The following is a 56,218-nucleotide window of genomic DNA, read 5'->3' as shown; positions in this document are numbered from 1 at the left end:
CAGCGGATCGTCGTAGCCGGACGCACGACGCTCTCACCGACCCGGCCACCCTCCCCAGCCGACCGCGCCGAGCCGGGCAGGGACCGGCTCGGAATTCAATACAGACAGTTCGGCCCCAGCAGGCTCTTCAGCTCGCCGAAGAGGTCCGGGGTGATGCGCACGGGGAACGGCACCTCGAACACGCGGGCCGTGTCGCCCTTGATGAGCTTCAGCCGCACCTCGGTCTGGCCGGAGTGGCGGATGAGCACGTCGCTGAGCTGCGAGACCGTGTCGGTGGTCGCGCGCGACTCGGGCATCGAGACGGTGAGCGGTCCCGAGTCGCCGTCCTGGCTCATCTCGGGGGCGAACAGGCTGAACGCGTGCAGGTTCATCCCGTCGTCGCGCATGCTGACGCGGCCTCTGACGACGACGATGGAGTCGTTCGTGAGCGCCGGGGCGAACTCCTGGTACGCCTTCCCCATGAACATGCAGGTGATCTCGCCGCCGAAGTCCTCGACCTGGATCATCCCGTACTGGTTGCCGGAGGCCTTGGCCATGCGGTGCTGGACGCTCGTGACGAGGCCCGCGACGACCACTGTCTCGCCGTCGGCGATCGTCTCCGAGATCAGCAGGTCGGCGATCGTGGTGCTGTAGTGCTTGGCGAGCTCGGTCTCGAGTCCGGCGAGCGGATGGTCGGACACGTAGAGCCCGAGCATGTCGCGCTCGAAGGCGAGCTTGTCGCGCTTGGCCCATTCGGGCCGCTCGGGCACCTGGATCGCGGCCTGCGGCTCGTCCCAGAGGCTGTCGAAGTCGAAGCCGACCTGGCCGTTCGCCTCGTTGCGCTTCTCCCCCACCGCCGCCTCGACGGCGTCCTCGTGCACCTCGACCAGGGCGCGGCGGGTCGAGCCGAGCGAGTCGAAGGCGCCGGCCTTGATGAGCGACTCGATGGTGCGCTTGTTGGTCACCTGCAGCGGCACCTTGCGGAGGAAGTCGTGGAACGTCTCGAAGCGCCCCTTCTCCTCGCGGACGGCCCGGATGCCCTCGACGACGTTCATGCCGACGTTGCGGACGGCGCCGAGGCCGAAGCGGATGTCGGTGCCGACGGCGGTGAAGAAGCCGATCGACTCGTTGACGTCCGGCGGGAGCACCTTGATCCCCATCCGCCGGCACTCGTTGAGGTAGGCGGCCATCTTGTCCTTGGAGTCGCCGACGCTGGTGAGCAGCGCGGCCATGTACTCCGCGGGGTAGTGCGCCTTCAGGTACGCCGTCCAGTAGGAGACGACGCCGTACGCCGCCGAGTGCGCCTTGTTGAAGGCGTAGTCGGAGAAGGGCAGCAGGATGTCCCAGAGGGTCTTGACGGCCTCCATCGAGTAGCCGTTGGCGATCATGCCGCCCGAGAAGCCCTCGAACTGCTTGTCCAGCTCGGACTTCTTCTTCTTGCCCATCGCGCGCCGCAGCAGGTCGGCCTGCGCGAGCGTGAAGCCCGCGAGCTTCTGCGCGATCGACATGACCTGCTCCTGGTACACGATCAGGCCGTAGGTCCCTCCGAGCACCTCCGAGAGCGGCTCCTCGAGCTCCGGATGGATCGGGGTGATCTCCTGCACGCCGTTCTTCCGCAGCGCGTAGTTGGTGTGGGAGTCGGCGCCCATCGGGCCCGGCCGGTAGAGCGCGAGGACTGCGGAGATGTCCTCGAAGTTGTCGGGCTTCATCAGTCGGAGAAGGCCGCGCATCGGGCCGCCGTCGAGCTGGAACACGCCGAGCGTGTCGCCTCGGGCGAGGAGGTCGTAGGCGGCCTGGTCGTCGAGCTCGAGGTCCTCGAGCACGAGGTCCTGTCCGCGGTTGGCGCGGATGTTGTCGAGGGCGTCGTCGATGATCGTGAGGTTTCGCAGCCCCAGGAAGTCCATCTTGATCAGCCCGAGCGACTCGCACGCGGGGTAGTCGAACTGCGTGACGATCTGGCCGTCCTGCTCCCGCTTCATGATCGGGATGATGTCCAGCAGCGGATCGCTGGACATGATGACGCCGGCCGCGTGCACGCCCCACTGGCGCTTGAGGTTCTCGAGTCCGAGCGCGGTGTCGAAGACCAGCTTGGCCTGCGGGTCCTCGGCGATGACGTTGCGCACGTCGAGCGCTTCCTTGTAGCGCGCGTGGGCGGGGTCGTTGATGCCGCTGAGCGGGATGTCCTTGCCCATGATCGCGGGCGGCATGGCCTTCGTCAGCTTCTCGCCCATCCCGAACGGGAAGCCGAGGACGCGCGAGGCGTCCTTGAGAGCCTGCTTCGCCTTGATGGTGCCGTAGGTGACGATCTGCGCGACGCGCTCGTCGCCGTACTTCTCGGTGACGTAGCGGATGACCTCGCCGCGGCGACGGTCGTCGAAGTCGACGTCGAAGTCGGGCATGGAGACGCGGTCGGGGTTGAGGAAGCGCTCGAAGATCAGGCCGTGGCGCAGCGGATCGAGGTCGGTGATCTTCATCGCGTAGGCCGCCATCGAGCCGGCACCGGAGCCGCGGCCGGGACCGACGCGGATCCCGTTGCGCTTGGACCAGTTGATGAAGTCGGCGACGACGAGGAAGTAGCCGGGGAAGCCCATCTGCAGGATGACGCGGGTCTCGTAGTCCGCCCGGTCGCGCACCTCCTGGGAGATGCCGTCCGGGTAGCGCTCGCGCAGTCCGGCCTCGACCTCCTTCACGAACCAGGTGTCCTCCGTCTCGCCCTCCGGCACCGGGAAGCGGGGCATGTAGTTCGCCGAGGTGTCGAACTGGACGTCGCAGCGCTCCGCGATGAGGAGCGTGTTGTCGCAGGCCTCGGGGTGGTCGCGGAAGACCTGGCGCATCTCGCGCGGCGACTTGAGGTAGAACTCGTCCGCGTCGAACTTGAAGCGCTTGGGGTCGTCGAGGGTGGTTCCGGACTGCACGCAGAGCAGCGCCGCGTGCGAGGTCGCGTCGTGCGCGTGCGTGTAGTGCAGGTCGTTGGTGGCGACCAACGGGAGGTCGAGGTCCTTCGCGAGCCGGATGACGTCGCCGATCACCCGCCGCTCGATGTCGAGGCCGTGATCCATGATCTCGGCGAAGAAGTTCTCCTTGCCGAAGATGTCGCGGTAGTCGGCGGCCGCCTGGCGGGCCTCCTTGTACTGGCCGAGGCGCAGGCGCGTCTGGACCTCGCCGCTCGGGCAGCCCGTGGTGCCGATCAGGCCCTCGGAGTACTGCGAGAGGATCTCGCGGTCCATGCGCGGCTTGAAGTAGTAGCCCTCGATCGACGCGCGCGAGGAGAGGCGGAAGAGGTTGTGCATGCCCGTCGTGGTCGAGCTGAGCAGCGTCATGTGGGTGTAAGCGCCGGAGCCGGACACGTCGTCCCCTCCGCCGTCGCCCCAGCGGATGCGGGTCTTGTCGGAGCGGTGCGTCCCCGGGGTGAGGTAGGCCTCGGTGCCGATGATCGGCTTGATCCCCGCCGCCGTCGCGGTGCGCCAGAAGTCGAAGGCGCCGAACACGTTCCCGTGGTCGGTCACGGCGATGGCCGGCATGCCCTCCTCGACCGCCGCGTCGATCAGCGGCTTCACCCGCGCTGCACCGTCGAGCATCGAGTACTCGCTGTGCACGTGGAGGTGGACGAAGGAATCGTTACTCGGCAAGGATGCGCCTCCGGCGGACTGCGGGCAGGGGAGGGATGGCCGGCGACCCGGGAGGGCCCGTGGACACGGCGGGAAGAAGTCTAACCGCGCCGGACGCGGGTCCGGCCGGGAGAGCGCGGATCACTCCCCGCGCAGCACCTCGAGGGCGTGCACCAGGTCGTCGGGGTAGCACGCCTCGAACTGCACCCACTCCCCCGAGCCCGGGTGGGTGAAGCCGAGCCGGACCGCGTCGAGCCACTGGCGGGTGAGGCCGAGCCGCTTCGAGAGGGTCGGATCGGCGCCGTACATCGCGTCGCCGACGCACGGGTGGCGCTGGGCGGCCATGTGCACGCGGATCTGGTGGGTGCGGCCGGTCTCGAGGTGGATCTCGAGGAGGGAGGCGAACGGGAAGGCCTCGATCGTCTCGTAGTGGGTCACCGAGGGCTTGCCGTCGGCGCGGACCGCGAACTTCCAGTCCGAGGACGGGTGGCGGCCGAGCGGGGCGTCGATCGTCCCGGCGAGCGGGTCGGGGTGGCCCTGCACGACCGCGTGGTAGACCTTCTCGACCGTGCGGTCGTGGAACGCGCGCTTGAGGTGCGTGTAGGCGCGCTCGGACTTCGCGACGACCATGAGGCCGCTCGTGCCGGCGTCGAGCCGGTGCACGATGCCCGCGCGCTCGGCCGCACCGGAGGTCGACACGGTGAAGCCCGCGGCGGCGAGGGCGCCGAGCACCGTCGGTCCCTCCCAGCCCACGGCGGGGTGCGCGGCCACTCCGACGGGCTTGTCGATCACCACGATGTCGTCGTCGTCGTGCACGATGCCGAGGCCGGGGACCGCCATCGGCACGATCCGCGGCTCCTCGCGCGGGCTCCACTCGACGCTCAGCCAGGTGCCGGCGTGCACGCGGTCGCTCTTGTCGAGGACCCGTCCGTCGGCGCTCACTCCGCCCGCCTCGGCGACCTCGGCCGCGAAGGTGCGCGAGAAGCCGAGCAGCTTCGCGACGGCCGCGTCCACGCGGAGGCCGTCGAGCCCGTCCGGGACCGGCAGCTCTCGGGACTGCGCCATCAGCGTCCGCCGGGGCGGTCGGCGTCGCGGGCCGCCTCCTCGACGGAGGAGGCCGCTGCGGGGGCGCCCGCTCCGGGGGTGGCGGGAGCGCCGTCCTCGGACGCGACCGGCTCCTGCTCGTCGCGGCCCGCGCGCTCGCGGGTGCCGTCGAGGCCGACGCCCCGCACGCTCAGGAGGACGAACAGCGCCATCGCCGTGCAGATCGAGATGTCGGCGACGTTGTAGATCGCCGGGAGCAGCCACGGCGTGAAGAGGAAGTCGACGACGTGTCCGAGCCCGAAGGAGGGCTCTCGGAACAGCCGGTCGAAGAGGTTGCCGAGGGTGCCGCCGAGCAGCAGGCCGAAGAAGACGCCCCACGCGGTGGAGCGGATCCGGCGCGAGAACCAGATCACGGCGACGACGACGCACGCCGCGATGATCGAGAAGATCCAGGTCGACCCGCTCGCGAGGGAGAAGGCGGCACCCGGGTTCTTCACGTAGTGCAGGATCAGGACGTCGCCGAGGACATGGACGTCCTCGCCCAGGGGCAGGTTCGCCGTGACCAGGAACTTCGCGGTCTGATCGATCGCGAAGACCGCCAGCGCGACGAGGCCGAGGGTGACGAGCACCCTCGGCCTGACGTCCGCTGCGGCGGGACTACGCCCCAAAGCCCGACAGCGAGGACTCCGTCGACGCCGGCTGGGTGTCGAGGTCGCGGAGCTGGCCCTCGATGTAGCTCTTCAGCTTCTGGCGGTACTCGCGCTCGAAGGTGCGGAGCTCGTCGATGCGGTGCTCGACCGTCGCGCGCTCCTCCTCGAGCTTCGCGACCTGCTGGCGCTGCTTGGCCTCGGCCTCGGCGACGATGCGGGCGGCCGTGGCACGGCCCTCGGCGACGAGAGCGTCGCGCTTCTCGGCACCCTCGCGCACGTGCTCCTCGTGGAGGCGGCGGGCGAGCTGCAGGAGTCCGCTGGAGCTCTCGGCCTCGTCGACCGGAGCCGACTGCGAGGAGCTGACGGGAGCGACGACCGGTGCGGGAGCCGGGGTGGGCTCGGGCTCGGGCTGCGGCTCCGGCTCGGGTGCCTCGTCGACCACCGGGGCGGGAGCAGGAGTGCTCTCGCGCGGGGCGTCGGAGACTCGGGCGTCCGAGGGGCGGCTGTCGCCGGAGGAGAGGCGCTGACGAAGCTCCTCGTTCTCCTGGTTCAGGCGGCGGAGCTCCACGACGACCTCGTCGAGGAAGTCGTCGACCTCGTCCTGGTCGTATCCCTCACGGAACTTGGTCGGCTGGAACCGCTTGTTGACAACGTCTTCGGGAGTGAGCGCCATGGCTTTCCACCTTCGATTTCAAGTAGGTACACGTTTAACAACGCGCGACTAAAGCTAGCAACTTCAGGCGCACGGCGCAGTGCTGACACCGCGGGGAACGTCCGGACGTGCCAACGATACAGGGACGGTCAGGCGCGCTGGAGCCACGTGGCGATGTACATGCCCACGATGACGCAGAGCATGGTGAGGCTCCAGCCGAAATCGAGCGCGATCGGACCGATCGAGACCGGCTTGATCAGGCGTCGGAAGAAGCCGATCGGCGGGTCCGTGACGGTGTAGACGCCCTCCGCGGCGACGAGGCCGGCACCGCGGGGGCGCCAGTCGCGTCGGATCACGCGGACGAGGTCGAGCACGAACCGCGCCCACATCGCGAAGAAGTAGAGCAGCAGCACGAAGTACAGGACGCTCCCGAGGAGCGAGACGACGGAGGTCACCGGGGGCCAGGGCTCCCCGGGATCAGGACTTCGCGAAGAACGACGCGTCGGCGTCGCTCTCGGCGGAGGCGGAGTCGCCGGCGACGGTGATGTGCGACGGCGAGAGCAGGAAGACCTTGCTCGTCACGCGCTCGATGCGGCCGTAGAGGCCCTGCGAGAGTCCGCTCGCGAAGTCGATGAGGCGGCGGGCGTCCGCATCGCTCATCTGCGAGAGGTTGATGATCACGGGGATGCCGTCGCGGAAGTTCTCCGCGATGACCTGCGCGTCGCGGTACTGCTTCGGGTGGACGGTGAGGATCTCGTTCATCTCGGCGGGTGCCGTCGCCTTCGGGGTCTGGGGGGTGGGCTTGCGGAGCGGGGTGACCGTCGCGCGGGGCTGCTGCACCGGCTCGACGGGAGGGACGGGCTGCACCGGGGAGACCGGTGCGCGGTGGGCCGTCGCCGGGGCCGCCTCGACGGGCTCTGCGCGCTCGTACTCGACCTCTTCGTCGGCGAGTCCGAGGTAGACCATCGTCTTCTTCAGCGGGTTGGCCATGGGGTGTCCTCCGTGTCGTGTGTGCTCCCACAGGTGGGTCACCACGAGGTTAGGTGCGGGCGGGGCGTTCTCCGGTGATTGCCGATCCGATTCGCAGGTGTGTCGCACCCTCCGCGATCGCCTCGGCGAAGTCGTTCGACATGCCCGCCGAGATCGCCGTGGCGGAGGGCTCGACGGCGCGCACGCGGTCGGAGATCGACCGGAGCCGGGCGAAAGCCGGACGGGGCTCCTCGTCCAGCGGAGCGACCGCCATCACGCCGCGCAGCGTGAGGCCGGGCGCCCCGGCGAGAGCCTCGGCGAGGGGCTCGACGTCGGCGGGCGACGCTCCCCCGCGGTCAGGATCCTCGGTGAGGTTGACCTGCAGGAACACGTCGAGCGGCTCCTCCCCCGCCTCCAGCAGCGGGACGAGCGCGAGCCGGTCGACGGAGTGGACCGCGTCGGCGTAGCGGCGCACCTGGCGCGCCTTCTTGCTCTGGAGCTGCCCGATGAAGTGCCAGCGCGCAGCAGTCCCCGCCAGCTCGGCCGACTTCTCCTGCGCCTCCTGGTGCCGGTTCTCGCCGAAGTCGACGACGCCCAGCTCGAGGAGGTCGCGGAGCAGCGACACGGGGTGGAACTTGGTCACCACGATGGTCGTGACCGAGGACGCCTCGCGACCGGCCGAGCGGGTCGCGTCGGCGACCCGCTCGGAGACCTCGGCCCAGCGCGCGGCCAGCTCCGGATCCGGCACGACTACTTGAGGAAGTCGGGGATGTCCAGGTCGCTGTCGTCGTCGTCGAAGGACGGGTCGGCGACAGGGGCCGGGGCGGCGACGGGGGTGCTCGACCAGATCGAGCCGGCCGCAGGGGCGGCGGCGGGAGCCGGGACGGGCTCGGCGGCCGACTCGCTCGCCGAGCTCTGCTGCTGGCGCGGCTGGGCGATCGCGGCCTGAGCGGTCCCGCCCGGCTCTCCGCCGTCGAAGCCCGCGGCGATGACGGTGACGCGCACCTCGTCGCCGAGCGTGTCGTCGATCACGGCACCGAAGATGATGTTCGCCTCGGCGTGCACCGCCTCCTGGACGAGGCGCGCCGCGTCGTTGATCTCGAAGATGCCGAGGTTCGAGCCGCCCTGGATCGAGAGGAGCACGCCGTGCGCGCCGTCGATGCTGGCCTCGAGCAGCGGTGAGGCGACGGCCAGCTCGGCCGCCTTGATCGCGCGATCGGCGCCGCGCGACGAGCCGATGCCCATCAGCGCCGAGCCCGCGCCCTGCATGACCGACTTCACGTCGGCGAAGTCGAGGTTGATCAGGCCGGGCGTGGTGATCAGGTCGGTGATGCCCTGGACGCCGGCGAGGAGCACCTGGTCGGCGGTCGCGAAGGCCTCGAGCATCGAGATGCCGCGGTCGCTGATCTCGAGCAGGCGGTCGTTCGGGACGACGATGAGCGTGTCGACCTCGTTCTTCAGCGTCGCGACGCCGGCCTCGGCCTGCGTCTGCCGACGGCGTCCCTCGAACCCGAAGGGCTTGGTCACGACGCCGATGGTGAGGGCGCCGATCGACTTGGCGATCCGCGCGACGACGGGCGCGCCGCCTGTGCCGGTGCCGCCGCCCTCGCCCGCGGTGACGAAGACCATGTCGGCCCCCGCTAGGACCTCCTCGATCTCCTCGGCGTGGTCCTCGGCGGCGCGGCGGCCGACCTCGGGGTCGGCGCCGGCGCCGAGTCCGCGGGTCAGCTCGCGGCCCACGTCGAGCTTGACGTCGGCGTCGCTGAGCAGGAGCGCCTGGGCGTCCGTGTTGATCGCGATGAATTCGACACCGCGCAGGCCGAGCTCGATCATGCGGTTGACGGCGTTGACGCCGCCACCGCCGATGCCGACGACCTTGATCACGGCGAGGTAGTTCTGGTTTGAAGTCACGTCTCCGGCCTCCGGGCTGAACCTTAAACCTGTAGTTGAGGCTTAAAGTTATGCTGAGTATGCATTTGGGGTTCGGCTCCGACGGTAGGCGGAGTCCGGTCGCGCTCCCAGCAGACACGCCCGCAACGCTCGAAAGAACACGCGGATCCGCCGCCGGTCAGGGCCGGGGCGCCACGACGGCGGCCTGGGGCGAGGACACGTCGTAGGTGCCGACGACGGCGGGGTCGGTCGCGGCCATCAGCTTCTCGAGCACGACGGCTTTGAGCGCCGACTCGTCCGACCCGCCCCAGACGACTTCCGTGCCGTTCTGCAGGGTGAGCGAGACGTCGTCGCCGGTCGTGGCCGTGGCGGCCGTCACCTGCGGAGCGAGCGACGCGGGCAGGGAGCGCAGCACCCGTGCGGTCGCGCGGAAGCCGGCTCCCGAGGCGTCGCCGGACGCGGTGGTGAGGACCGGGTAGCCGGGCTGCGCCGAGTCCGCCGTCTCGATGACGACTCCGGCCGCGTCCACGAGCTCGAAGCGGCCCCCCGCCGCGATCACGCCGAGGGGCTTGCGCTCGACGATCGACACCACGAGGGTGCTCGGCGGCCGGGTCTGCACCGAGTAGCTCTGGATGAGCGGGGACGCGCCCAGCACGCGGCCGACCTCGTCCCGGTCCACCAGGGTGAGCGGGACGCCGAGCTGGTCGTCGAGCTCGCTCTGCAGGGCGGCGGCGTCGACGCGCTGGGTGCCCGAGATCTCGATCGTGCGCACGGCCATGAGCGGCGAGAAGGCCGCGACCCCGACGATCAGGGCGAGGGCGACGAGCGACCCGGCCACGACCAGGGCGATCAGGCGGCGCCGACGCGCGCGCTTCGTGAAGCGGCGGACCTCCCCCCGCTCGTAGCGCCTCCGCTCGCGAGCGGCCCGGGAGACGGCCCGGTTCTCGGCTCCGGGCAGGCGCAGGCCCGAGAGGGTGCGGCGGACCGCGCCCGCGCGCCACGGAGTGCGCTCGGCCGACTCCGGGTCCACGCGGATCGCGGTGACGATCCGGATCGGCTCGGTGTCCGGCTCCGGCTCGCCGCCGCGCGCGGTGACGCTCCGACCGGGCGCCGGAGGGCGTCCGCCGTCGGGCCGCTTCACGGCCGCTCCCCCGCTTCGGGCGCGAGGACCGCGGTCATCGTGCGACCGGCGCGGCCTCGCTCGCGCCGAGCGACTCGAGCACCTGCGGGATGATCCGGTAGACGTCGCCGCAGCCGAGGGTGATGACGAAGTCGCCCTCGCGCGCGATGCCGGCCGTGAGGCGGGCCGCCTCCGCCCAGTCCGGGACGAACGAGACGTGCGACGGGTCGGCGAACTTCTCGCTGACCAGCGCTCCGGTCACTCCGGGCTCCGGATCCTCGCGCGCCCCGTAGACGTCGAGGACGATCGTCTCGTCGGCGTAGCGCTCGAGCGTCTCGGCGAACTCGCGGGCGAAGAGGCGGGTGCGGCTGTAGAGGTGCGGCTGGTGCACGGCGATGATGCGGCCCTCGCCGACCACGGTGCGCGCGGCGGAGAGGGCGGCGGCCACCTCGGTGGGGTGGTGGGCGTAGTCGTCGTAGACGCTGACTCCGCGGACCGCTCCGTGCAGCTCGAAGCGGCGCTCCGTGCCTCCGAACGCCGACACGGCCTCGAGCGAGACGGCCGGATCGAAGCCCAGGCCCACCAGCACTGCGAACGCGCCGGCCGCGTTGATCGCGTTGTGCCGGCCGGGGATGCGGAGGCGGGCCGAGTAGCGCCTGCCCTCGTACTCGACCGAGAAGCCGACGGGGCCGACGAGGTCGAGGTCGACGACGCGGACGTCCGCCCCCTCGGCCTCGCCGAAGGTCAGCACCCGTCCGCCGTCCAGCCGCTCGGCGACGCGGACGGCGCCGGGGTCGTCGGAGGAGATGACGACGAGCTCGCTCGCGGACGAGGCGAAGGTGACGAAGGCCTCCTCGAACGCCTCCAGCGATCCGTAGTGGTCGAGGTGGTCCGGGTCGACGTTCGTGATGAGGGCGACCGCGGTGTCGTAGAGGAGGAAGCTGCCGTCCGACTCGTCGGCCTCGACGACGAAGACCTCGCCGGAGCCGGCGGCGGAGGAGGTGCCGAGGCTGTCGATGATGCCGCCGTTGACGAAGCTGGGGTCGGCGTCGACGCCGAGGAGGCCGGTGACGATCATGCCGGTCGACGTGGTCTTGCCGTGCGCTCCGGCGACCGCGACCAGGCGCTTGCCGCGCACCAGCCAGGCGAGGGCCTGCGAGCGGTGCAGCACGGGCAGGCCGCGCTCCTTCGCGAGCAGGTACTCCGGATTGTCGGGCCACAGGGCGGAGGTGACGACGACCGCCTCGGCGTCCCCGAGGTTCGCCGCGTCGTGGCCGATGGCGACCGGGACGCCGAGCTCCCGCAGCTGCTCGATGGGGTGGGACTCGCGGACGTCGGACCCGGTGACCCGGTGCCCGGCGTGGTGGAACAGCCGGGCGATCCCGCTCATCCCGGAGCCGCCGATGCCGATGAAGTGGACCGAGCCGAGCTCGTCGGGGACGGTGATGCCGAGGTCGGGCTTGATCACGGGGCTCTCGCTTTCGGGTGGGTCGCGGCGGGCGGGAGGGGTCTCCCGCGGTGCGCCGGATCAGTGTAGACGGTGGGCGGGAGTGCTCTCCCGAGCCGCGCGGAGCGGGCTCAGCGCGGCTCGGAGAGGGTCGACTCGATCAGGTCGACGAGCCGCCCGGAGCCGTCGCGGACTCCCACGCGGGCGGCCCGGCGCGCCATCTCGTCGCGACGGGCGGTGTCGCCCAGGAGCGGTACGAGCTCCCGCTGGACCCAGCCGGGGAGGAAGGCGGCGTCCTCGACGAGGACCGCTCCCCCGGCGTCGACGACGCCGCGCGCGTTGTAGCGCTGCTCGCCGTTGCCGACCGGGTACGGGACGTAGACCGCGGGCAGGCCGAGGGCTGTCAGCTCGCTGACCGTCGCTGCCCCCGCGCGGGAGACGGCCACGTCCGCGGCGGACAGCGCGAGGTCCATCCGGTCGCAGTAGGCGAGGAGGTGGTAGCCGGCCACCCCCGGGTCCGTGATCTCGGCGCGGTCGCCCGTGATGTGGAGGACCTGGAAGCCGGTGGCGACGAGATCCCGGGCGGCGGCGTGCACCGTCGCGTTGATCCGTCGAGCGCCGAGGGAGCCGCCGGTCACCAGGAGTGTCTGCCGGGACGGGTCGAGGCCCAGCGCCGCCATCGCCTCGTCGCGGCGCGCGGCCCGGTCGAGCTCGGCGATCTCGCGGCGCAGCGGCATGCCGACGACCCGCGCGTGCGGCAGGGGCGTGCCCTCGAAGGCCACGCCGACCGAGCGGGTCGCGCGCGCGCCGAGACGGTTGGCGAGCCCGGGGCGCGCGTTGGCCTCGTGGACGGTGAAGGGGACGCCGGCGCGGCGCGCCGCCAGGTAGGCGGGTGCTGCCGCGTACCCGCCGAAGCCGACCACCGCGTCGATCCGCCGGTCGCGGATCGTCCGGACGATGCCGGCGATGGTCGCACGGAAGGCTCCGGGGAACCGCAGCGCCGCCGCGTTCGGACGGCGCGGGAACGGCAGCCGCGGGATCACCGAGAGCTCGTAGCCGCGGAGGGGGACGAGGCGGGCCTCGAGCCCCTCGGCGGTGCCGAGCACGAGCACCTCGTCGTCCGGGTTCCGCCTGCGGATCTCATCGGCCGTCGCGAGCAGCGGATTGACGTGGCCGGCGGTGCCGCCGCCGGCGAGGAGGTAGCGGGTCACTCCGCCGCCGCCTTCCTGCGGCGCAGCACGCCCGCGCCGGGCAGGGGCGCGGTCTGGGTGCGGGCGAAGGAGAGGACGACGCCGATGGCGAGGAGCGAGCTGAGCAGGGCGGTGCCTCCGGAGGAGATCAGCGGCAGCGGGACTCCCAGCACCGGGAGCACCCCCAGGACCACGCCGATGTTGACGAACGCCTGGCCGATCAGCCAGACCATGATCGCGCCGGTGCTGATCCGCACGAACGGATCGGAGGACGCGTGGATGACGCGGAAGAAGGCGACCGCGAGGACCACGAACAGCGCCAGGACGACGATCGCTCCGATCAGCCCGAGCTCCTCGCCGATGATGGCGAAGATGTAGTCGTTGTCCGCGGCGGGCAGCCAGGACCACTTGGCCTTGGAGTTGCCGAGGCCCACGCCGAAGATCCCGCCGGAGGCCATCGCCCAGGTGCCGTGCACCGGCTGCCAGCACGAGTTCTGGTACTCCTCGACGTTGGAGCAGTCGCCGAGGAAGGACATGATCCGGGTGAGGCGGTTGTCGCTGGAGACGGCGAACAGCACCGCTCCGATCGCACCGACCACCACGATCGGCACGAGGACCTTCATCTGGACGTTCGCGTAGAAGAGCGCGGCGAGGACGATGCCCGCCATGATCACGACCGTGCCCAGGTCGCCTCCGATGAGGACCAGTCCGATCGCCGCGCCGCCGACGATCAGGACGGGGATGAGCGCGTCCTTCCAGTCCTTCGGCGACCGGTAGCGGCGGGCGAGCAGGAGCCCCAGCCAGAGGGCGAGCGCGAGCTTGATGATCTCGGAGGGCTGCATGCTGAAGGCGCCGAGGCGGATCCAGTTGCGGTTCCCGCCGACGGAGTCGCCGAGCGGTGTGAAGAGCACGAGGCACTGGAGGACGCAGCCGGCGATGAGCAGGATCGGCGTCACGCGCTTCCACACGCCGAGGGGCAGCCGCGAGACCACCAGCATCATCGGGATCCCGAGGAGGGCGAACCCGCCCTGGCGCAGGAAGCCCCCGAAGGAGTCGTCGCTCGACACGTAGGAGGTGACCGACGAGGAGGAGAGCACCATCGTCAGTCCGAACAGCACCAGGAAGAGCGTGGTTCCGAAGAGGAGGTAGAAGTTCGGCGAGTGGGAGGCGAAGACCTTCGAGAGGACGATCCGCGCGGAGCGCGCCCCGCTCCGGTCCTTCCCGCGCGGCTCAGTGCGCGAGCGGCCCGCGGGGCGGCTCGTCGTCGGAGCGGTCATCGGCTCCCCCTCCCAGGTGTGTCGCCACGGCGGCCGCGAAGGAGCGGCCCCGAGCCGCGTAGTCGAGGAACTGGTCCATCGAGGCCGCGGCGGGTGCGAGCAGGACGACGTCCCCCGAGCGGGCGAGCGTCGCGGCCGCCTCGACGGCCGCCTGCATCACCGCACCAGTGTCGTCCGGCACCGCCTCGCTCACGGGGAGGGCGGGCGCGTGTCGTCGGAATGCCGCGAGCAGCGCCGAGCGGTCGGCGCCGATCACCACGGCGCCCCGCAGGCGGCCGACGTGCGCGGCCACGAGGGCGTCCACGTCGACGCCCTTGAGCAGGCCGCCGACGACCCAGACGACCGACGGGTACGCGCGCAGCGAGGCGTCGGCGGCGTGCGGGTTCGTGGCCTTGGAGTCGTTCACCCAGGTCACCCCGTCGTGCTCGGCGACGACCTGGATGCGGTGGGCGTCGAGCTCGAAGGACGCCAGCGCGGTGCGGACGGCCGTGACCTCGATCCCGCACGCTCGGGAGAGCGCTGCCGCGGCGAGCACGTTCTGGACGATGTGCGGAGCGGCGAGGTTCCGTGCGGCGAGCTCGTCCACGGTGGTGATCTCGAGGGCACTGGTGCGGCGGTCCTCGAGGAAGGCGCGGTCGCAGAGGATGCCGTCGACGATCCCGAAGTCGCTCGGGCCGGGCACGCCGAGGCCGAACCCGATCGCCCGGGCGCCCTCCACCACCTCGGCGTCGAGCACCATCTGCTCGGTCGCCGCGTCGGCGCGGTTGTACACGCAGGCGACGCGGGTGCCGGCGTAGACCTTGCCCTTGGCCGCGCGGTAGGCGTCGAACGAACCGTGCCAGTCGAGGTGGTCGTCGGCGATGTTGAGGCACGCGCTCGCGATCGGCTCGATCGCGCCCAGGTAGTGCAGCTGGTAGCTCGAGAGCTCCACGACGAGGACGTCGAAGCCCTGCGGGTCGCGGACCGCGTCGAGCACGGGCACGCCGATGTTGCCGCAGGGGGCGGCGCGGAGGCCGCCGGCCACGAGCATCGTCGCCGTGAGCTGGACGGTCGTGGTCTTCCCGTTGGTGCCGGTGACGGCCACCCATTCCGCCGGAGTGCCGTCGGCGCGCACGACCTTGTCGCGGACGCGCCAGGCGAGCTCGACGTCGCCCCACACGGGGATCCCGGACTCCGCCGCCCACACGAGGATCGGGTGCGTCGGCCGGAAGCCGGGCGACACCACGACCAGCTCCGGTGCGAACGCGTGCAGCTCCTCCGGAGCGGAGTCGAGGCGGTCGGCCCGGTGCAGGCGGGCGCCGATCACCTCGAGCAGGCGCTCGCGCTCCTCGTCGGCGCGGTCGGCGAGGACCAGCACCTCGGAGCCGAGCTCGGTCAGGGTGTCGGCCACCGAGAACCCGGTGACGCCCAGGCCCAGCACGGCGACGCGCAGGCCGCGCCAGTCCGAGTGCCAGCTGCGGAGGGAGTCGGGACGGGCGGGATCGGTCATGCCAGCGACAGCCATTCCAGGTAGAAGAGCCCGACTCCGGCGGCGACGAAGATGCCGGCGATGATCCAGAACCGGACCACGACGGTGATCTCGGCCCAGCCCTTGAGCTCGAAGTGGTGGTGGAGCGGGCTCATCAGGAAGATGCGCTTGCCCCGGGTCAGCTTGAAGTAGATCCGCTGAAGGATGACCGAGCCGGTCACGATGACGAACAGGCCGCCGATGAGGATGACCAGCAGCTCGGTGCGGGTGAGGATCGCCAGGGCCGCGAGCGCGCCGCCGAGGCCGAGCGAGCCGGTGTCGCCCATGAAGATCTGCGCCGGCGAGGTGTTCCACCAGAGGAAGCCCACCAGGGCACCGGAGACGGCCGCCGCGATGATGGCCAGGTCGAACGGGTCGCTCACCTGGTAGCACTTGTCGACGACCTCGGGGTTGAGGTGCTGGTCGAAGCACCACTGGTTCGACTGCCAGAACCCGATGATGACGTAGGAGCCGATCGCGAGGATCGAGGACCCGGTGGCGAGTCCGTCGAGCCCGTCGGCGACGTTCACGCCGTTCGACGTGCTGGTGACGATTATGCAGATCCACAGCACGAACAGGCCGATGCCGATCCAGCCGAGGGAGGCGAAGTCGAACGGCAGGTCGCGGATGAACGAGATCGAGGTGGACGCGGGGGTGAGCCCGTTGGAGTCGCGGACCATGATCGCGATCACCGCGAAGGCCGCGGCGACGATGACCTGGCCGGCGATCTTCGCCCAGCCGCCGAGGCCGAGGCTGCGCTGGTTGCGGGTCTTCAGGAAGTCGTCGACGAAGCCGACGAGTCCGAGCCCGACCATCATGAAGAGCACCAGCAGGGCCGACGGCGCGATCGCCCGGTTGCCGAACAGCATCCCGAGGAAGTAGCCGACCACGGTGCCGATGATGATGACGATGCCGCCCATCGTCGCCGTGCCGTGCTTGACGTGGTGCGACTTCGGTCCGTCCTCGCGGATGAACTGGCCCCACTGCAGGCGGTGGAAGAGGCGGATGAACAGGGGCGTCATCAGGAGCGTGAAGGCTCCCGAGAACGCGCCGGACAGGAGGAGTGCCCTCATCGGTGACGCTCCCCGAGACGGTCGGCGAGGAAGCGCAGCCCCGCGGAGTTGGACGACTTGACCAGCACGGTGTCGCCGGGTCGCAGGTAGTCCTCGAGGAGGTCGAACGCCTCGTCGGAGGTCTCCGCGAAGACGGACTCGCCGCTCCACGATCCCTCGCGCTCGGCCGCGACGTGGATCCGGCGGGCGCCTCGGCCCACCACCACGATCTGGGAGATGTTGAGGCGGACGGCCAGCAGGCCCACGCGCTCGTGCTCCTCGTCGGCCCACTCGCCGAGCTCGCTCATCTCTCCCAGGACGGCGACTGTGCGCCCCCCGGGCTTCGCGATCTGGGCGAGGGTGCGCAGGGCGGCCGCGGTGGAGTCGGGACTCGCGTTGTACGCGTCGTTGATGACGCGGACGTCCTCGCCGCCCAGGACCTCCATGCGGCCGCGCTCGGCGAGGGTGACGGTCGCGAGAGCCTCGACGATCGCGGGCAGCGCCACTCCGACAGAGAGCGCGGCGGCGGTCGCCGCGAGGGCGTTCATCACGTGGTGCTCGCCGAGGACGCGCAGCAGGAGCTCGGCGCGAGCGGCCTCGCGGCCCTCCCCCGCCGAGACCTCGATGGCGAAGCGGGTGCCGTCGGCGGTCGCGTCGATGTCGACGGCGCGGACGTCCGCGCTCTCGCCGCGGCCGAACCAGAGGACCCGGGCGGCGGTGCGGCCCGCCATCGAGGCGACCCGGCCGTCGTCGGCGTTCAGCACGGCGACGTCGTCGGCGGTGAGGTCGGCGACCATCTCTGTCTTGGCCTCGAGCGTGCGCTCGATCCCGCCGAACTCGCCGGCGTGCGCGAGGCCCACGGCGAGGACGACGCCGACGTCGGGCCTGGCCATCCGGACGAGGCGGCGGATCTCGCCGACCGCGCTCGCGCCCATCTCGGCGACGAGGAAGCGCGTCGACTCGGACACCTGGAGCATCGTGATCGGCGCGCCGACCTCGTTGTTGAAGGATCCGCGCGGAGCGACCGTCTCTCCGACCCGCTCGAGGACGGTGCGGAGGAGGTTCTTGGTCGTCGTCTTGCCGTTCGAGCCGGTGACGCCGATGACGGTGAGCCCGCCCTTCGCGCGGACGCGCCGGACGACCTCGGTCGCCAGCGCTCCGAGCGCCTCGACGGAGTCGTCGACGAGGACCTGCGGCACGTCGAGGTCGAGCGGGCGCTCCACGATGAGGAGCGCGGCACCGCGCTCGAGAGCGGCGGGAGCGAAGAGGTGGCCGTCGGTGTGCTCGCCGCGCTTGGCGACGAAGATCCCGCCGGGCGCGATCTCGCGGGAGTCGGTCTCGGTCGCTCCGTCGATCACGGTGGCGGCCGTGGCGGACGAGCCGGCCAGGTGGAGGCGTCCGGAGACGGCCTCGGCGATCTCGGTGAGGGTGAGGGCGATCATCTACAGCCAGCCCGCCTCGCGCAGCGCGTGACGGACGTCGTCTCTGGCCGAATACGGCATGTGCACTCCTGCGATCTCCTGGTGGTCCTCGTGGCCGGGCCCGGCGTAGAGGATCGAGTCCCCTTCGCGCGCGAGGGCGACGGCGGCGCGCACGGCGGCGCGCGGGTCGGCGATCTCGTGGATCTCCCGGTCGGGCACGGCGGCCCGGGCGCCCTGGAGGAGCGCGGCGCGGATGGCGGCCGGATCCTCCCAGCGCGGGTGGAAGTCGGTGACGACCACGACGTCGGCGAGGCGGGCGGCGATGGCGCCCATGTCGCTCCGCTTGGTCGTGTCGCGGTCCCCGTCCGCCCCGAACACCATGAACAGGCGGCCGGGCGTGATGGACCGCAGCGCCTCGAGCGCGTTCTGGAACGCGTCGGGGGTGTGGCCGTAGTCGACGTAGACGCGCGGTCCGCGCTCCCCCGAGACGAGCTCTGCGCGGCCCGGGATGTAGACGTCGAGACGGCTGTCCTCGAGCGCGTGCGCGACGGCGTCCAGGTCGAAGCCCGACTCCACCAGCATCACGATCGCCAGCGCGGCGTTGGACGCCATGTACCAGCCGATCAGCGAGACGGTGACGACGACGGAGCGGTTCTCGGGCCCCTCCAGGCGGAAGGTGGTGCTGTCGGGCGTCGCGTCCAGCACCGTCATCGACCAGTCGGCGGGCGTCGTCGGGGCGACTCCGACGACCGGCGAGCCGGCGAGCGTCGCGACGGGGATGCGGCTGCGCTCGGCGAGCTCGCGCCCCCAGGCGCTGTCGACCGTGACGACGCCGCGGCGTGCGCGCTCCGGCTCGAAGAGGTCGGCCTTGGCCTCGAAGTACTCGCGCAGATCGGAGTAGTCGTCGAGGTGGTCGTGGCTGAGGTTCGTGAAGCCGACGACGTCGAAGACGAGGCCGTCGATCCGGTGCCGCGTGAGCGCCTGCGCCGAGACCTCGATCGAGACCGCGCGGACGGCGGACTCGCGCATCCGCGCGAGCAGGCCGTGCAGCTCGCTCGCCTCGGGAGTGGTCAGCGAGCTGACCACGGCGACGTCGCCGATCCGGCGCTCGGCGGTGGAGCTGAGGCCGGAGACGACTCCGAGCCGGCGCAGCAGCGCGTCGAGGATGTAGACGACGCTCGTCTTGCCGTTGGTCCCCGTCACGCCGAAGAGCGTCGGGACGTCCTCGCGGGTGCGGTGGATCCACGCGGCGACGTCGCCGAGTGCGGCCCGCGGGTCGGGGGTCACCAGCACGGGCAGGCCGCTGTCGGCGGCGAGCTCCGCTCCGGCCGGGTCGGTCAGCACGGCGACGGCTCCGGACGCCGCGGCGGCCGACGCGAAGGCCGCGCCATGGGCACGGCGTCCTGCGACACCGACGTAGAGGTCCCCGGACTCGACCTGGTTCGAGTCCAGCGTGACTCCGCTCACCTCGACGCCCTCGAGGCCGCGGACCGGGCCGAGGGAGAACTCGGCCACGAGCTGCGAGAGGCTCCGCGGCACGGGGTGCTCGGGGCGGAGGGAGGACTGCGGGCGAGGGTCGTGCACTGCCCGCTCTTTCTCTCGTTCTGGTGCGTGGATCGTGGTCCCGGCGGGGCTCACCACGTCGTCGGGTACTCGACGGGCGGCACCGTGGACGGCTCCACCCGGTTGGTCTTGAGCACCTGGGTCATGACCTGCTGGAAGACGGGAGCCGTCGCCTGGGACGTGTTCATCTTAACCGGATCGGCGATGGTGACCGTCACGACGTACTCCGGGTCCTCCGCCGGCGCGAGCCCGGCGAGCGAGACGGTGTAGCTCTTCGAGTAGCCGCCCTTCCCGTCGGGCTGCTGCGCGGTACCGGTCTTGGTGGCGATGTTGTAGCCGTCGACGTGGATGTCGCTCGCCAGCCAGCCCTCGTTGTAATGGGTCTGCAGCATGTCGACGACCTGCTTCGCGGCCGAGCTCGACACCACCTGGGTGCCCGTCGCATCGGGGACGTCCACGACGGAGCCGTCGGCCGTGGTGCAGCCGTCGATCAGCTGCGACGGGAGCCGCACTCCGCCGTTGCCGAGCGTCTGGTAGATGCTCGCGACCTGCACCGCGGTCGCCGAGACGCCCTGGCCGAACATCGTCGTGTAGTTCGTCTGGTTGTCCCAGTCCTGGTAGTCGGCGAGCAGGCCGCCCTCCTCGCCGGGGAAGCCGCTCGTGGTGGGCGTGCCGAGACCGAACTTCTGCAGGTAGTCGTAGCGGGTCTGGGCCGACAGGCGGGAGCCGAGCATCGAGATGCCGACGTTCGACGAGTCCTTGAGGATGCCGGTCAGCGTGTAGTTCGTCGGGGTGTGCGCGAAGTCGTCGCTGAACGAGGCGCCGTCCTTCTCGAAGGAGTCCGGGACGACGACCTGGGTCGTCGGGCCCGCCTGGCCCTGGTCGATCAGCATCGCGGCCGTCATCGGCTTGAAGGTCGAGCCCGGCTCGAACGGCGCCCGGAAGGCGCGCGAGCTGCGGTCGGCGGAGGCGCTCGCCTCGACGTTGTTGGGGTCGACGGTCGGCGTCTCGGCCACGGCGAGCAGCTTGCCGGTCTTGACCTCCTGCACCACGACGATCCCGTAGCTGCCGCCGACCTCGGCGACGCGCTGCGAGAGGACCTGCTGGGAGTAGTACTGGAGGTCGGAGTCGATGGTGAGCTTCAGCGTCCCGCCGTCGACGGCCGGGGTCTCCGAGACGGTGCTGCCCGGGATCCGGACGTAGTCGGCGCTGCGCTCGTAGCTCTCGGACCCGTTCTGCCCCGCGAGGCAGGTGTTCTCCGCGTACTCCATGCCCTCCTGGGCCGCTCCGTCCGCACCGACGTAGCCGACGAGGTTGCCGGCCACCGCGCCGTTGGGGTAGCTGCGTCCCTGCTGGGTCTCGAAGTAGGTCCACGGGATGTCGAGCGCGACGAGCTTCTGGTAGGCCTCGAGGTCGAGCCCCTCCGAGAGGATCAGGTAGTTGGCCTTGGCGTCCTTCGCGAGCGCGGCGTCCACCGCTCCGGTGATCTGCTCGACCGACTGCCCGGTGATCGCGCCGATCTCGGAGGCGGCCTGCTGCACGCTGACCATGACCTTCTGGTCCTCGCCCAGCTCGCGCGGGAACTCGGCCACGTTCTTCGGCGAGGTCGTCAGCCGGTAGCGCGTGGTGGTGTCCGCGAGCACCGTCCCGGAGCGGTCCACGATGGGGCCGCGCTGGCCGTAGGTGACGACGCTGTTCGACTGGTTCTGGGCGGCCGCATCGGTGAGCTCGTTCGCCCGCACGATCTGGATGTCAACCAGCTTGCCGATGAAGAGTCCGACGACGGCGACGATGATGACGAACGTGACGGCCGTGCGGCGTCTGCTCGAGCGGTGGTGTCTCACTGCGGCGGTGTCCTTCTTGCTCCGGGCGGGCGGGCCGCCGTTCGTCGGGTCCGGATGGTCGTCGTGCGCCCCGCGGGGCGGGTGCCCGCGCGGAGGCGGACCGCGACGCCGTGCGTCAGTGCGTGATGGGCGCGGGCAGCTCGCCCTGCAACGGTACGGCCGCACCGTCGACAGCCGGGGAGGACGCGCTCGCGCCGGGCTGGAGAGCCGGGACGAGGGCGTTGGGCACGAGCGGCGCGGAGGCGGTGCCCGCGACTTCGCTCGACGCGGCGGAGGAGGGGTCGCCCAGCACGGCGCCGTCCGAGAGGCGGAGGTAGACCGGCGCGGTGTTGGCGACCATGCCCAGGCCCTGTGCGGCGGTGGCGAGGTTCTGCGGCGAGCTCAGCGTGTCGACGGCGTCCTGCTTCTCCGCGTTGCTGCGGGTGAGCGACTTCTGCTCGGTCTGCAGCGCCGAGATCTGGTAGGCCCCCTGCGAGAGGCCGACGCTCACCAGGAGCTGGACGACGATGATCGCGAAGAGGCCGGCGACGGCGACGATCCCGTAGACGAGCTTCGGGCGCGACTGCGCCTGACCGGCCGGGACGGCCTCGATGCGGGGGCGGGGCGCCTCCTCCTCGGGGCGTGCTCGGCGGGCGGTGTCGATGACGGCGGGGTCGATGACGGCGGTGGCGCTCATGCGGTGCTCCTGATCCTCTCGGCCGCGCGCAGACGCACGGGTGTCGCTCGGGGGTTGCGGGCCTTCTCGTCGTCGGAGGCGAGCTCGGCTCCGCGGATGACGAGTCGGAACTCGGGTCGGTGCTCCGGCAGCTCCATCGGGAGGCCGGCCGGGGCGGTGGAGGAGGACGCGGCCTGGAGCGCGCGCTTGACGATCCGGTCCTCGAGCGACTGGTACGCCTCGACGACGATCCGCCCGCCCTCGTTGATCCGGCCCAGCGCGGCGGGGATCGCCCGCTCGAGGACGGACAGCTCCTGGTTGACCTCGATCCGCAGCGCCTGGAAGACGCGCTTGGCGGGGTGGCCGTTCCGCTGGATCGCGACCGGGGTCGCCGCCTGGATGATCTCGACGAGACGGCCGGAGCGCTCCAGCGGAGCCTCGCGACGGGCCTCCACGATCTTCTTGGCGTAGCGCGCGGCGAGGCGCTCCTCGCCGTACTCGTGGAAGATGCGGCGCAGGGCGGTCTCGTCGTAGTCGGCGAGGATGCTCGCCGCCGTGAGCGGGGCGGTCGAGTCCATCCGCATGTCGAGCGGCGCGTCCTTGGAGTAGGAGAACCCGCGCTCGGTCTCGTCGAGCTGGAGCGAGGAGACGCCGAGGTCGAAGAGCGCACCGTCGATCGTGTCGATGCCCAGCTCGTCGAGCACGTCGGGCAGCTCGTCGTAGACGGCGTGCACGAGGTCGATCCTGGAGGCGTGGGCGGAGAGCCGCTCCCCCGCGAGCTGCAGCGCCTCGGGGTCGCGGTCCAGGCCCACGAGGTGCAGGCCGGGGAAGCGCTCGAGCAGCGCGAGCGAGTGCCCGCCCATGCCGAGCGTCGCGTCGACGACGACCGCCCCGTCGCGCTCCAGCGCCGGAGCCAGGAGCTCGACGCAGCGCTCGAGCAGCACCGGGAGGTGCCGCTCCTCGGTCGGGCGCGGAGCGTCCTTCGAAGTGTTCTCTGCCATGGCGGTCCCGCCGTTCCCGTTCCTGTCGTCCGATCCCCATCCACCTCGCGTCCGGACACCGGGGAAGGTGCGTCCGGGCGCCGAGTGGCTGGGAGTCGCGCGACAGGACCTAGAACAGGCCGGGGATCACCTCCTCCTGGGTGTCGGAGAACACGGACTCCTGCTCCTGCAGGTAGGTCTCCCAGGCGCCCTGCGCCCAGATCTCGGCGCGGTTGCCCGCTCCGATGACGGTGAGGTCGCGGTCGAGGCCGGCGTAGGCGCGCAGCGGAGCCGGGAGGGTCACGCGGTTCTGCTTGTCCGGCGTCTCGGCGCTCGCGCCCGAGAGGAACACCCGGAGGAAGTCCCGCGCCTGCTTGCTGGTCACCGGCGCCTGCCGGATCTTCTCGTGCATCACCTCGAACTCGGCCTGGCTGAACACGTACAGGCACCGCTCCTGGCCGCGCGTGACGACGACTCCGGAGGAGAGCTCGTCGCGGAACTTGGCGGGGAGGATCACGCGGCCCTTCTCGTCGAGCTTGGGGGAATAGGTGCCGAGGAACACGGACTGCCCCCCACTTCTTCCGGCCAAGGATGGTGTGTCCTCCACAGTACTCCACTTCCCCCCACTCACAACCCCGGCGCGGCGCGGGGCGCGCCGGAGAGGCCCCGGTCATCCGCGTGTTTCCGCGGAATCGCGACAGTGGGGCGAAGTGGAGGGGGAATGCCGCGGGAGGGAGGCCGCGGGCACGAAAAAAGGGCCGATCCGTGAGGATCGACCCTGCGGTGGAGCGGAGGGGAGGCTAGCCGCGCCCGTCTCCGCGGTTGTCCCACCTGTCGTTCAGACGGTCCATGAAGCCGGACCCCTGGCGGTTGCCCGAGCGGGGCTTCGACGGACGGCCGACGTCGGGCAGGCCGGGCTCGGCGGAGCCGCCGGCGGCCGGGCGCATGGCCACGATCACGCCGCCGAGCATGAAGGCGAACCCGAGGATGCCGACGAGGGGCTGGCGCACGACCACGCCCGCGACGAGCACGGCGAGACCGAGGATGCCGAGCAGGATGCCGAGCACGAGGGCCCGGTAGTTGGTGCCGCCGCGCCCCTTGCCGACCGCCGCCACGAAATCGGCGTCGTTCTGGTAGAGGTTCCGCTCCATCTCATCGAGGAGCCGTTGCTCGTGTTCCGAAAGCGGCATCGTGACCCCTTCAGGGTGCGGCGTCGACCCTTTCGGGGATCGGCACCGGAATAGGCGGCGTCTGGGCTCGACCGGTCGGGCGGCGCTTCAGTGTAGACCGAGCCCGACGCAGGCACCAGGCACCTTCGGTGCATAGGCTGGTCGGGTGAACCACAGCTCTCGACTGGTCGATCGCGTCCAGCTCCGAATCGATGAATTCCTCACCGGGCGCACGCCAATTCTGCGCTCCATAGGAGAGGACGTCTCCGCCCTCGGCGACCTTTCGCGGGACTTTCTCAGCGGGGGCAAGCGGTTCCGCGCGCGCTTCTGCGAGGCGGGCTGGAACGCGGTGTCGAGCACCTCGAGCGAGGCCCATCCGAGCGGCTCCGATCCGATCGCGAGGGTGGGCGCCGGGCTGGAGCTGTTCCACGCCGCCGCCCTCGTCCACGACGACGTGATCGACAACTCCGACACCCGCCGCGGCGCTCCCGCGGCCCACCGGCGCTTCTCCTCCTTCCACGCCGACGGCGGCTGGACCGGCGACCGCGACGAGTTCGGCCGCTCCTCCGCGATCCTCCTCGGCGACCTCCTCCTGGTCTGGTCGGACGAGATCTTCGCCGCGGCGGAGTGGTCGCTCGGGGATCGAGTCGCAGCCGAGCGCGCGCGCGCGGAGTTCAACCTGATGCGCACCGAGGTCACGCTGGGCCAGTACCTCGACATCCTCGAGGAGAGCGCGTGGGTGCAGCACCCCGAGCACGAGCACCTGCAGCGGGCGGAGCGGGTGGTGGTCTACAAGAGCGCGAAGTACAGCATCGAGGCGCCTCTGGTGATCGGCGGCTCCCTCGCCGGCGGCGACGACGCTCAGCTGGACGCCCTGCGCCGCTTCGGGCTCCCGGTCGGGATCGCCTTCCAGCTGCGCGACGACGTCCTCGGAGTCTTCGGCGACCCGGCAGTGACGGGCAAGCCGGCCGGCGACGATCTGCGGGAGGGCAAGCGCACCGTGCTGCTCGGCCTCGCCCGCGGCGCGTGCTCGCCGGGCGAGCGGGCCGAGCTCGACGCGGTCGTGGGCCGGAGCGACGCCGACGCGGCGTCCATCGCGCGGGCGCAGGAGATCATCGCGGGCAGCGGCGCCCTCGAGCGGCTCGAGGAGCGCATCGACCAGGAGGTGGCCGCGGCGATCGCGGTCCTCCCCGACGCGCCGCTCCGCACGGAGGGCGTGGCGGAGCTGCGCGAGCTGGCAGCCCAGGTCACGGTCCGCACCTCCTAGGAGCGGACCGGCGGGATCAGGCCAGGGCCTGGGCGACCCGCCGGACCTCGGCCTTGCGGCCGGCGCGGAGGGCGACGATCGGGCTCGTGCCCAGGCTCTCCTCGACCGTCAGCATCCAGTCGACCGCCTCGTCGTCGGTGAAGCCGGAGTCGGCGAGCAGGATCGCGGTGCCGCGGATCTCGCTCATCGGCTCCCCGTCGCGGAGGAAGAGGGCGGGGACCTTCAGCACGCCGTCGCGGCGGGTGCCGAGCAGGTGGCGCTCCTCGAGGAGGCGGCGGACCCGGCCGGCGCCGAGCCCGGTCAGCTCCACGAGGTCGGGGACGGTCAGCCACTCGAGCTCGGAATCGGTCGAGGTGGCGGGGGAAGCGGACGAGTCGGTCACGCGTCAAGACTGCCACGAGCCCGGAGGGCCGCCAACTGCGGGCGCCCCGGAGAAGGAGTCGGGCCCGTCCTGCGCCGCCCGGGCGTCGCTCACCGGTTCCCCCGGGGGTCTTGCCTAGACTCGTCGCGTGACCACCAGCCAGCTCGACCCTCTCCTCGGCCGTCTCGTCGACGGCCGGTACGAGGTGCGCTCGAGGATCGCCCGCGGCGGCATGGCGACGGTCTACCTCGCGCACGATCAGCGCCTCGAGCGCCGCGTGGCGATGAAGGTCATGCACGGCCACCTCTCCGACGACGCGACGTTCAAGAACCGCTTCGTCCAGGAGGCGCGCTCCGCCGCCCGTCTCGCCCACCCGAACGTGGTCAGCGTCTTCGACCAGGGCCAGGACTCGGACATGGCCTACCTGGTGATGGAGTACCTCCCCGGGATCACCCTGCGCGACCTGCTCAAGGAGCGCGGCCGGCTGACCGCCCAGCAGGTCGTCGACATCATGCACTCCGTGCTCTCGGGTCTCGCCGCCGCGCACCGCGCCGGGATCCTCCACCGCGACCTCAAGCCCGAGAACGTGCTCCTCGCCGACGACGGCCGGATCAAGATCGGCGACTTCGGCCTCGCGCGCGCCGCCTCCGCCAACACCGCCTCCGGTCAGGCCCTCCTCGGCACGATCGCCTACCTCTCCCCCGAGCTGGTCACGCGGGGCACCGCCGACACCCGCAGCGACATCTACGCCATCGGGATCATGATCTACGAGATGCTCACCGGAGAGCAGCCCTTCACGGGCGAGCAGCCGATGCAGATCGCGTACCAGCACGCGAACGACTCCGTCCCGTACCCCAGCGCGACGGTCGCCTCCGTCCCCACCTCGCTCGACGAGCTCGTCCTCTGGGCGACCGAGCGCGACCCGGACATGCGGCCCCGCGACGCCGGTGTCATGCTCGCGCAGCTGCTCGAGGCCGAGCGGCTCATGGGCATCACACCGAGCGACCGCCGCGGCGACACGCAGGCGGTCACCCCGCTCCCGGCGCCCGTCGCCGATCCGGCGCCCGCGACGGCCGTCTTCGATACGGCGGAGCCCGGGCAGACCTCGGTCTTCGACCCGGCGCCGGCCCCCGGAGCGGTGCTCGTGGTCGACGAGGACGACGACACCGTCGCCCGGCTCGCGAGCAGGCGCCGCGTCCGACGGCGCCGCGGCGTCCTGCTCACGGTGGTCGTCCTCCTCCTGGCGCTCATCGGCGGCGGGACGGCCTGGTGGTTCGGCGAGGGACCCGGCGCGATCGTGTCGATCCCGGACGTCGTCAGCCAGTCGCAGCAGGACGCGACGGCCCAGCTGCAGGCGCAGGGCTTCGAGGTGCAGCCGCAGGAGACGCCCGACCTCACCGTGCCCGCGGGGACGGTGGTGAGCTCCGATCCGCCCGGCGGGCAGGGGGTGCACAAGGGCTCCGTCATCACGCTGACCGTCTCGAGCGGGCCGCGCCAGCTGCCGGTCCCGTCGCTCGCCGGCCTCTCGGAGGCCGACGCTGCCGCCGCGGTGACGGGCGGCTCCTTCACCGTCGGCGACGTCTCGAAGATCTTCGACGCCGACGTCGACGCGGGTGTGGTCGTCTCCGCCTCACTGCCTGACGGATCGGCGCTGCCCGAGACGATGTCCGAGACCAGCACCATCGCGATGGTGGTGAGCCTCGGACCGATCCCGAACGTCGTCGGCCTCTCGATCGACGACGCGACGGCGAAGGCGGAGGCGGCCGGTCTCGCCCTCGACCGCAGCGGCGAGGACTGGAGCGACACCGTGGCCGCGGGCGTCGTCCTCACGCAGGCGAACCCCGAGGCGCCCGCCGTGACCGGCGACACCGTCTCGGTCGTCGTGTCGAAGGGGCCCGAGCCCGTCGCCGTGCCGAACGTCGTGGGGATGAACCGCGACGAGGCGAAGGCGGCCCTCGAGGCGGCGGACCTGTCGTGGAGCTACTCCCTGACGACGCTCGGCCCGCTGATCGACGCGGCGCCGAACGAGCTGACCAAGGTCACGAACCAGTCCAACAAGGCCGGCGATCTCGTGCAGCGCGGCACGACGATCCAGCTGTCGATCACCATCACGACCTGACGCCGCCGGTCGAGCCCCTCGGCGGGGACTCGACCGGCGGTCGGGGTCGGGATCAGATCGCGCGGCCCCGGAGCTCCTCCGCCACGAGGAACGCGAGCTCGAGCGACTGCATGTGGTTGAGGCGCGGGTCGCAGACCGACTCGTACCGGGTGGCGAGCGTCGCCTCGTCGATGTGCTCCGAGCCGCCGAGGCACTCGGTGACGTCGTCGCCCGTGAGCTCGACGTGGATGCCGCCCGGGTGCGTCCCCGCGGCGCGGTGCGCCTCGAAGAAGCCCTTGACCTCGTCGACCACGTCGTCGAAGCGACGGGTCTTGTAGCCGGTCGGCGTCGTCAGCCCGTTGCCGTGCATCGGATCGGTCACCCACAGCGGCAGGGCGTCGCTCCGCTTGACGGCCTCGAGCAGCGGCGGGAGGGCGTCGCGGATCCTCCCGGCACCCATGCGGGTGATGAAGGTGAGGCGACCGGGCTCCCGCTCGGGGTCGAGCTTGTCGATCAGCTCGAGCATCGTCTCGGGCGTGGTCGACGGGCCGAGCTTCACGCCGATCGGGTTGCGCACCCGCGACAGGAAGTCGACGTGCGCGCCGTCGAGCTCGCGGGTGCGCTCGCCGATCCAGATGAAGTGGCTGGAGGTGTTGTACGGCGTGCCGGTCCGCGAGTCGATGCGCGTCATGGGGCGCTCGTAGTCCATCAGCAGGCCCTCGTGGCCGGTGTAGAACTCGGTGCGCTTCATGCCCTCGAAGTCGGCCCCGCACGCCACCATGAACTTGACCGCGCGGTCGATCTCGCGGGCCAGCTGCTCGTAGCGCTGGTTCTGCGGGTTCTCGGTGAAGCCCTTGTTCCAGTAGTGGACGAGGCGCAGGTCGGCGAATCCGCCCTGCGTGAAGGCGCGGATGAGGTTCAGCGTCGAGGCGGCGGTGTGGTAGCCCTGCACGATGCGGCGCGGGTCCGCGGCGCGCGACTCCGGGGTGAAGTCGTAGCCGTTGACGATGTCGCCGCGGTAGGCGGGCAGGGTCACGTCGCCGCGGGTCTCGAGGTCGCTCGAGCGCGGCTTCGCGAACTGGCCGGCCATCCGGCCCATCTTGATGACGGGCATGCTCGCGCCGTAGGTCAGGACGACGGCCATCTGCAGCACGGTCTTGACGCGGTTGCGGATCTGCTCGGCGGTCGCTCCGGCGAAGGTCTCGGCGCAGTCGCCGCCCTGCAGGAGGAACGCCTCGCCGCGGGCCGCGGCTCCGAGACGCTCGCGCAGCTGGTCCACCTCGCCGGCGAACACCAGCGGAGGGAGCGCGGCCACCTCGGCGGACGCCGCTCGCACGGCCTCCGCATCGGGCCACTGCGGCTGCTGCTTGATCTCGAGCTCGCGCCAATAGTCCAGGCCGGCGACCACGGAGGGGGCGGCGAGGACGTACGGTTCGTTCGGATCGATGACCACGAGGGTGTTCCCGGTTCTGACGGGCGCCAGCGGCGCGCGGAGGGCCGCCGTCCGGACGGACGGCAGCGGTTGACGAGCTTATCGCCTGGCAGAGCGCTCGGCCGGGAGGTGGCCCCGGCGTCGAGCGGGCGCTCAGCGGGTGAGGGCCGCGCGCTTCTCCTTGACCGAGGTCGCGTAGACGTCGAGGTACTCCTGGCCGCTCAGGGCGAGGAGCTCGTACATGATCTCGTCGGTGATCGAGCGGAGGATGAACCGGTCGCCCTCCATGCCCTCGAAGCGGCTGAAGTCGAGCGGCTCCCCGAAGACGATGCCGATGCGGCCCAGCTTCGGCAGGCGCTTGCCGATGGGCATGATGCGCGCGGTGTCGATCATGGCGACCGGGATGACGGGCACGCGGGCCTCGAGGACCATGCGCGCGACACCGGTGCGGCCGCGGTACATGCGGCCGTCGGGGCTGCGCGTGCCCTCGGGATAGATGCCCAGGGCGTGGCCGCCCGCGAGGACGCGGAGGCCCGTGTTGAGCGAGGCCTCCGACGCCTTGCCACCGGAGCGGTCGATGGGCAGCATCCCCGTGGCGGTGAAGAACGTCCGCGTCGCCCAGCCCTTGAGGCCCTTGCCGGTGAAGTAGTCGCTCTTGGCGAGGAAGACCATGTTCCGCTCGATCACCAGCGGGAGGATCACGGAGTCGATGAAGGAGAGGTGGTTGCTCGCGAGGATCACGCCGCCGTTCTGCGGCACCTTGTCGGCGCCGACCACCCACGGCCGGAAGATCGTCTTCAGGAGCGGGCCCGCGACGATGTGCTTCATGAACCAGTAGAACATCGGGCTCCTCGGCGGTGCGGCGGATCGGGTGCGGCGGGTGCCGCTAGAGGGAGCTCGCGTGCAGGCGCGCCAGGTCGGCGGCCCCCACGACTCCGGCGTCGTTGACGAGCTCCGCGATGCGGAACTCGGGCTCGGGGTGGTAGCCCCGGGCGGGGAGGTTGTCGAGGTAGGCCTGGCGGATGGGGTCCAGCAGGAGGTCGCCCGCCTGCGCCACTCCGCCGCCGATGACGAACATCTGCGGGTCGAGGACGGCGCTCAGGCTGGCCGCCGCCTCGCCCAGCCAGTGGCCGAGCTGTCGCAGCGCCGCGAGGGCGCCGAGGTCGCCGGCGGTGATCAGCTCGGAGATGAGGTGGCCGTTCAGCTCGCCGCCGTTGCGGGCGCGGGCGTCGGCGATGCCCTGGCCGATCCCGCCCGCGTCGGCCAGCTCGCCGGCGAAGCGCTGGAGCGCGCGGCCCGAGCCGTACTGCTCGATGCAGCCGCGGGCGCCGCAGCCGCAGGGCAGGCCTCCGGGGACGACGCGCATGTGCCCGATCTCGGCCGCTGCGCCGAAGCCGCCGCGCAGGAGCCGGTCGTTGATGACGATCGCGCCACCCACTCCGGTTCCGATGGTGAGCATCAGCATGTCGCTGACGAGGCGGCCCGAGCCGTAGCGGAACTCGGCCCAGCCGGCGGCGTTCGCATCGTTCTCGATGATGATCGGCAGGTCGATGCGGGCCGAGAGCTTCTCGCGGAAGGGCTCGTTGCGCCAGTTGATGTTCGGGGCGTAGTAGACGATCGACTGCGAGGCGTCGATGAAGCCGGCGGCGGCGACTCCGACCGCGGAGACGTCTCCCGGGAGCAGGCCGGAGCGCAGATGCTCGACCATCTCGACCACGACGTCGACGATCAGCTCGGGGTGCCCGGCGGGAGTGGGCCGACGGTCCTCGCGGAGGATCCCCCCGAACTCGTCGACCAGGGCTCCGGCGATCTTCGTGCCGCCGATGTCGATCCCGATCGCGTGCACGCGAACCGCCTTCCCGTCGCCACCGGCGCGGCAGCGTCGGCGGGCCGCCCTGAGCGGCGGCCAGGACGAGTGTAGTGACCGCGAGCGCTCCGATGCGGCTCAGCGGCGAGACCCGGCGACGCGTGTCGGCCCTCCTCGCGGAGCCACCCCTGGATCGTTACCCTGAACGGATCCACAGCTTGCGCCGCGCCGGTAGGGTGGAGACGACGTTCATTCAGGTACCGAAGGAGTTGCCGTGGACCAGTTCGATTCCCCCCTGGTGGTTCCGGCCGATCCCCAGGCCAACACGACCGCCCTCCTGCTGGACCGCGTCCGCGAGACGCCCGATCGCCCGCTCTTCGCGCTGCTCGACGGCGACGGCTGGCGCGATGTGACGGCGCAGGAGTTCCTCGACCAGGTCACGGCCCTCGCGAAGGGCTTCGTCGCCGCCGGCCTCGAGCCGGGCGAGAAGGTCGGGCTGATCTGCAAGACGCGATACGAGTGGACGCTGATCGACTTCGCCGTCTGGTTCGCCGGCGGGATCCTCGTCCCGGTGTACGAGACCTCCTCCCCCGCGCAGGTGCAGTGGAACCTCGCCGACTCCGGCGCGCACGCCGTGATCGTCGAGACTCCCGAGCACTTCGCCCGCTTCGACGAGATCCGCGCCGACCTTCCCGAGGTCCGACTCGCCTGGCAGATCGGGCTGGGCGATCTGGACAAGCTCGTCGCGCGCGGCGTCGACGTGCCGGACGCCGAGATCGAGCGCCGCCGCTCGCTGGCGACCGGCACCGACATCGCGACGATCATCTACACCTCGGGCTCCACCGGCCGCCCCAAGGGCTGCATCATCCGGCACTCGAACTTCGTCGAGCTCAGCCGCAACTCGGCGGTCGCCCTGACGGAGCTGATCCACCAGCCCGGCGCGTCGACGCTGCTGTTCATCACCACGGCGCACGTGTTCGCCCGCTTCATCGCGATCCTCTGCGTGCACGGCGGGGTGAAGGTGGGGCACCAGGCCGACACCAGGCAGCTGCTCCCCTCGCTCGCGTCCTTCAAGCCGACGTTCCTCCTGGCCGTGCCGCGCGTGTTCGAGAAGGTCTACAACTCCGCCGAGCAGAAGGCCGAAGCCGGGGGAAAGGGGAAGATCTTCCGCCGCGCGGCCGACGTCGCCGTCGCCCACTCGATGGCGCTCGAGGCGGGCTCGGTGCCGCTCGCTCTGAAGCTGCAGTTCCTCCTCTTCGACCGGCTCGTCTACTCGAAGCTGCGCACCGCCATGGGCGGGAACGTCCGCTTCGCCGTGTCCGGCTCGGCGCCGCTGGGAGACCGGCTCGGGCACTTCTTCCACAGTCTCGGCATCAAGATCCTCGAGGGCTACGGCCTCACGGAGACGACGGCGCCTGCCACGGTCAACCGCACCGAGCGGTTCAAGATCGGCTCGGTGGGCCCGGCGATGCCCGGGGTCTCGATCCGGATCGCGGGTGACGGCGAGATCCAGGTGCGCGGCATCGACGTCTTCGGCGGCTACTGGAACAACGAGGCGGCGACGGCCGAGTCGTTCGACGGCGAGTGGTTCCGCACGGGCGACCTCGGAACCCTGGACGAGGACGGGTACCTGCGCGTCACCGGGCGGAAGAAGGAGATCATCGTCACCGCCGGCGGCAAGAACGTCGCTCCGGCGGCGCTGGAGGATCCGATCCGCGCGAACCCGCTGGTCGGCCAGGTCGTCGTCGTCGGCGATCAGCGCCCGTTCATCGCTGCTCTGGTCACGCTCGACTCCGAGATGCTGCCGACGTGGCTCGCGAACAACGGGCAGGACAAGGGCCTCTCACTCGAGGACGCGGCCGTGAACCCGGTCGTTCTGGCCGAGGTGCAGCGGGCCGTCGATGCGGCGAACGAGCGCGTGTCCCGCGCCGAGTCGATCCGGAAGTTCGTGATCCTCCCGACCGAGTTCACGGAGGCGAGCGGTCACCTGACTCCGAAGATGAGCATCAAGCGCAACGTCATCCTCGCCGACTTCGCCGACACCATCGCCGCCGTCTACTCCGCCGCCCCCGCCACCGAGGGCATCTCCCTCCGCTGACCCCGCGCTCTCCCCGCGTCACCAGCAGGCCGTCCCGATCGCAGCCGCCTCCGGGACAGCGCGCCCAGCTCTATCCCGTCGGCGGAACGCACGACGCTCCTCGGAACGCGCCCACCTCGAAAGGCCGACCGCGCGGAGCCGGGCAAGGACGGGCTCCCCTCGACACAGCCGTATCCGGAAAGGCGCGTCCCAGCGCTTTCCCGTCGGCGGAACGCACGACGCTCCACAGAACGCGCCCACCCCGAGAAGCCGACCGCGCGGAGCCGGGCAAGGACCGGCCCCCCCTCGACACAGCCGTATCCGGGAAAGCGCGTCCCAGCGCTTTCCCGTCGGCGGAACGCCCGACGCTTCACGGAACGCGCCCACCTCGAAAAGCCGACCGCGCGGAGCCGGGCAAGGACCGGCTCCCCCTCAACACAGCCGTATCCGGGAAAGCGCGTCCCAGCGCTTTCCCGTCGGCGAAACGCACGACGCTCTACGGAACGCCCCCACCTCGCTGAGCCGACCGCGCCGGGCCGGGCAGGGACCGGCTCCCCCCTCAACACAGCCGTATCCGGGAAAGCGCGTCCCAGCGCTTTCCCGTCGGCGGAACGCCCGACGCTCCACGGAACGCCCCCACCTCGCTGAGCCGACCGCGCCGGGCCGGGCAGGGACCGCCCCCCCTCGACACAGCCGTATCCGGGAAAGCGCGTCCCAGCGCTTTCCCGTCGGCGGAACGCACGACGCTCCACCGAACGCGCCCACCTCGAAAAGCCGACCGCGCCGAGCCGGGCAAGGACCGGCTCGGAATCCAACTCAGAACCAGTCGGATTCCCGGACGGCCTTCATGGCGGCGCGGCGGTCGTCCTGGGAGAGGCGGTCGAGGTAGAGGCGTCCGTCGAGGTGGTCGCATTCGTGCTGGAGGGCCTGGGCCATGAGGCCGTCGCCTTCGAGGACGATCTCGTTGCCGTCGAGGTCGGTGCCGCGGACCTTCGCGTGCGGGTAGCGGATCGCGGGGTACCAGAGGTTCGGGACGGAGAGGCAGCCCTCGTCGACCGGTTGCGGGTCTCCGCTGAGCTCGATGATCTCGGGGTTGAGGATGTACCCGATGACGCCGTCGACGTTGTAGCTGAAGGCGCGGAGGTTGACGCCGATCTGGGGGGCTGCGACGCCGGCGCGTCCGGGCGGTCGGACGCTGTCGACGAGGTCCTCGACGAGGCCGCGGACGCCGGCGTCGACCGTCTCGATGGTCGTGGACGGGGTCTTCAGCACCGGGTCCCCGAAGATGCGGATCTGGCGTTCGGTCATGTGGTGCGCTCCCTCAGGGCCTCCTCCGCGCTCAGGAGGGCGTTCTCGACGACTTCGCTCGCTGCGGGGTGCGGCCAGTACTGGCTGCGGGCGAGTCCGCGGATGCCGGTGCCGGCGCTGGCGGCCTGGACGAGCGGCTGAATGAGGATACTGGCCTGCGGCCCGATGATGTGCGCGCCGAGGAGGGCGCCGTCGATGCCGACGACCAGGAGGCAGGCGCTGGAGTCGTCCTCGAGCGCCCAGCCGAAGGCGGTGGAGCCGTACTCCTGGGTGACGGTGACGACGTCCAGGCCCTGGTCCCGCGCTTCGGCCGCGGTGAGCCCGAAGTGGGCGATCTGCGGGTGGGCGAAGATCGCGCCGGGCACCGGCGAGAGGGTGTTGGAGAGCAGCTCGCCCGGGTGCAGGAGGTTGTGCGCCACGAGGCGCGCCTCGTGGTTGGCGACGTGCTTGAGCTGCCAGCGGGACGACACGTCGCCGAGGGCGAAGAGGCCGGGCACGGGGCGTCCGCCGGAGAGGACGCGCTGCTCGGGGTCGACGCTGATCCGGCCGTCCTCGTGCAGATCGATCCCGACGGAGGCGGCGGCGACCGTGTCGCTGTTGGGGTCGCGGCCGAGGGCGACGAGGAGCAGGTCGGTCTCGACCGTCGTGCCGTCGCTGAGGGCGACGCGGAGCCCGTCAGGGCGGGCGTCGACGCTCTCGGCGCTCACTCCGGTGAGCACCGTGTACCGCTCGGCGGCGATCCCGGTGAACCGGCGCGAGACGTCCTCGTCGAGGGCGCGGAGGAGGCGGTCGCCGCGGACGGCGACGGTCACGGCCGTGCCGAAGGAGGAGAAGACGTGGGCGAACTCGACGGCTACCGCGCCGCCGCCGAGGATCAGCATCCGCTCGGGGAGCTCGTCGAGCCGCATGACGGAGGAGGAGTCCTGGATGCGGGGGTCCGGCTCGTACGCGGCGAGGAGCGGCCTGGGCCGCGAGCCGGCGGCCACGACCACCTGCGGCGCACTGATGCGGGCACCGCTGGCGCTGACGAGGACGTGCGGGCGGTCGCCGTCTCCGAGCGACTCGAAGCCGAAGCTCTCGCGGAGGACGGTCACGTTCGGGGAGCGCTGATCGCGGTACTCGAAACCGCCCTCGCTGATCGCGTCGATCCGGCCGAACACCCGGTCGCGCACCTCGGCCCACTCGGGGCGGCGGAGGCGGGAGTGGACGCCGATCGGGCCGCCCTGGTCGACGTCGGTGATCACGTCGGCGACATGGACGAACATCTTGGTCGGGATGCAGCCGGCGTTGAGGCAGGTGCCGCCGAACCACTCCCCGTCGTCGAGGATCGCGACCCGCAGGCCGTCGAACTCCGGACCGACGATCGAGTTGCCGGAGCCGGCCCCGATGACGATCAAGTCGAAGGAGTCGGTGGTCGCGTCGGGTCCGTCGGTGCGGTCCTGGAACGCGGCGGACGCCGCCTCGGAGCCCCGGGGCTCAGACACGTCGGACCGGCATGCCCTCGACCACGAGCGCGGCGAGCAGGCGTGCGGCGTCCTTCGTGCCCTCGCGCAGCTGCTCCCACTTCACCACGGATCCGGCGGCGAGCACCGGGTCGTAGGGGATGCGGACGATGTCGCGGACGCGGGAGCGGAAGTGCGACTCGATCTCCTCCAGCTTCACCAGGCTCGTGCCCTGCGTCGCCGTGTTGAGCGCGACGACCGCGTTGCGCACCAGGGCGCCGTAGCCGTTCGCGTCCAGCCAGGTGAGGGTCTCGGAGGCCAGGCGGGCCTCGTCGACGCTGCCGCCCGAGACGATCACCACCGTGTCGGCGCGCTGCAGCGTGGGCCGCATCACCGAGTGCACGATGCCCGTGCCGCAGTCGGTGAGCATGATCGAGTAGAAGCGCTCGACCAGGTCGGCGACCACGTTGTAGTCGTCCTCGTCGAAGGCCTCGGAGAGCTGCGGGTCGGTGTCGGAGGCGAGGACGTCGAGGCGGGTCTCGTCGCGGGAGACCATCGTCGAGAACTCGGTGAACCCCGTCACGCCGGCCGCGCGGTTCACGACGTCGCGGACGGTCGCCCGCGTCTGCTTGGGGACGCGCTCGGCCAGGGTGCCGCGGTCGGGGTTCGCGTCGACCGCGATGATGCGGTCCTCGCGCGCGTCGGCGAGGGCCACGCCCAGGAGCGTCGTGACCGTGGTCTTGCCGACGCCGCCCTTGCGGGTCATGACCGGGACGAAGCGGGTGCCGCCCTCGAACTGCCGGCCGATCCGCTCGTCCATCGCTTTCCACGCCTTCACCTTCGCGGAGTCGCCGAGGTTGACCGTGTGGAAGGTCAGGCCGTAGAGGAAGCGGTGCCAGCCGCCCGTGGGAGCGGGACGGGTCTTGCGGTTGACCTCCAGGAGCCTGTCCGGGGTGAGCATCGACGCCGACTCGGGGACGGCGGCGCTCGGCGCGGACGGGGCGGGAGCGGCGCTCGAGGACTCGGCGCGGAGGCGGTCGCGGCGCGTGGGGACGGCGGCGGGCTCCCCCGCGGACTCGGACGCCGCGGGCTTCTCGGCGGACTCCGCTCGGGCGGGGATCCCCGCCGAGACCGGTCCGTTCGCGCCGGACGGGTGAGCGGGAGCCGGTGAGGGGGTCGGAGCAGGACTCAGCTCCGGGGGCACGAGAGCGCGCGAGCGCGAGGGCGGCAGGCCGAGGCGGCCGACGTCGATCGCGTCCTCGTCCTCGACCGGAGCGGGGGCGGTGGAGCGGCGCCGCGGGCCGGGCGGGGTGATCCGCACGCCGTCGGGCAGGAGGGTCGGAGCGGTGTCGCTCGCTCGCGGGGAGTACTGACCCGATTCCCGAGCCGCGTCCATGGCGGTCCGCGGCGTGGGACCGGTGCCGGTGTCGGTGTCGGGCTGTTCGTCGTTGCGCTCATCCATGCGAACGAGCCTCCTTCCGCTCAGGACGAGTGTACCGGCGGGCCCGGATCGCGCCGGGCGGCTTGGTCGGAGCGCGCTCCGACTGCTAGTGCGGCCCGCTTCCGGAGGCGGCGCGGACGGCGCGTGCAGCGAACGGTTAGGTTCTGCCGCCCGGAGGAACGTAAAGTAGTCAGCCATGCATGTACTCAGCGTGAGCTCCCTCAAGGGCGGCGTCGGCAAGACCACGGTGACGCTCGGCCTTGCATCCGCGGCGTTCTCGAAGGGCCTGCGAACGCTGGTCGTCGACCTCGATCCCCAGTCCGACGTGTCGACCGGAATGGACATCAACGTCGCCGGCCACCTCAACATCGCCGACGTCCTGACGTCGCCGAAGGAGAAGATCGTCCGCTCGGCGATCGCCCCCTCCGGCTGGACCAAGGAGCACCACGGCACGATCGACGTGCTGATCGGCAGCCCCTCCGCGATCAACTTCGACGGGCCGCACCCCAGCATCCGCGACATCTGGAAGCTCGAGGAGGCCCTCGCGAGCGTCGAGGCCGACTACGACCTCGTGCTGATCGACTGCGCCCCCTCGCTCAACGCCCTGACCCGCACGGCCTGGGCCGCGAGCGACCGCGTCGCCGTCGTCACGGAGCCGGGCCTGTTCTCGGTGGCCGCCGCCGACCGGGCGCTCCGGGCGATCGAGGAGATCCGCCGCGGACTCAGCCCGCGCCTCCAGCCGCTGGGCATCATCGTCAACCGCGCCCGCGTCCAGTCGCTGGAGCACCAGTTCCGGATCAAGGAGCTGCGCGACATGTTCGGACCGCTCGTGCTCAGCCCGCAGCTCCCGGAGCGCACCTCCCTCCAGCAGGCGCAGGGCGCGGCGAAGCCCGTGCACGTCTGGCCCGGGGAGAGCGCTCAGGAGATGGCGCACAACTTCGACCTGCTGCTCGACCGCGTGATCCGCACCGGTCGCATCGGCGAGCAGGTCCCCGCCGCGACCTAGGGCCGGCGGGTCCGCCGGACTCCTCCGGCTCGAGGTCTCGGGACGCGGGCGATGCTCGGTGCCCGAGGAGTGCCAGGGACGGCGCCGGCGGACGCTCGGCGTCGGAGTTCAGCGCGGGCTCTCGATGCGCGGGCGGAGCCCATCGTCGGATCCGCAGGGCGGGACACGGACGGAGCCCGTCATCGGACCCGCATGCTAGCGGGCGTGATCGGCGGGGAGCTCGCGTCCGGCGGACGGATCACGCGGGCGGGGCCCGCTATTCGACCAGCTCGGTGAGACTCGGGTGCCGCCCGTTGCCCGCTCAGCACGGCTGCAGGCAGGTCCGCTCCTGATCAGCTGAGCGCGCGGAGGAGACCCCGGAGTCCCCGGGGCCGCGGCCGACCCGCGAGGGGTGGGCGGTCAGCCGACGCGGCGGGAGGCGCGGCGCTGGGCGAGCTCGTCGCCCGGGTCGACCGACTGATGGTCGAGCTCGACGAGGCTCGACTCGACTTCGCGGAGGACCTTGCCGACGGCGATGCCGAAGACGCCCTGGCCGCGGCTGAGCAGGTCGATGACCTCGTCGTTCGAGGTGCAGAGGTAGACGCTCGCGCCGTCGCTCATCAGGGTCGTCTGCGCGAGGTCGTCGACCCCGGACTCGCGGAGCTGGTTGACCGCCGTGCGGATCTGCTGGAGCGAGATCCCGGTGTCGAGCAGGCGCTTGACCAGCTTCAGCACGAGGATGTCGCGGAAGCCGTAGAGGCGCTGCGTTCCGGAGCCGGACGCGCCGCGCACGGTGGGCTCGACGAGCTCGGTCCGCGCCCAGTAGTCGAGCTGCCGGTAGGTGATCCCCGCGGCGCGCGCCGCGACGGCCCCGCGGTAGCCCGCGTCGGCGTCGAGCTCGGGCAGTCCGTCGGTGAACAGGACGAGGTCGCGCTGGCCGCTGACGTCGCGGCTGACTTCTCTCATCCCTGTGCCTCTCGGATCCGGACGCCGGATCCTCCGAACGCGCTCCCTACCGTACCGACCGGCGCAGGCCGAGTAAACGACATCGGCCTCGGCGCCGCGGCGTGTCGCACGGGCCGCCCGACGGCCGGCGGCGCGGCCCTCACGAGCGGGCGATCCGCGAGAGGGCGCTGCGCACCATCGCCCCGCGGATCGTGCCCAGCTGGGTCGCGAGCCCCACCGCGTTCTCGGCAGCGCCGGCGGAGCCGGACGCCTCTCCGCGGCGGGCGCTGGAGGCGACGACGCTCTCGATGAGCGACATCTCGCGCTCGACGGCGACGCGGAGCGGTCGGAGATGGCGGGGCTCGATACCGGATCGGCCGAGGTCGACGAGCGCCTTGAGCGTCGTCACGGCCTCGTCCCCGAACACGTCGCCGCCCCGCACGAGCCCGGCGGCGATGGCCTCCTGGACGAGAGCGGGCGTGGCACCGGACTCGGCCGCGAGGCCCTCGCGGGTCAACCGCGTGGCGGGGCCGAGGAGCGAGGCGCTCGGACCCCCGACACCGGCCGGCAGGGCGGGCTCGCGTCCGGCGTCGATGTCGTCGAGGTATCCGCGGATGACCTTGAGGGGGAGGTAGTGGTCGCGCTGCAGAGCGAGGATCATCCGGAGCCGCTCGACGTCGGAGCCCGAGAACTTGCGGTAGCCGGAGTCGGTGCGGGCCGGCGAGACGAGCCCCTGCTCCTCGAGGAAGCGCAGCTTGGACGGGGTGACGTCCGGGAACTCACTGGTCAGCCTGGCCAGCACCTGCCCGATGCTCAGCAGAGCGGCGGAGCCGGTGGGGAGGGCGCGCGCGGAGGAGCGGCCCACGGCTCACGCGTCCGGAGCGGCGACGAGGTCGGCGCGGGACGCGTAGAAGGTGAGTCGGAACTTGCCGACCTGCACCTCGGAGCCGTCGGTGAGGATCGCGGACTCGATCCGGACCCCGTCGAAGTAGGTGCCGTTCAGGGAGCCGAGGTCGTGGACCTCGAACGCCGTGCCGCGGCGGACGAACTCGGCGTGCCGGCGCGAGACCGTGACGTCGTCGAGGAAGATGCCCGCGTCGGGGTGACGGCCGACCGTCGTGGAGTCGGTGTCGAGGAGGAAGCGGGCGCCGGTGTTCGGTCCGCGGCGCACGACCAGCAGCGCGGATCCCGAGGGCAGAGCCCCGACGGCCTCGGCCTCCTCGCGGGACGCGCGGTTGTCGAGAGCGGCGAGCTGGGCACCGATGTCGTCGGTGAACGTCAGAGTCGTCTCCGTCGACGGCTCACCGGGAACGGAATTGTGCTGGGCGGATGATGCTCCACCGACGGGCTCGACCAAGACGTACCTCCTATCAGGTCAGCGTATCCGAATCGTGACCCTCGTCGGACCCCTGAGCACCTGTGCGGACCCCCAGGACGAGGTCCCGTGTCTGGACGGCGTAGACGATCCCGGCCCACCAGTAGAGGAACGCGCCCCACAGCGCGAAGGCCCAGGCGATGGGGAGCGAGGCGGGCGCGAGGGCCGGGAACGCCTGCCCCAGCATGATCAGCGGGAGCGCGTAGAAGAGGCAGAAGGTCGCGAATTTCCCCAGGTGGTGCACGGGAAGCGGTCCGTAGCCGTTGTTCGCCAGGACGACCGCCAGGACCACGAGCATCAGGTCGCGGGCGAGCAGCACGGCGACCAGCCACCAGGGCACCAGTCCGCGGGCCGCGAGGCCCAGGACGGTGGCGAAGATGTAGAGGCGGTCGGCGGCCGGATCGAGGACGCGGCCGAGGCGCGTCATCTGGTCGAAGCGGCGCGCGATCCAGCCGTCGAGGTAGTCGGTGAGGCTCGAGACCACGAGGGTCAGGAGCGCGAGCGCGTCCTCACCGAGGACCACGAGCACGAGGAACACCGGCACCAGGGCGAGGCGCACCATGCTGAGGACGTTCGGGACCGTCCAGATCCGGTCCTCACCGGTGCGCGCCATGCGCCCAGCCTAGGCGGGGCGCACGGCGGCGTGGTCAGCGCTTGTCGCGCCAGACCCGCTCGAACGGCAGGCGCCAGGCGTGCGGCGCGATCAGCTGGTGGATGGCGTTCGGCCCCCAGGAGCCGGGCGCGTAGAGACGGACGGGCGGCGGATCCTGCAGGAGGGGCGCGGAGACCTCCCAGAGCCGCTCGATGCCCTCCGCGGTGGTGAACAGCGTGTGGTCTCCGCGCATCGCGTCGAGGATCAGGCGCTCGTAGGCCTCGAGAGCGTCGCCCGCGCGGTCGGTCTCCTGGAGCGCGAACTGCATGCTCAGCTTGTCGAGCCGCATGCCGGGACCGGGGCGCTTCCCGTAGAACGAGAGCGAGACCTTCGAGGCGTCCGCCAGGTCGAAGGTGAGGTGGTCCGGGCCGTGGGCACCGACTCCGGAGCCCTGCGGGAACATGCTCTTCGGGGGCTCGCGGAACGCGATCGAGATGATGCGCTGGCCCTCGGCCATCCGCTTGCCGGTGCGGAGGTAGAACGGCACTCCCGCCCAGCGCCAGTTGTCGATCTCGCACTTCAGCGCGACGAAGGTGTCGGTCTCGGAGTCGGCGGCGACGCCCGGCTCGTCGCGGTAGCCGATGTACTGGCCGCGCACCACGTTCTCGGGGTTCAGCGGACGCATCGAGCGGAAGACCTTGTTCTTCTCCTCGCTGATGGCCTGGGGCTCCAGCGCGGTCGGCGGCTCCATAGCCATGAACGCCAGCACCTGGAAGAGGTGGGTGACGACCATGTCCTTGTACGCGCCGGTGGACTCGTAGAACTCGGCGCGACGGTCGAGCGTGAGGCGCTCGGGGATGTCGATCTGGACGTGATCGATGAAGTTGCGGTTCCAGATGGGCTCGAAGAGGCCGTTGGCGAAGCGGAAGGCGAGGATGTTCTGCGCCGGCTCCTTGCCGAGGAAGTGGTCGATCCGGAAGATCTGCTCCTCGCTGAAGGTCTCGTGGAGCTCCGCGTTGAGGACGACCGCGCTCTCGAGGTCGACGCCGAACGGCTTCTCCATGATGATCCGCGAGCGCTCGACCAGCCCGGCCTCGGCGAGCATCCGCACGACGGAGAGAGCTGCCCTGGGCGGGACGCTGAGGTAGTGCAGCCGGCTCACGTCCGGGCCGAGGACCGCCTCGGCGTCGGTCACGGCGGCGGCCAGCGCGGCCGGGCCGGCGGACTGCGGGACGTAGCGGAGCTTGGACGCGAACTCGTCCCACTGCGTCGGCGTCAGGGAGCGGCTCCCGAACTCGTCGTAGGCCAGCTTCGCGAAGGCGCGGAACGAGGCGTCGTCGTGCTCCTCGAGCGAGGTGCCGACGATCTGCAGGTCCGGTGCGAGGGAGGAGAGCGCGAGGTGTGCCATCCCCGGGATGAGCTTGCGCCGGGCCAGGTCGCCGACGGCGCCGAACAGCACGACGACATGGGGTGCCGCCTGCTCGGTCTGGACGGCGGGAGCGGGGGGTGCGGTTGTCACGGTCACCCCTCGATCATTCCAGTTCGGATCGTGACGCAGGCGTCATGTGCTCGATACGCACCGCCGCTAAGGTCTCTCCCGTGCATCCGTTCTCCGACGCGTCCGCCGCGACCGCAGCACCCGCCTCCGCCACCGCCCCCTCCTCCGCCGACGGGACGACCGCGCCTCCGCTCGACGAGAGGATCCGCGCCGACGTCCACCTGCTGGGCGAGCTGCTCGGCCAGGTGCTCCGCGAGTCGGGCGAGCCCTCCCTCTACGAGGACGTGGAGCGCCTGCGCGCGCTCACGATCAGCGCCTACGACAGCGGCGACGCCGCCGGGACCGCGGAGGCGGAGGAGTTCGTCGCCTCGCTCACGCTCGAGCGCGCCGAGGAGGTCGCCCGGGCGTTCACCTGCTACTTCCACCTCGTCAACGTGGCGGAGGAGTTCCACCGCGTCCGCGTGCTGCGCCGGCGCGAGGCCGACGCCGGCGCGCAGTCGCCCGAGGACTCGATCCTCGCCTCGATGCGCCGGCTGACCGGGGAGCTCGGGGAGGACGAGGCGTTCGCGCGCCTGTCCCGACTGGAGTTCCGCCCGGTCCTCACGGCGCACCCGACCGAGGCGCGCCGCCGCGCAGTGGCCTCGACCATCCGCCGCATCAGCGACCTGCTCGAGCAGCGCGACGACCCGCGCATGGGCGGCGTCGTGCTGGTGGAGATCCGCCGCAAGCTGCTGGCCGAGGTCGACACGCTGTGGCGCACCGCTCCGCTGCGCGAGTCCAAGCCCACTCCCCTCGACGAGGTGCGCACCGCGATGAGCGTCTTCGACGAGTCGCTGTTCTCGGTGCTCCCCCGCGTCTACCGCCGCCTCGACGACGCTCTGCTCGGCGAGGGCTCGGGCACCCGGGCTCCGGTCGCACCGGCCTTCGTCCGCCTGGGCACCTGGATCGGCGGCGACCGCGACGGCAATCCCTTCGTCACCGCCGAGACGACCCTCGCTGCGGTGGACATCGCCTCCGAGCACGTCCTCATGGGCCTCGAGCGGGTCGCCCGCCGCGTGGGCCGCGCGCTGACCCTCGACGCGTCGACCACTCCCCCGTCGGCCGCCGTCGAGGCGCTCTGGGCCTCCTGCGTCGAGCGGGCTCCCGAGCTCGCCGCCGACATCGCCGAGCGCTCGCCCAACGAGGCGCACCGCCGCGTCCTGCTCTTCGCGGCCGAGCGCCTGGCCGCGACCCGGTCCGAGGGGCCGCTGGCCTACTCCGCCGCCGCCGAGCTGCTGGCCGAGCTGCGCACCCTCCAGGAGTCCCTGGTCGAGGCCGAGGACGTCCGCGCCGCCTACGGCGACCTCCAGGACTTCGTCTGGCAGCTCGAGACCTTCGGCTTCCACCTCGCCGAGATCGAGGTGCGCCAGCACTCGAAGGTGCACCGCGAGACGATCGCCGCGATCCGCGCCGGCGAGGAGCTCGACGAGCGCGGCCTCGAGGTCCTGTCGGTGTTCCGGGCGATCGCGAAGGTCCAGGAGCGCTTCGGCACCGACGCGGCGAGGCGGTACATCGTCTCCTTCACGCAGTCGGCCGACGACCTGCGGACGGTCTTCGAACTGGCCGAGGCGGCGACCGACGGCAAGCCGCCGATCATCGACGCGGTCCCGCTCTTCGAGACCTTCGCCGACCTCGACGCCTCGACCGACATCCTCGCCGAGATGATCCGCCTCCCCCAGGTGCAGGCGCGCCTCGCGGCCACCGGCAACCGGCTCGAGGTGATGCTCGGCTACTCCGACTCGTCGAAGGACGTCGGACCGGTCTCGGCGACGCTCGCGCTCTACGACGCGCAGGCGCGCATCGCGCAGTGGGCGGCCGACGAGGGCATCGTGCTCACGCTGTTCCACGGGCGCGGCGGAGCGCTCGGCCGCGGCGGCGGGCCGGCCAACCGGGCCGTCCTCGCGCAGCCGCCCGGATCGGTGGACGGCCGCTTCAAGCTGACGGAGCAGGGCGAGGTCATCTTCGCCCGCTACGGCAACCCGGACATCGCCACCCGGCACATCGAGCAGGTGGCGGGAGCGACGCTGCTCGCCTCCTCCCCCGCTGTCGGCGAGCGCAACGCGGGCGCCGCGGAGCGCTTCGCCGAGGTGGCGGCGACGATGGACCGCGAGTCGCGCCGCCGCTTCTTCGAGCTCGTGAAGGCCGACGGCTTCGCGCCGTGGTTCGCCCGGGTCACCCCGCAGGAGGAGGTGGGCCTGCTCGCCCTCGGCTCGCGTCCGGCCCGCCGCGGCCTCTCCGTCGAGTCGCTCGAGGACCTGCGAGCGATCCCGTGGGTCTTCGCCTGGACCCAGGCCCGCGTCAACCTGACCGGCTGGTTCGGGCTGGGCAGCGCGCTCGAGGCCGTCGGCGACCTCGACCTGCTCCGCGAGGCCTACGCCTCCTGGCCGCTGTTCACGACGATGGTCGACAACGTCGAGATGTCGCTTGCGAAGACCGACGAGGGCATCGCCCGCCGCTACCTCGCCCTCGACTCCCGCGACGACCTCGCCGGACTCGTGCTCGACGAGATGGCGCTCACCCGCCGGTGGGTGCTCTCGATCACCGGCGAGGAGAGCCTGCTCACGGGCCACCGCGTGCTCGGCCGTGCCGTGCGCCTGCGCACCCCGTACGTCAACGCGCTCTCGCTCCTGCAGCTGCGCGCACTGAAGGCGCTCCGCACCGACCCGGGCGGATCCGGGACGGAGCAGAACCAGCGGCTGCTCCTGCTCGCGGTCAACGGAGTCGCGGCGGGTCTGCAGAACACCGGCTGATCCCGGCTCGGAACGACGGAACCCCCGGCGGCCTCACGGCTGCCGGGGGTTCTCGTGCGTCTGCGGGCGCCTCCCGCCTGCGGAGCGGGTCGAGGCGCCGGGCGGATCAGGCCTGCGGGGCGACGCCGGCCTCCTGAGCGGCCTTCGCCTCCTCGTACTGGCGGCGCACCTCGACCATGTCGAGGCCGCGGACCTGCTCGATCAGGTTGTCGAGCGCGGGGGCGGGCAGGGCGCCGGGCTGAGCCATCAGCGGGATGCCGTCGCGGTACACCACGAGGGTGGGGATGGAGGAGATGCCGTAGCTCGCGGCGAGCTGCTGCTGGTCCTCCGTGTCGACCTTCGCGAACGTGATGTCGGCGTTCTTCTCGCTCGTGGCCTCGAAGACCGGAGCGAACTGCTTGCACGGGCCGCACCAGTCGGCCCAGAAGTCGATGAGGACGATGCCGTCGGCGATCGTCTGGTCGTGGGAGTCGAGGGTCATCGCAGTCGTAGCCATGGGGGATGCAACCGGGTGCCCCCGCGGCCTATTCCCGGGCGGGATCGAGGAGGTCGAGCAGCGAGCGCGGACCGACCACGGCGGCCCCGAGCGCCTCGACGCGGGCGGCCAGTCCCCGGTCGGCCGTCACGACGACCGCGGTCTCGAGCGCGCCGACCAGCTCGACGATCGCGTCGTCGCCCGAGCCGTCGGCCGAGTGGACCGTGAGCCGCTCCGTGAGAGCGCCCGGCTCAGGACGGGCGGCGCGCGCCACTCCCTCGAGCACCACGGCGATGCGCGGCCAGACCGTGTCGGCGTCGATCCCCAGGAGACGGCCGGGGACGCCGGCCTCCGCGAGGCGGGCCAGGGAGGCGAGGAGGCGCTCCGCGGCGCCGGCGCGGTCGCGCCACCAGCCGTCGGGGCGTGAGCCGACCACGTTGGCGGCGTCCACGACGAGCACCGGGATCGAGGAGCCGAGCGCGCGCAGGCCCGGCCAGGCCGCTCCGAAGCCCGGGTGCAGCGGCAGGGAGTCGACCTCGTCGGGGGCGACCCAGCGCAGCTCGGTGCTCTCGGCGTCGCTGATACGGGGAGTGAAGTGCTCGCGGGACTCGGCCAGGACTGTGGAGTAGCTCCACGGTCCGATCACGACGACGCTGGAGAGCACGGGCCGGATCAGGTCGGCGGGGACGCCCGCCTCCTCCTCCGACTCCCGGAGGGCCGCCTCGAAGGCCGTCTCCTCGGGGTGACGGGCGCCGCCGGGCAGCCCCCAGGTGTCCCCGAAGTGGCTCCAGCTGACGCGGTGCTGGAGCAGGACGCGTCCCGACGGATCGCGCAGGAGGAGGCCGGCGGCGCCGAAGCGCCCCCAGAAGCGGCGTCCGTCGCCGATCTCGACCCAGCCGTCGCCGAGCGACGCGTCGAAGGGGTGGCGCGGGAGCACGGCGTCCGCGCCGGGGTCCTCGCTGGTCATGCCCTCCAGCCTCCCACACCGCGCCCGCCGCACCCGACCCCGACGGGCTGGCAGAATCGGACGATGCGCCGCTCGAGACCCCTCCGCCTCGCGACGCTCGCCTGGCTCGCGCTGATCGCCCTGATCACGCTGACGCCCGCGCCCTACCCGGCCGGGGAGCCCAACGCGCTGATCCGCGGGATCATCGCCTTCCTCGCTTCCACGCCGCTCACCGGCTGGTTCGACTTCGACGTGGCGGAGTTCACCGCGAACGTGCTGCTCTTCGTGCCGCTCGGTGCGCTGATCGCCGCGCAGTTGCCGGCGGGTCGCCGCCTGTGGGCCGCCGTCATCGGGCTCGCCGTGTCGGCGGCCGTCGAGACAGCGCAGCTGCTGTGGCTGCCGACCCGCGTCTCCGACGTGCAGGACCTCGTCTCGAACGGCAGCGGCTCCCTGATCGGCGCCCTGCTGACGATCGCGCTGCTCCGCTTCTCCCCCCGCCGCCGCTCCCGGAAGGACCGCACCGCCCATGCCCGCTGAGACCCTCGTCGTCCTCGACCGACCCTCCCTCGACGCCGAGGCGCACTCGCCGGGAGGACCCGCGCACCGCATCGATCCGAGCGGGCGCGGCGATCTGGACGTCACCGACCTCGGCTTCACCCGCGGCGACGGCGTGTTCGAGACGATCAACCTGGTCGACGGACGGCTCCAGGCGCTCGACGCGCACCTGGACCGCTTCGAGCGCTCGGCCCGGATGCTCGACCTGCCCCGGCCGGACCGGCCCGCCTGGCTCGAGGCGATCGGAGCGGCGGTGGCCGCGCACCCGCCCGTCGCCGAGGCGATGGTGAAGACGATCCTGACCCGCGGCGTCGAGGGCGGCGGGCGGCCCACCGGCGTCGTCTTCGTCCAGACCAGCCCGGACTTCGGCCCGGCCCGCCGCGACGGCGTGCGCGTGGTGCTCCTGGACCGCGGGCTGCGCTCGGACGTGCAGTCGACGTCCCCCTGGCTGCTCGCCGGCGCGAAGACGCTCTCGTACGCGGTGAACCGTGCGGCCGCGCGGGAGGCCGCCCGGCGCGGCGCCGACGACGCCCTGTTCGTGTCGAGCGACGGCTACCTGCTCGAGGGGCCGACCTCGAACCTCGTGCTGCTGACGGGCGGGGAGCTCGTGACTCCTCCGCCGAGCCTCGGGCTGCTGCCCGGCACCACGCAGGCCGACCTGTTCGCGCTCGCGCTGGGCCTCGGCCTCGAGACGGCGGTGCGTCCGCTGCGCTCGGGCGATCTGGAGGCGGCGGACGCGGCGTGGCTGGTCTCGAGCGCGCGCAACGCCGCTCCCGTCCGCGCCGTCGACGGGACCGACCGCCGCGTCGACGCCGACCTCTCGGCCCGGATCAACGCCGCGCTGCTCGCCCGCTGAGACTCCGATCCTCCCCCGTGGGACGCCCCGCGCCGAGCGCGGACGGCGTCCCGGAGGAGAGAGGGCTCAGGAGAGGCCGTCGACGTCCGCAGGGCCGCGGCTGATCAGTCCGCCGCGGACGTGCTCGACGGTGGGGTCGAGCTGCACCGGATCGCGCTCGTCCGCCGCCTCGTCGTTGATCACGGCCGAGACGATGCCGCGCCAGTCGGTGCCCTCGGCCACGGCGTCCTCGGAGCCGACGCGGCGCGTGACGAACACGGCCTCCGACTCCTCGCCCGCGTGCGAGATGACGGCGAGGACGCCGACGGTGCGACCGCCCGGGTGCTCGATCCGCCACTCCTCGTGCCCGGACGGGACGAGCGAGAACTCCAAGCCCGCGTGCGGGAAGCCGGTGGGGCGCAGCTCGGACGGGGATCCGCTCTGCGGAGGCGCGCCGCGGGTGGGGACCCCGATGCCCTCGCCGCTCGTCGTGCTCATGCCGACGTCGCCGCGGGTTCCGCCGGCTCCGGAGCTGTCGTTCGCCGCGACCATGCGGTCGTCGCCGCTCCGCAGCGCGTCGTCCGCTCCGGTGTAGATGCTGTCGTCTCGGTTCATGGGAACCTCCTTGTCGGCGGCCAGTGTAGGACCGCGGGGTGGGTGGCGAGCGGGCGCCGTTCGTAGACTGGGTGGATGCAGATCCCGGTGACCGGTGCCGTGCGGGTGGACGCGTGGCTCTGGGCGGTGCGCATCTACAAGACGCGCTCCGCCGCGACGACCGCGGCCCGGGCCGGCCACATCCGCGTCAACGGCGAGCGGGCCAAGGCGGCGCAGACCGTGCGGGTGGGCGATGAGGTCCGCGCCCGGATCGGCGGCTTCGACCGGGAGCTGATCGTCCGCGGACTCGTGGTCAAGCGGGTCGGTGCGCCGGTGGCCGCCGAGTGCATGGAGGACCGGACGCCCCCGCCGCCACCCCGGGAGTCCGCGCCGGGCGTGATCGTCCGTGACCGCGGAGCGGGCCGCCCGACGAAGCGCGACCGGCGCGACATCGAGCGCCTCCGCGGATTCTGACCGCGCGACCCGCCGGCGGCCTCAGGGGGCGAGTGCGCGCAGGCGCTCCAGGAGCCCCTCCGCCGCCTCGTCGAGGAACCGCTGCTGCAGCTCGTCGCCGACCTGGACGAGGGCGATGTCGGTGAAGCCCGCCTCGATGTAGGGCACGAAGCTCTGGGCGAGCTCGTCGAGGTCGGGGCCGCAGGCGATCTGCTCGGCGACGTCCTCCGGGCGCACGAACTGGCTCGCTCCGGCGAAGCCGGCGGGGGTCGGCAGATCGGAGTTGACCGCCCAGCCGCCGGCGAACCAGCGGAACTGCTCGTGGGCCAGCGCCACTCCCTGCTCCTTGTCCGGCGCCCAGCAGATCGGGATCTGGCCGATCGTGCGCGAGGGGGCGGCGTCCGCACCGCGGACCGCGGTCCACTGCGAGATCAGCTCCGCGTCGGGCTCGGTCGTGATGAGGTGGTCGCCGATCGGCGCGAAGCGGGCGATCGACTTCTCCCCCGAGACCGCCAGGCCGATCTCGACCGGCGTGTCCGGCAGGTCCCAGATGCGGGCGGAGTCGACGCGGAAGTACTCGCCCTCCCAGGTCACCAGCTCGCCGGTGTGCAGCTCGCGGATGAGGTGGACGGCCTCCTCGAGCATGTCCTGGCGCACGGCGACCGAGGGCCAGCCCTCGCCGACGACGTGCTCGTTGAGGTTCTCGCCCGAGCCGAGGCCGAGCGTGAAGCGGTCGTCGGAGAGGATCGCGAGCGTCGCGGCCTTCTGCGCGACCACGGCCGGGTGGTAGCGGATGGTCGGCGCGGTGACGTAGGTCGTGAGGTCGATGGTCGACGTGGCCTGCGCGACCGCTCCGAGCAGCGTCCAGGCGTAGGAGGCGTGCCCCTGCTCGGTCAGCCACGGCGAGTAGTGGTCGCTCGAGACCGCGAACTCGAAGCCGAGCCTCTCGGCGTCGACCGCGTAGCCCACCAGCTGCTTGGGTCCGCTCTGCTCGGTCATCAGGGTGTATCCGAATCGCACCATCGTCCGTCCTCGTTCCGCTCGTCGTGGATGCCCGGGGGCACGTCCCATGGTGGGCGGGGCGCCGGATGCGCGCTAACCCCTTGCCCCGGTCGCGAGCGGCGGCTAGCGCGGCGTCAGACGAAGCGGATGCGGTTCTGCACCCGGGTGCGGACCTCGAACGACTCGCCGTACCCGCCGAGCCGCGGGTCGTCCGTGCCGGAGCGCAGCAGCTGCGGCAGCAGCGAGCGGCGGATGACGACGGCGCCCTGGTGCCTGCCGCGCTCGACCTGCTCGAACGGCTGCTCCAGCGCGTCGTCCGGCACGACCACGACGCTCGTCGAGAACCGGACGCCCAGCTCGCGGCCGAGACGGCGCGCGGCCTTCGCGAGCGAGGCGATCGGCTTCTCGTCCTCGGCGATCCCGGGGCCCTCGAGCTCGCCCTTCCTCAGGCGGACCGGGTCGCCCCAGTCGGCGGAGGTCAGCGCGAGCAGGCCGGCCGGCCCGAGCACGAGGTGGTCGATCTTGAGCCCGCCGTCGCCGACCGCGACGTCGTTCCAGATCGTGTAGGCGATGCCGAGCGCGCCGACGAGCGCGGCCGTCGCCTCCTCGGCCTGAGCCTTCGCGAGCCAGGAGCGGACCTCGCGAGGAGCGGAGCGGACGATCGCCGGGTCGAAGGGGTCCTCGGTCTCGACGCCGCGGCCGAGCCACTCGCGCACCAGGCGCAGGTAGTACTCGCGCGCTGCGCCTCCCGGGTGACCGTAGGAGCGGGCGCGCACGGCCGAGGCGGTCTGCGGGCGCGGTGAGCCGGTGTACGGCGACTGCGGGGAGGACCTCCCGGGGGCGGGAGCGCCTCGGTCGTAGTCGCCGCGGGCGGAGGCGCTGCCGATCCGCTCCCAGGCGAGCTGCACCGCGTGGAACGATGCGGCGTCGCCTCCCGTGTCCGGATGGGTCTCGCGGAGGCGGAGCCGGTACGCCCGGCGGAGCTCGTCGTCGGACGCGGTGGCGGCGACGCCCAGCACCTCGTAGGGGGTGCGGGCGGCGTGGCTGTCGGGCATGTGCTTCCGGGAGGGTCGGGGCGGGGGGTTCCGAGTGTATCGACGCGGGCCGGGCGCCCGGTGGGAGCGCGCACCGCGTCGGCTCGGAACGCGCCGAGCGCCCAGCGGGGGAACGGGCGCCCGGCGGGGGTCAGTGCGCGAGCAGCTCGCGCACCCGCGGGATGACCTGCGTGCCGTAGAGCTCGATGTTGCGCATGATCGCCGCGTGCGGCAACGTCCCGGCGCTGTACTTGAGGTCGAAGCGGTCGATGCCCAGGGCCTCGACCGTTCGCGCGATCTTCCGGGCGACCGTCTCGGGCGAGCCGAGGTGGATGGCGCCGTCGGGGCCGGCCTCCTCCTCGAAGCGCTCGCGGGTCATCGGGGACCAGCCGCGCTCGCGGCCGATGGCGTCCATCATCGCCTTGTGGTGCGGGAAGTACAGCTCGCGCGCCTCCTCGTCGGTGTCGGCGACGAAGCCGGGCGAGTGCACGGCGACCGGGAGGCGGGGCTGCTCGAGCTGGTCGAGCGCGCGGCCGAAGAGGTCGACGTAGGGGCGGAAGCGGGCCGGCGAGCCGCCGATGATCGCCAGGACGAGCGGGAAGCCGTACCGGGCGGCGCGGACGACCGACTCGGGGCTGCCGCCGACGCCGATCCAGGTGCGGAGGGTGCCGTTGTCGAGGGTCGGGTAGACGCTCTGCTCGGTGAGCGCGGGGCGGGTCGTGCCCTGCCAGGTGACCGGGCCGCCCTGGATCAGGGCGTGGAAGAGGTCGAGCTTCTCCTCGAAGAGGACCTCGTACTGCGCGAGGTCGTAGCCGAAGAGCGGGAAGGACTCGGTGAAGGAGCCGCGGCCGAGGATGACCTCGGCCCGGCCGCCGGAGAGTCCGTCGAGGGTGGCGAAGCGCTGGTAGACGCGCACCGGGTCGTCCGAGGAGAGGACCGTCACGGCGGAGCCGAGGTGGATGCGCTCGGTGCGGGCCGCGATGGCGGCGAGCACGACGTCCGGTGCGCTCACGGCGAAGTCGGCGCGGTGGTGCTCGCCGATCCCGAAGAAGTCGATGCCGACGCGGTCGGCCAGGACTCCCTCCTCGACCACGTCGCGGAGGACCTGGCCGTGCGGCAGCGGGGCGCCGTCCGGGCCGGCGGTGACGTCGCCGAACGTGTCGACGCCGAACTTGACTTCATGCATACTCATGGACTTCTGCAACCTCCGGAGGTCGACGGCTATTCCTGCGGGCGGGGTCCGACGTCCCCGGGCAGGAGCGCGTCGGAAGAGACGATCCCCGCCTCGAGCGCCGGCTCGCGGTAGGCGCGCCCGAGCGAGGCGACGGTGTCGTGCGCGTTCAGGCCGCTCGGGTTCGGCAGCACCCAGAGCGGCGCGCCCGCCACGTCCTCCTCCTGCCTGCCCTGCACCGCCCTGCGGCGTCCGAACGCGATCCGGTAGGCGGTGATGCCGACGACCGCGACGGCCCGGGGCCGCACCCGCTCCACGGTGGCGACCAGCCGCTGAGCGCCCTCGCGCAGCTCCTCCGCGGTCAGCTCGTCGGCACGGGCGGTCGCCCGGGAGGCGAGATTGGTGATGCCGACGCCGCGGGAGACGAGCTCCGCGCGGTCCGCGGCGCTCATCCCCTCGGACACGCGCGGCGCGCGCTCGAGGATCCCGGCCGCGACGAGCGCCGGGTAGAAGCGGTTGCCGGGGTGGGCGAAGTGCGCGCCGGTGGCGGCGGTCCACAGCCCCGGGTTGATGCCGACGAAGAGGAGCCGGACGTCGTCGCCCAGCAGGTCCTCGACGGTGCGGTCCTGGAACGCTGCGAGCTCGGCGCGGGTGAACGGCATGCGACCATCCTGCCGCGGCGCAAGTCCTCTCGGCTCGGGGTCGCCGGTGCCAGCATGGAGGCATGACGAACGCATCCCAGGACCACCCGATCCAGCACGGCAGCGACGACGCGCAGCTCGACGAGAAGCTGCGCGGCGTGCTGCTGCAGGTCGCCGGCGACGCCGAGCTGCGACCGGAGGAGGACGTCGAGACCCTGCTGCGCCAGCGCCTGCGCGACACGCGGATCTCGATCTCGGACGAGGCGATCCCGGGGCTCGCCAAGCGCATCCCCGGACTCATGCAGCGCGGGGGCGGCGACGTGAACCCCGGGGCGCACTAGCCCCGAGGGACGGGCGCGGGTCGAGCGGCCGCTCGGGCCGCGCCGGCTCGCGCTACTCGGGGACCGCCGGGCCCTTGCGGTGGTGGTCGAACACCAGGCTCGTGCGCGTCGAGGCCACCGCCGGGTTCGCCGAGAGGTTCGAGACCACGAAGTCCCGCACGTCGCTGGAGTCGCGGACCGCGACGTGGATGATGAAGTCCTCCGAGCCGCCGAGGAAGAACACCTGCACCACCTCGGGCAGCGCGCGGATCTCCTCCGCGAAGCGCGTGATCGCCTGGCGCTGGCCGACGCGGATGCTGACGCTGATCAGCGCCTGCAGGGTCAGGCCGAGCGCCGCCGGGTCGAGCTCGGCGGTGAAGCCGGTGATGACGCCGCGCTCGACGAGGCCCCGGACGCGTGCGACGCAGGTCGACGGGGCGATGCCGGCGCGCTCGGCGAGCCGGCTGTTGGGCGTCCGCGCGTCTGCGCGGAGGAGGCGCACCAGGGTCCGGTCGACCGGATCCAGGTCGTCGAGGTCGTGCAGATCCTTCGGTGGCATGCGCCCGCTCCCCCACTCCGTCGACGAACCTTCGGCCCGTGCGGTGACTTCCGACCGATTATGCAGAATTCCTCCGCCCCGGGCACGATCTTCGCACGATGGGGGCAGAGCCGGTGCAGGATCGGCGCCCACCGCCCGCCCCGCGGGCCGCAGCGAAGGAGCCGCCGTGCGCGTCGGGATCCCCACCGAGATCAAGAACAACGAGAACCGGGTCGCCGCCACTCCGGCCGGCGTCCACGAGCTGGTGCGCCGCGGACACGAGGTCCTGGTCGAGGCCGGCGCGGGCCTGGGCTCCCGCGTGTCGGACGACGACTTCCGCCGCGCCGGCGCCCGCGTCGTCGACGGGCCCGACGAGGTCTGGGGCGAATCCGAGCTGGTCCTCAAGGTCAAGGAGCCGATCGAGGCCGAGTACCCGCGGATGCGCCGCGACCAGGTGCTCTTCACCTACCTCCACCTCGCCGCCTCCCGCCCGTGCACCGATGCGCTGCTCGCCGCTGGGACGACCTCCATCGCCTACGAGACGGTCCAGCTGGACGACCGGCGGCTGCCGCTGCTCTCGCCGATGAGCGAGGTCGCCGGGCGCCTGTCGATCACGGTCGGCGCGTACCACCTCATGAGCGCCGTCGGCGGACGGGGCACGCTGCTCGGCGGGGTCCCCGGCACTCCGAAGGCGAAGGTCGTCGTGATCGGCGGCGGCACGGCCGGCGAGCACGCCGCGGCCAACGCCCTCGGCATGGGGGCCGACGTCACGATCGTCGACCTCTCGCTCCCCCGCCTCGCGCAGCTCGAGAACCGCTTCCAGGGCGCGATCCAGACCCGCGCCTCCTCGGCCTACGAGATCGCCGCGCAGCTGGCCGACGCCGACCTCGTGATCGGATCCGTCCTCATCCCGGGCGCCAAGGCGCCCAAGCTGGTGACCGACGAGATGGTCGCCACGATGAAGCCGGGCTCGGTGCTGGTCGACATCGCGATCGACCAGGGCGGCTGCTTCGAGGGCTCGCGTCCGACCACGCACGACGACCCGGTGTTCCCCGTGCACCGGAGCGTCTACTACTGCGTCGCGAACATGCCCGGCGCCGTTCCCGAGACCTCGACCCGCGCGCTCACCAACGCGACGCTCCCCTACGCGCTCGCGCTGGCCGACCGCGGGTGGCGGGCCGCCCTGGCCGCCGACCCGGCGCTCGCCCGCAGCCTGAGCACCCACGACGGCCGGGTGACGAACACCGCCGTCGCCGCGGCCTTCGACCTCCCGGCCGTGCCGGTGGAGTCGCTGCTGCTCTAGGCGCCCGCGGACGCGAGGCCGAGCCCCCCGAGGATCTCGGCGATCTCCTCCTCCGGAGCGCCGCCCACGTCGACCGTGACGTGGAGCTCGTCGTCGCCGAGGGGCTCGAGCGCCTCGAACTGCGAGTCGAGCAGCGTGGTCGGCATGAAGTGGCCGACCCGCGAGGCGAGCCGCCCGGCGATACGGTCCCTCGATCCCGCGAGGTGCGCGAAGACGAGGTCGTCGCGGCGCAGGACGTCGCGGTAGCGGCGGCGCAGGGCCGAGCAGGTCACGACGACCGAGCCGCCCGCGGCGATCCGCTGGTCCACCACGCGGGCGATCTCGGCCAGCCAGGGCGCCCGGTCCTCGTCGGTCAGCGGGATGCCGGCGTGCATCTTGTCGACGTTCGCCTGCGGGTGCAGGTCGTCCCCCTCGAGGAACTCCCAGCCGAGTCGGCGCGCCAGGAGCGACGCGACGGTCGACTTGCCGCTGCCGGAGACGCCCATGACGACGACGGCGCGGACGGGGACGGTGGGAAGAGCGGTCATCAGATACCTCCTACGAAGAGACCGATCAGGAGGACCCCGGCGAGCCCGGTCACCGAGACCAGGCACTCCATCACGGTCCAGGTCTTGAGCGTCTGGCCGATGCTGAGCCCGAGGTACTCCTTCACCAGCCAGAACCCGGCGTCGTTGACGTGCGACAGGAACACCGAGCCGGCGCCGATCGCGAGCACCATGAGGGCGACCATCGGCCCGTCCATGGTCTCGGTCAGCGGCTGGAGGATCCCTGCGGCGGTCACGGTGGCGACGGTCGCGGAGCCGGTGGCGACGCGGATCACGACGGCCACGAGCCAGGCGAGCAGCAGCGCCGAGGCGCCGCTCCCCTCCGCGAGCTGGGCGACCACCCCGCCGATCCCGGTGTCGACGAGGACCTGC

At 72.0% G+C, this 56,218-nt stretch carries 53 protein-coding genes (1 of these 53 cut by a window edge); 10 read left to right on the top strand and 43 right to left on the bottom strand.

All coding sequences use genetic code 11. The annotated features are described in order from the left end of the window. Nucleotides 1-95: 95 nt before the first annotated feature. The 21 genes from dnaE to C5C29_RS10985 form a co-directional block, all read right to left on the bottom strand. Nucleotides 96-3,557, bottom strand: a complete 3,462-nt coding sequence (gene dnaE, locus C5C29_RS11085; RefSeq protein WP_374953253.1) for a DNA polymerase III subunit alpha — start codon at nt 3,555-3,557, stop codon at nt 96-98. Nucleotides 3,558-3,728: 171 nt separating this feature from the next. Beyond that, nucleotides 3,729-4,652 (bottom strand): RluA family pseudouridine synthase, encoded by a 924-nt coding sequence (locus tag C5C29_RS11080; RefSeq protein ID WP_104222602.1) that lies wholly within the window; start codon nt 4,650-4,652, stop codon nt 3,729-3,731. Beyond that, nucleotides 4,652-5,260 (bottom strand): signal peptidase II, encoded by a 609-nt coding sequence (gene lspA / locus C5C29_RS11075; protein WP_104222601.1) that lies wholly within the window; start codon nt 5,258-5,260, stop codon nt 4,652-4,654. Before lspA ends, C5C29_RS11080 begins: the two co-directional genes overlap by 1 nt. A gap of 28 nt (nt 5,261-5,288) precedes the next feature. Further along, the gene (locus tag C5C29_RS11070; RefSeq protein WP_104222600.1) at nt 5,289-5,954 is read right to left on the bottom strand and encodes a DivIVA domain-containing protein; all 666 of its coding nucleotides are present in this window, start codon (nt 5,952-5,954) and stop codon (nt 5,289-5,291) included. A 128-nt stretch (nt 5,955-6,082) separates the two neighbouring features. Then, nucleotides 6,083-6,388 carry a YggT family protein gene (locus C5C29_RS11065; RefSeq protein ID WP_258059242.1) on the bottom strand — a complete coding sequence of 102 codons (306 nt, stop codon included), beginning with the start codon at nt 6,386-6,388 and terminating at the stop codon, nt 6,083-6,085. Nucleotides 6,389-6,410: 22 nt separating this feature from the next. Continuing rightward, nucleotides 6,411-6,923 carry a cell division protein SepF gene (locus C5C29_RS11060; protein WP_104222599.1) on the bottom strand — a complete coding sequence of 171 codons (513 nt, stop codon included), beginning with the start codon at nt 6,921-6,923 and terminating at the stop codon, nt 6,411-6,413. A 49-nt stretch (nt 6,924-6,972) separates the two neighbouring features. After that, a complete protein-coding gene (locus C5C29_RS11055; RefSeq protein ID WP_104222598.1) occupies nt 6,973-7,650 on the bottom strand; it encodes a YggS family pyridoxal phosphate-dependent enzyme in 678 nt (225 codons plus the stop codon). 2 nt (nt 7,651-7,652) lie between these two features. Next, nucleotides 7,653-8,813: a cell division protein FtsZ gene (gene ftsZ / locus C5C29_RS11050; protein ID WP_104222597.1), complete on the bottom strand. Its 1,161-nt coding sequence runs from the start codon at nt 8,811-8,813 to the stop codon at nt 7,653-7,655. Nucleotides 8,814-8,970: 157 nt separating this feature from the next. After that, nucleotides 8,971-9,933 (bottom strand): cell division protein FtsQ/DivIB, encoded by a 963-nt coding sequence (locus C5C29_RS11045; RefSeq protein WP_104222596.1) that lies wholly within the window; start codon nt 9,931-9,933, stop codon nt 8,971-8,973. 34 nt (nt 9,934-9,967) lie between these two features. Further along, a complete protein-coding gene (gene murC / locus C5C29_RS11040) occupies nt 9,968-11,380 on the bottom strand; it encodes a UDP-N-acetylmuramate--L-alanine ligase (protein ID WP_104222595.1) in 1,413 nt (470 codons plus the stop codon). A 110-nt stretch (nt 11,381-11,490) separates the two neighbouring features. Beyond that, nucleotides 11,491-12,570: an undecaprenyldiphospho-muramoylpentapeptide beta-N-acetylglucosaminyltransferase gene (murG, locus tag C5C29_RS11035; RefSeq protein ID WP_104222594.1), complete on the bottom strand. Its 1,080-nt coding sequence runs from the start codon at nt 12,568-12,570 to the stop codon at nt 11,491-11,493. After that, the gene (gene ftsW, locus C5C29_RS11030) at nt 12,567-13,826 is read right to left on the bottom strand and encodes a putative lipid II flippase FtsW (protein ID WP_104222593.1); all 1,260 of its coding nucleotides are present in this window, start codon (nt 13,824-13,826) and stop codon (nt 12,567-12,569) included. Before ftsW ends, murG begins: the two co-directional genes overlap by 4 nt. Continuing rightward, nucleotides 13,780-15,315 carry a UDP-N-acetylmuramoyl-L-alanine--D-glutamate ligase gene (gene murD / locus C5C29_RS11025; RefSeq protein ID WP_104222592.1) on the bottom strand — a complete coding sequence of 512 codons (1,536 nt, stop codon included), beginning with the start codon at nt 15,313-15,315 and terminating at the stop codon, nt 13,780-13,782. Before murD ends, ftsW begins: the two co-directional genes overlap by 47 nt. Beyond that, the gene (gene mraY, locus C5C29_RS11020) at nt 15,312-16,406 is read right to left on the bottom strand and encodes a phospho-N-acetylmuramoyl-pentapeptide-transferase (protein ID WP_104222591.1); all 1,095 of its coding nucleotides are present in this window, start codon (nt 16,404-16,406) and stop codon (nt 15,312-15,314) included. The genes murD and mraY overlap by 4 nt, the downstream gene beginning before the upstream one ends. After that, entirely contained in the window at nt 16,403-17,827 is a 1,425-nt protein-coding gene (gene murF / locus C5C29_RS11015) for a UDP-N-acetylmuramoyl-tripeptide--D-alanyl-D-alanine ligase (protein WP_104222590.1), read from the bottom strand. The genes mraY and murF overlap by 4 nt, the downstream gene beginning before the upstream one ends. Beyond that, entirely contained in the window at nt 17,828-19,390 is a 1,563-nt protein-coding gene (locus tag C5C29_RS11010; RefSeq protein ID WP_104222589.1) for a Mur ligase family protein, read from the bottom strand. A 50-nt stretch (nt 19,391-19,440) separates the two neighbouring features. Then, entirely contained in the window at nt 19,441-21,213 is a 1,773-nt protein-coding gene (locus C5C29_RS11005; RefSeq protein ID WP_258062170.1) for a penicillin-binding protein 2, read from the bottom strand. Between the two features lie 115 nt (nt 21,214-21,328). After that, the gene (locus C5C29_RS11000) at nt 21,329-21,889 is read right to left on the bottom strand and encodes a hypothetical protein (RefSeq protein ID WP_104222588.1); all 561 of its coding nucleotides are present in this window, start codon (nt 21,887-21,889) and stop codon (nt 21,329-21,331) included. Next, complete coding sequence (gene rsmH, locus C5C29_RS10995; protein WP_104222587.1) at nt 21,886-22,869, bottom strand: 16S rRNA (cytosine(1402)-N(4))-methyltransferase RsmH; 984 nt, start codon at nt 22,867-22,869, stop codon at nt 21,886-21,888. The genes C5C29_RS11000 and rsmH overlap by 4 nt, the downstream gene beginning before the upstream one ends. 109 nt (nt 22,870-22,978) lie before the next feature. Beyond that, complete coding sequence (gene mraZ, locus C5C29_RS10990) at nt 22,979-23,410, bottom strand: division/cell wall cluster transcriptional repressor MraZ (protein WP_104222586.1); 432 nt, start codon at nt 23,408-23,410, stop codon at nt 22,979-22,981. A 238-nt stretch (nt 23,411-23,648) separates the two neighbouring features. Then, on the bottom strand, nt 23,649-24,038 hold the full coding sequence (locus C5C29_RS10985; RefSeq protein WP_104222585.1) for a DUF3040 domain-containing protein: 390 nt from the start codon (nt 24,036-24,038) through the stop codon (nt 23,649-23,651). Nucleotides 24,039-24,183: 145 nt separating this feature from the next. Between C5C29_RS10985 and C5C29_RS10980 the strand changes: the two genes are divergently transcribed. Further along, nucleotides 24,184-25,284, top strand: coding sequence for a polyprenyl synthetase family protein (locus tag C5C29_RS10980; RefSeq protein WP_104222584.1), 1,101 nt, complete (start codon nt 24,184-24,186; stop codon nt 25,282-25,284). 16 nt (nt 25,285-25,300) lie between these two features. Here the strand turns inward: C5C29_RS10980 and C5C29_RS10975 are convergent, their stop codons facing one another. Next, a complete protein-coding gene (locus tag C5C29_RS10975) occupies nt 25,301-25,666 on the bottom strand; it encodes an Rv2175c family DNA-binding protein (RefSeq protein ID WP_104222583.1) in 366 nt (121 codons plus the stop codon). Nucleotides 25,667-25,793: 127 nt separating this feature from the next. Between C5C29_RS10975 and pknB the strand changes: the two genes are divergently transcribed. Further along, complete coding sequence (gene pknB, locus C5C29_RS10970; protein ID WP_104222582.1) at nt 25,794-27,764, top strand: Stk1 family PASTA domain-containing Ser/Thr kinase; 1,971 nt, start codon at nt 25,794-25,796, stop codon at nt 27,762-27,764. Nucleotides 27,765-27,816: 52 nt separating this feature from the next. On the opposite strand, the gene C5C29_RS10965 is transcribed toward pknB, so the two are convergent. The 3 genes from C5C29_RS10965 to C5C29_RS10955 form a co-directional block, all read right to left on the bottom strand. Continuing rightward, nucleotides 27,817-29,151 (bottom strand): class II 3-deoxy-7-phosphoheptulonate synthase, encoded by a 1,335-nt coding sequence (locus tag C5C29_RS10965; protein WP_104222617.1) that lies wholly within the window; start codon nt 29,149-29,151, stop codon nt 27,817-27,819. A gap of 177 nt (nt 29,152-29,328) precedes the next feature. Next, nucleotides 29,329-30,018 carry a 1-acyl-sn-glycerol-3-phosphate acyltransferase gene (locus tag C5C29_RS10960; RefSeq protein WP_104222581.1) on the bottom strand — a complete coding sequence of 230 codons (690 nt, stop codon included), beginning with the start codon at nt 30,016-30,018 and terminating at the stop codon, nt 29,329-29,331. A gap of 43 nt (nt 30,019-30,061) precedes the next feature. Next, on the bottom strand, nt 30,062-31,021 hold the full coding sequence (locus C5C29_RS10955) for an ROK family glucokinase (RefSeq protein ID WP_104222580.1): 960 nt from the start codon (nt 31,019-31,021) through the stop codon (nt 30,062-30,064). 235 nt (nt 31,022-31,256) lie between these two features. Between C5C29_RS10955 and C5C29_RS10950 the strand changes: the two genes are divergently transcribed. Next, nucleotides 31,257-33,080, top strand: a complete 1,824-nt coding sequence (locus C5C29_RS10950; RefSeq protein WP_104222579.1) for a long-chain fatty acid--CoA ligase — start codon at nt 31,257-31,259, stop codon at nt 33,078-33,080. 795 nt (nt 33,081-33,875) lie between these two features. On the opposite strand, the gene def is transcribed toward C5C29_RS10950, so the two are convergent. Genes def through C5C29_RS17525 form a run of 3 tightly spaced genes read right to left on the bottom strand, consistent with a single transcriptional unit; the run spans nt 33,876 to nt 37,271 of the window. Then, complete coding sequence (gene def / locus C5C29_RS10945) at nt 33,876-34,367, bottom strand: peptide deformylase (RefSeq protein ID WP_104222578.1); 492 nt, start codon at nt 34,365-34,367, stop codon at nt 33,876-33,878. Beyond that, the gene (locus tag C5C29_RS10940; RefSeq protein WP_104222577.1) at nt 34,364-35,851 is read right to left on the bottom strand and encodes a mycothione reductase; all 1,488 of its coding nucleotides are present in this window, start codon (nt 35,849-35,851) and stop codon (nt 34,364-34,366) included. The genes def and C5C29_RS10940 overlap by 4 nt, the downstream gene beginning before the upstream one ends. Further along, nucleotides 35,844-37,271 (bottom strand): MinD/ParA family protein, encoded by a 1,428-nt coding sequence (locus C5C29_RS17525; RefSeq protein WP_258069491.1) that lies wholly within the window; start codon nt 37,269-37,271, stop codon nt 35,844-35,846. Before C5C29_RS17525 ends, C5C29_RS10940 begins: the two co-directional genes overlap by 8 nt. Nucleotides 37,272-37,446: 175 nt before the next feature. On the opposite strand from C5C29_RS17525, the gene C5C29_RS10930 reads away from it, so the two are divergent. Next, entirely contained in the window at nt 37,447-38,256 is an 810-nt protein-coding gene (locus C5C29_RS10930; protein WP_104222576.1) for a ParA family protein, read from the top strand. A gap of 399 nt (nt 38,257-38,655) precedes the next feature. Here C5C29_RS10930 and C5C29_RS10925 read toward each other — a convergent pair whose 3' ends face one another. From C5C29_RS10925 to zwf, 5 genes are all read right to left on the bottom strand, one after another. Continuing rightward, nucleotides 38,656-39,201: a MerR family transcriptional regulator gene (locus tag C5C29_RS10925; RefSeq protein ID WP_104222575.1), complete on the bottom strand. Its 546-nt coding sequence runs from the start codon at nt 39,199-39,201 to the stop codon at nt 38,656-38,658. 139 nt (nt 39,202-39,340) lie between these two features. Beyond that, the gene (locus C5C29_RS10920) at nt 39,341-40,045 is read right to left on the bottom strand and encodes a MerR family transcriptional regulator (RefSeq protein WP_104222574.1); all 705 of its coding nucleotides are present in this window, start codon (nt 40,043-40,045) and stop codon (nt 39,341-39,343) included. A gap of 3 nt (nt 40,046-40,048) precedes the next feature. Further along, on the bottom strand, nt 40,049-40,537 hold the full coding sequence (locus tag C5C29_RS10915; RefSeq protein ID WP_104222573.1) for an FHA domain-containing protein: 489 nt from the start codon (nt 40,535-40,537) through the stop codon (nt 40,049-40,051). Nucleotides 40,538-40,550: 13 nt separating this feature from the next. Beyond that, a complete protein-coding gene (locus C5C29_RS10910) occupies nt 40,551-41,168 on the bottom strand; it encodes a CDP-alcohol phosphatidyltransferase family protein (protein ID WP_104222572.1) in 618 nt (205 codons plus the stop codon). A gap of 34 nt (nt 41,169-41,202) precedes the next feature. After that, on the bottom strand, nt 41,203-42,666 hold the full coding sequence (gene zwf, locus C5C29_RS10905) for a glucose-6-phosphate dehydrogenase (RefSeq protein WP_104222615.1): 1,464 nt from the start codon (nt 42,664-42,666) through the stop codon (nt 41,203-41,205). 44 nt (nt 42,667-42,710) lie between these two features. Here zwf and C5C29_RS10900 point away from each other — a divergent pair, with 44 nt between their 5' ends. Beyond that, a complete protein-coding gene (locus C5C29_RS10900; RefSeq protein WP_104222571.1) occupies nt 42,711-45,434 on the top strand; it encodes a phosphoenolpyruvate carboxylase in 2,724 nt (907 codons plus the stop codon). 106 nt (nt 45,435-45,540) lie between these two features. Here C5C29_RS10900 and trxA read toward each other — a convergent pair whose 3' ends face one another. Further along, nucleotides 45,541-45,930, bottom strand: coding sequence for a thioredoxin (gene trxA / locus C5C29_RS10895; protein WP_104222570.1), 390 nt, complete (start codon nt 45,928-45,930; stop codon nt 45,541-45,543). A 28-nt stretch (nt 45,931-45,958) separates the two neighbouring features. Beyond that, nucleotides 45,959-46,876, bottom strand: a complete 918-nt coding sequence (locus C5C29_RS10890) for an NUDIX domain-containing protein (protein WP_104222569.1) — start codon at nt 46,874-46,876, stop codon at nt 45,959-45,961. A gap of 63 nt (nt 46,877-46,939) precedes the next feature. Here C5C29_RS10890 and C5C29_RS10885 point away from each other — a divergent pair, with 63 nt between their 5' ends. After that, nucleotides 46,940-47,392: a VanZ family protein gene (locus tag C5C29_RS10885; protein WP_104222568.1), complete on the top strand. Its 453-nt coding sequence runs from the start codon at nt 46,940-46,942 to the stop codon at nt 47,390-47,392. Then, the gene (locus C5C29_RS10880) at nt 47,382-48,266 is read left to right on the top strand and encodes an aminotransferase class IV (protein WP_104222567.1); all 885 of its coding nucleotides are present in this window, start codon (nt 47,382-47,384) and stop codon (nt 48,264-48,266) included. The genes C5C29_RS10885 and C5C29_RS10880 overlap by 11 nt, the downstream gene beginning before the upstream one ends. 66 nt (nt 48,267-48,332) lie before the next feature. Here C5C29_RS10880 and C5C29_RS10875 read toward each other — a convergent pair whose 3' ends face one another. Continuing rightward, on the bottom strand, nt 48,333-48,860 hold the full coding sequence (locus tag C5C29_RS10875; RefSeq protein ID WP_104222566.1) for a hypothetical protein: 528 nt from the start codon (nt 48,858-48,860) through the stop codon (nt 48,333-48,335). Between the two features lie 75 nt (nt 48,861-48,935). Between C5C29_RS10875 and C5C29_RS10870 the strand changes: the two genes are divergently transcribed. Continuing rightward, nucleotides 48,936-49,313 (top strand): RNA-binding S4 domain-containing protein, encoded by a 378-nt coding sequence (locus tag C5C29_RS10870; RefSeq protein WP_181027140.1) that lies wholly within the window; start codon nt 48,936-48,938, stop codon nt 49,311-49,313. Between the two features lie 21 nt (nt 49,314-49,334). On the opposite strand, the gene C5C29_RS10865 is transcribed toward C5C29_RS10870, so the two are convergent. The 4 genes from C5C29_RS10865 to C5C29_RS10850 form a co-directional block, all read right to left on the bottom strand. Then, nucleotides 49,335-50,315 carry a TIGR03557 family F420-dependent LLM class oxidoreductase gene (locus tag C5C29_RS10865; RefSeq protein WP_104222565.1) on the bottom strand — a complete coding sequence of 327 codons (981 nt, stop codon included), beginning with the start codon at nt 50,313-50,315 and terminating at the stop codon, nt 49,335-49,337. A 113-nt stretch (nt 50,316-50,428) separates the two neighbouring features. Beyond that, on the bottom strand, nt 50,429-51,349 hold the full coding sequence (locus tag C5C29_RS10860) for a J domain-containing protein (RefSeq protein ID WP_104222564.1): 921 nt from the start codon (nt 51,347-51,349) through the stop codon (nt 50,429-50,431). Nucleotides 51,350-51,479: 130 nt separating this feature from the next. After that, on the bottom strand, nt 51,480-52,514 hold the full coding sequence (locus C5C29_RS10855) for an LLM class flavin-dependent oxidoreductase (RefSeq protein ID WP_104308387.1): 1,035 nt from the start codon (nt 52,512-52,514) through the stop codon (nt 51,480-51,482). Between the two features lie 35 nt (nt 52,515-52,549). After that, complete coding sequence (locus C5C29_RS10850; protein WP_104222562.1) at nt 52,550-53,161, bottom strand: mismatch-specific DNA-glycosylase; 612 nt, start codon at nt 53,159-53,161, stop codon at nt 52,550-52,552. A gap of 62 nt (nt 53,162-53,223) precedes the next feature. Between C5C29_RS10850 and C5C29_RS10845 the strand changes: the two genes are divergently transcribed. Further along, nucleotides 53,224-53,481, top strand: a complete 258-nt coding sequence (locus C5C29_RS10845; protein WP_104222561.1) for a hypothetical protein — start codon at nt 53,224-53,226, stop codon at nt 53,479-53,481. Between the two features lie 52 nt (nt 53,482-53,533). Here the strand turns inward: C5C29_RS10845 and C5C29_RS10840 are convergent, their stop codons facing one another. Next, the gene (locus C5C29_RS10840; RefSeq protein WP_104222560.1) at nt 53,534-54,019 is read right to left on the bottom strand and encodes an Lrp/AsnC family transcriptional regulator; all 486 of its coding nucleotides are present in this window, start codon (nt 54,017-54,019) and stop codon (nt 53,534-53,536) included. A 166-nt stretch (nt 54,020-54,185) separates the two neighbouring features. Here C5C29_RS10840 and ald point away from each other — a divergent pair, with 166 nt between their 5' ends. Continuing rightward, entirely contained in the window at nt 54,186-55,301 is a 1,116-nt protein-coding gene (ald, locus tag C5C29_RS10835) for an alanine dehydrogenase (RefSeq protein WP_104222559.1), read from the top strand. On the opposite strand, the gene C5C29_RS10830 is transcribed toward ald, so the two are convergent. Continuing rightward, nucleotides 55,298-55,828 carry a gluconokinase gene (locus C5C29_RS10830; protein WP_104222558.1) on the bottom strand — a complete coding sequence of 177 codons (531 nt, stop codon included), beginning with the start codon at nt 55,826-55,828 and terminating at the stop codon, nt 55,298-55,300. The two genes, ald and C5C29_RS10830, sit on opposite strands and share 4 nt — an antisense overlap. Then, nucleotides 55,828-56,218: the 3' end of a GntP family permease gene (locus C5C29_RS10825; protein ID WP_104273301.1), read on the bottom strand. The gene runs 1,016 nt beyond the window's last position; only the last 391 of its 1,407 coding nucleotides appear in the window; its start codon lies off the right edge, out of view; the stop codon is at nt 55,828-55,830. The genes C5C29_RS10830 and C5C29_RS10825 overlap by 1 nt, the downstream gene beginning before the upstream one ends.

The sequence above is a fragment of the Rathayibacter sp. AY1H2 genome, assembly GCF_002931985.1.
Taxonomy (GTDB): Bacteria; Actinomycetota; Actinomycetes; order Actinomycetales; family Microbacteriaceae; genus Rathayibacter.
The sequence above is the reverse complement of the archived record's forward strand: the minus strand, read 5'-3'. Positions and strand labels throughout refer to the sequence as shown.

Bases quoted from the DNA above. Each gene is read 5' to 3' on its own strand.
- C5C29_RS17525 (WP_258069491.1), bottom strand. From the start codon at position 37,271: ATGGATGAGCGCAACGACGAACAGCCCGACACCGACACCGGCACCGGT.
- C5C29_RS10830 (WP_104222558.1), bottom strand. From the start codon at position 55,828: ATGACCGCTCTTCCCACCGTCCCCGTCCGCGCCGTCGTCGTCATGGGC.
- murD (WP_104222592.1), bottom strand. From the start codon at position 15,315: ATGACCGATCCCGCCCGTCCCGACTCCCTCCGCAGCTGGCACTCGGAC.
- C5C29_RS11070 (WP_104222600.1), bottom strand. From the start codon at position 5,954: ATGGCGCTCACTCCCGAAGACGTTGTCAACAAGCGGTTCCAGCCGACC.
- C5C29_RS10885 (WP_104222568.1), top strand. From the start codon at position 46,940: ATGCGCCGCTCGAGACCCCTCCGCCTCGCGACGCTCGCCTGGCTCGCG.
- mraY (WP_104222591.1), bottom strand. From the start codon at position 16,406: ATGAGGGCACTCCTCCTGTCCGGCGCGTTCTCGGGAGCCTTCACGCTC.
- C5C29_RS10845 (WP_104222561.1), top strand. From the start codon at position 53,224: ATGACGAACGCATCCCAGGACCACCCGATCCAGCACGGCAGCGACGAC.
- C5C29_RS10960 (WP_104222581.1), bottom strand. From the start codon at position 30,018: ATGTTCTACTGGTTCATGAAGCACATCGTCGCGGGCCCGCTCCTGAAG.
- C5C29_RS11000 (WP_104222588.1), bottom strand. From the start codon at position 21,889: ATGAGCGCCACCGCCGTCATCGACCCCGCCGTCATCGACACCGCCCGC.
- rsmH (WP_104222587.1), bottom strand. From the start codon at position 22,869: ATGGCAGAGAACACTTCGAAGGACGCTCCGCGCCCGACCGAGGAGCGG.
- C5C29_RS10930 (WP_104222576.1), top strand. From the start codon at position 37,447: ATGCATGTACTCAGCGTGAGCTCCCTCAAGGGCGGCGTCGGCAAGACC.
- trxA (WP_104222570.1), bottom strand. From the start codon at position 45,930: ATGGCTACGACTGCGATGACCCTCGACTCCCACGACCAGACGATCGCC.
- C5C29_RS10925 (WP_104222575.1), bottom strand. From the start codon at position 39,201: ATGAGAGAAGTCAGCCGCGACGTCAGCGGCCAGCGCGACCTCGTCCTG.
- C5C29_RS10865 (WP_104222565.1), bottom strand. From the start codon at position 50,315: ATGGTGCGATTCGGATACACCCTGATGACCGAGCAGAGCGGACCCAAG.
- C5C29_RS10900 (WP_104222571.1), top strand. From the start codon at position 42,711: ATGTGCTCGATACGCACCGCCGCTAAGGTCTCTCCCGTGCATCCGTTC.
- def (WP_104222578.1), bottom strand. From the start codon at position 34,367: ATGACCGAACGCCAGATCCGCATCTTCGGGGACCCGGTGCTGAAGACC.
- C5C29_RS11060 (WP_104222599.1), bottom strand. From the start codon at position 6,923: ATGGCCAACCCGCTGAAGAAGACGATGGTCTACCTCGGACTCGCCGAC.
- C5C29_RS10860 (WP_104222564.1), bottom strand. From the start codon at position 51,349: ATGCCCGACAGCCACGCCGCCCGCACCCCCTACGAGGTGCTGGGCGTC.
- dnaE (WP_374953253.1), bottom strand. From the start codon at position 3,557: ATGCTCGACGGTGCAGCGCGGGTGAAGCCGCTGATCGACGCGGCGGTC.
- C5C29_RS10875 (WP_104222566.1), bottom strand. From the start codon at position 48,860: ATGAACCGAGACGACAGCATCTACACCGGAGCGGACGACGCGCTGCGG.
- C5C29_RS10985 (WP_104222585.1), bottom strand. From the start codon at position 24,038: ATGCCGCTTTCGGAACACGAGCAACGGCTCCTCGATGAGATGGAGCGG.
- C5C29_RS10840 (WP_104222560.1), bottom strand. From the start codon at position 54,019: ATGCCACCGAAGGATCTGCACGACCTCGACGACCTGGATCCGGTCGAC.
- C5C29_RS11080 (WP_104222602.1), bottom strand. From the start codon at position 4,652: ATGGCGCAGTCCCGAGAGCTGCCGGTCCCGGACGGGCTCGACGGCCTC.
- C5C29_RS10870 (WP_181027140.1), top strand. From the start codon at position 48,936: ATGCAGATCCCGGTGACCGGTGCCGTGCGGGTGGACGCGTGGCTCTGG.
- C5C29_RS10855 (WP_104308387.1), bottom strand. From the start codon at position 52,514: ATGCATGAAGTCAAGTTCGGCGTCGACACGTTCGGCGACGTCACCGCC.
- C5C29_RS10910 (WP_104222572.1), bottom strand. From the start codon at position 41,168: ATGGCGCGCACCGGTGAGGACCGGATCTGGACGGTCCCGAACGTCCTC.
- C5C29_RS10880 (WP_104222567.1), top strand. From the start codon at position 47,382: ATGCCCGCTGAGACCCTCGTCGTCCTCGACCGACCCTCCCTCGACGCC.
- C5C29_RS10890 (WP_104222569.1), bottom strand. From the start codon at position 46,876: ATGACCAGCGAGGACCCCGGCGCGGACGCCGTGCTCCCGCGCCACCCC.
- murF (WP_104222590.1), bottom strand. From the start codon at position 17,827: ATGATCGCCCTCACCCTCACCGAGATCGCCGAGGCCGTCTCCGGACGC.
- C5C29_RS10850 (WP_104222562.1), bottom strand. From the start codon at position 53,161: ATGCCGTTCACCCGCGCCGAGCTCGCAGCGTTCCAGGACCGCACCGTC.
- ftsW (WP_104222593.1), bottom strand. From the start codon at position 13,826: ATGACCGCTCCGACGACGAGCCGCCCCGCGGGCCGCTCGCGCACTGAG.